The sequence below is a fragment of the Sphingopyxis sp. BE259 genome (assembly GCF_031457495.1).
Lineage (GTDB): Bacteria > Pseudomonadota > Alphaproteobacteria > Sphingomonadales > Sphingomonadaceae > Sphingopyxis.
Genome location: NZ_JAVDWM010000001.1, coordinates 3,622,891 through 3,673,724 on the forward strand (window position 1 = coordinate 3,622,891; position 50,834 = coordinate 3,673,724).

The window sequence follows — 50,834 nt, forward strand, 5'->3', positions numbered from 1 at the left end:
TGATTTCCAAACTCGAAATTCCCGCACATCGCCACAGCCTGCTCCAGAATCTGACCGAGGAATCGGGCATTTACGACGATGAGGAATATGCCGAACTGGCGGCGGTCGGGGTCGAGCGCGAATGGATCGAGGGCATCCCGCATCCGCAATTGTTCCGCCGCTTTCGCGAAGCGACCGGCATCACCGCCCCCTATGTCGCAGAGGATGACGCGATCGAGCTGGTGTGCTGGCGCGAATCCTTTCTGACCACGTTGACCCATGGCTCGGCCGCCGAGGCCTTGGGCGCGCTCGGCCTTGGTACTGAAAATATCGTCAGCACCATCTACATCCCGTTCGTCAACGCGCTCGCCCGCACCGATCTGCACCCGCGCGACACGGTGTTCTTTCCGCTGCATACGGCGGTCGACGACCATCACCAGGAAGCGCTGGAGGAGATCTCGCTGGCCTTTGCCGCCACCCCGGCGGGCAAGGGCGACCTGCGCCGCGGGATGATCAAGGCGCTGTCGCTGCGCTCGTCCTTTTGGGATTGGCTCTACGAACGCGCGCTGGCCCGCGCCGAGCGTCCCGCCATGGCGATGGCTTAGGGGAGCCGGGGGATGAACGCCGACCTGCTGGCCCTCATCGACAATATCGAAGCGCGCCAACCGCTCGCCGCCGACGCCCCGGTCGGCGCGTTTCATGCCGACCCTGGGACCAGCCACCGTCAGATTTATCGCAACCGCAACGCCAAGCTCGGCATCGATTTCGCCGTCGATGTCCTCGACTTTCCGGGGACTCAGGCGTTCGATGCGCGGGTGGTGCGGATCGCGGCGGGGTGCAACAACGAACTCCACAAGCATGCGCATGAATCGTTGTTCTACGTGATCAGCGGCAGCGCCGAGGTGCGGATCGGCGACGCGGCGTTGACGCTGAACTCCGGCGGCCTCGCCTTTGTCCCGCGCTGGGTGTTCCACCAGTCGAAAAACCTGTCGCAAACCGACGAACTGGTGATCCTGGCGATCACCGATTTCGGGCTGACCCGGGCGGTGCTGGGCGATTATGACAAGCGCACCCGGCTCGCGGTGGGCGGCGTCGATGCGCTGGATCATCGATGACCGCGATCTGATCGGCGGCGCGCGCGCCGATGGACAGCGCGCGCGCCGCCGCCTATAGTCCGCCCATCCCCGGGGAGCCGCGCGCGTGATCGCCGGTTGAGAGCGGAATACACCGCGACCCGTTGAACCTGATCCGGATAATACCGGCGGAGGGAGGGTTGGCGTTCCTAAGCCGGAATCCCATTCTCGCTCCGACATAATGGAGCGACTGCACATGGCCGACATCGATTCCCGCCTCGACAAAGCGCAAGCCCAGCCCATCGGCGTCACCACCGGGCCGATTCGGGGCAGCCGCAAGATCCATGTCGCGACGCAGACCGGCAGCGGCATCCGCGTCGCAATGCGCGAGATCGACCTCGACCCGCATTCGGGCGAGCCCCCCGTCCGCGTCTATGATACCAGCGGTCCTTATACGGACGCCAATGCCACCATCGACATCAACGCCGGCCTCGCCGAACTCCGCCGCGACTGGATCGTCGGCCGCGGCGACGTGCAGGAAGTCGCCCAGCGCGAGGTCCGCCCCGAGGATAACGGCCAGCTCGGCCCCGACCGCAGCGGCGGAGTCCCCGCCTTCCCCAACGTCAAGAAGCAGGTCCTGCGCGCCAAGCCGGGCCAGAACGTCAGCCAGATGCACTATGCCCGCCGCGGCATCATCACCCCCGAGATGGAATATGTCGCCGAGCGCGAAAACCTCGGCCGCGCCCGCCTGTCCGAATATAAGCGCGACGGCGAAAGCTTCGGCGCCAGCATCCCCGATTATGTCACCCCCGAATTCGTCCGCGACGAGGTCGCGCGCGGCCGCGCGATCATCCCCAGCAACATCAACCACCCCGAATCCGAGCCGATGGCGATCGGCCGCAACTTCCTCGTCAAGATCAACGCCAATATCGGCAACAGCGCGGTCGCCAGCGACGTCGCGGCCGAGGTCGACAAGATGGTCTGGTCGATCCGCTGGGGCGCCGACACCGTCATGGACCTGTCGACCGGGCGTAACATCCACGACACCCGCGAATGGATCATCCGCAACTCGCCGGTCCCGATCGGCACCGTCCCCATCTATCAGGCGCTGGAGAAAGTCGGCGGCGTCGCCGAGGATCTGACCTGGGAAATCTTTGCCGACACGCTGATCGAACAGGCCGAACAGGGCGTCGATTATTTCACCATCCACGCGGGCGTCCGCCTGCCCTACGTCCCCCTCGCGGCGAAGCGCATGACCGGCATCGTTTCGCGCGGCGGCAGCATCATGGCGAAATGGTGCCTCGCGCATCACAAGGAAAGCTTCCTCTACGAACGCTTCGACGAGATTACCGAGATCATGAAGGCCTATGACGTCGCCTACAGCCTTGGCGACGGCCTCCGCCCCGGCAGCATCTATGACGCGAACGACGAGGCGCAGTTCGCCGAGCTCTACACGCTTGGCGAGCTCACCAAGCGCGCCTGGGCACAGGACGTCCAGGTGATGATCGAGGGGCCGGGCCACGTCCCGATGCACAAGATCAAGGAGAATATGGAAAAGCAGCTGGAGGCCTGCGGCGAGGCGCCCTTCTACACATTGGGGCCGCTCACCACCGACATCGCGCCGGGCTACGACCATATCACCAGCGGCATCGGCGCCGCGCAGATCGGCTGGTACGGCACCGCGATGCTTTGCTACGTCACGCCCAAGGAACATCTGGGCCTGCCCGACCGCGACGATGTGAAGGTCGGCGTCGTCACCTACAAGCTCGCCGCCCACGCCGCCGACCTTGCCAAGGGCCACCCCGCCGCACAGGTCCGCGACGACGCGCTATCGAAAGCCCGCTTCGAATTCCGCTGGCGCGACCAGTTCAACCTGTCGCTCGACCCCGACACCGCAGAACAGTACCACGACCAGACGCTCCCCGCGGAAGGCGCCAAGACCGCGCATTTCTGCAGCATGTGCGGCCCGAAATTCTGCTCGATGAAGATCAGCCAGGAAGTGCGCGAGTTTGCCCGCTTGCAAAATCAGGACGCCGAAGGCTTCATCGCCGTCGAGGAGGCGGAGAAGGGCATGGCGGAAATGAGCCAAGTCTATGAGGACACCGGGCGCGAGTTGTATATGGGAGCTGGTGGAAGGGAGCATGACTAACGCGCATTCCTCCCTAATTTGAGTGGGAGCTTAGTCACCATCAGAGGATATTAAGCGATGCAGGCCTGCGAGCGCCTGCATCGTCCTCATTAGCATTTGTAGGCCTTGCTCAATCGGTTCTAGCGTCCTGTCTATACCGGCCAACTTGAAAGCCTCCTCCAATTCCGACGAGGGCAGGTGAGCGTCGGCGCCTCGTAGCTCATATATTCCAACCAGTCTGGTTAGAGATCTACGGGCGAGGTCATCAGAAACTAATGTGGACAACACGCGCTCTAAAGATTTGATTGAACCGGTCCCCCCACCGCCTTTCGGCGGAGGGGCAATTTTTTGTAGTTCGGAGCTATCAATCGCTTCGACGATAAGGCGGGAAATATCCTTTGCGAGGGCGAAAACGCCATGCTGATCCAGCGCCCTAAATCGATGGATGGACGCCAAAATACTGGCGCGAGACTCATGCTTGCGAAACAAATGAACGCCAAAGCGAGCGGCGAATTTTTCGTCTATGTCCTGCAATGCTTCGGCCAGATGCGCTTCAGGCGCCATAGTCCCGGCGGGGCGCGACTTCATTTGCGCGTCAAGCAACTCTTTGGAAACGCCTCCTTCAGGCGAGACATTGAATCCTTGCCAGATGCGCCGCTGCCATTCCGGCAACCGCGCGATGTCGTATGCATAAACGGTTACCAAGCCGATCCGGTTTATACCGAAATGCACTCGATAGCCTGACGAAAGCTCCAAACCAGCGGTATCTAACGTGTACCAAGCCAGTTTCACTCCTCGACGCGAAACCATATCCGGGATCACGTCCGGCCTGAACCAAAGGTATTTCCCGATATCTTCATTGTTCAAATCATCTGCGGCTTGTGTCTCGCCGGAAGCAGAGACGATGAACGCTACGCTAGACGCGACCTTATCACGTCGGATGCGCGGACTTTTCTCGGCAGGTTCGATCCATTCTTCCGCCCAGATTTCGCCTTCCACCCGATATACAGTCGCTCCTCCCCGTGAAAATGTATGAGACGAATAGTCAGTATTGTCTTCTGCCTCATCGCCGAAGACAGGCACGTCTGCATCCGGGTCAACGTCGGTACGCCAAACATGAAACACCGCAGTTTGGGAACCGATCCTATCTCCCGAACCTTCATGAATAGGGAAATTTCGCCCCACCCATCGGAAGTTTGGGCGTTCTTCGGTCACCTCTTCAGACGTGATATCAAACCGGCGGGTGTCCTCAACGATCGCATCTCGATCGCGATACCACACTAGCCGCAAAGCCATTTTTCGTGCTGCCAAGTAGTCCCGAAGATGGTCCGCTCTTGCTTCAAGGCGCCGGGGAGAACCCTCTTCGTCTCTTATAAGACGAACTACTTCGACGTATCCTTCTTCCGGTCGAACCCAAATATCACCCTCTCGTAACAGTCCCAATGCGATGACAAAATCTTGATGTAAATGCCATTCAGCCAGATGATCCAAACCAAAGCTTTGAGGTAATACCAATTCTATGCCGGTGGTATAATCGGAAGGCCAATCATCCCAATACTCATCCGCCGCCTTATACGCCTTCTCATCAGCACAGCTGTTAATCACGTGTATTAGCCCAATGTCCATCCAGCCGAGCTTCTCTCCTTCCTCGCGGTGAGCCAGATGGACGGCCAAACTTGCACAGCAAAATGACTCGCGCAGGTATCCAAGATCGCCATACTTGCCGACCGAGAGAATATCCTCGGACGCACGGAGTGGTATCCAAACGGAGTCAGCAACTTTTCGGCCTTTTAGATCGGGATATCGAAACCAATTATCGGGAATTGCCATAGTGTTTTCCAAGTTTTTCGGGAATTACGGTACAGTTTCGTTAACGCCCAAACCCACACCTACTCCACCACCATCAGCTGCGACGGAAACGGCACCGCCAGCGCCGCCGCCGCCTCGGCATCGCCGTCCAGCCATGTCGCATAATCATCCTCGGCCAGGATCACCGGCATCGCCTTGGGGTGCAGCAGCGCGACCAGCGGGTTGGGGGCGCAGGTCAGAAACGCATAGGCGTCGCCGACCGCGGTCGGGCGCCACAGCCCCGCGAACGCCGCGACCTCGCGGTCGGCGACGCGGAACCAATGCTCGTCCTTCGTCCCCTTGCCGTCCGGCCCCAATTTCGGTTCGGCAAAGCGGCTGAATGGCACCAGGCACCGCTGCGCCGGGCGTTTCAGCATATTGGCCCAGAACGGGCTGGCCAGGTTGCGGACGTTGGTGACATATTTGGTCACCGTCGTCCCCGGCCGCTTGCCGGGCAGGGTCAGCGGCACCCCCCACACCATCTCGCCCGCGACGCGCGTGCCGTCGACCGTCCGCACCACCTCGCCCATCCGCCGCGGCCACACGTCGATCCGCGTCTCCGAAAAGGGCGGGTCATAAACATGCGGGTCGATCCCGATATATTGCCGCCACGTCGGGATCGCTTCGGGGTGATTCTGATAATGGTTGCACATGACGCGCGGCATCATGCCCGAAACCCAAGCATTGCCAATCCCCCAACGCCCGGCATATCCGCCGCACAAAGCATGATGGCCGTTTTCCACCAAATCGCCATTTCGTTGAAAACGACGGCCCGGTTTTCAACGAACAGTGAAAACGGCAAGTCGCGCACCGCTGGCCGAGGCACGGGCGTTCCAGAGGGCGCTGGTCAATCATCTGCTGCACGAAAAGGCGCCGATCATGGACGGCACCACCCCGAACCGCACATCACGATCAACTATCGCGGCGACCGGCTGGGTTCGCAGACCTTCGGCGCGCTGAAATTGCCGCCGATCGGCTGGACGGTCGACGAGATCATCCTGACTGAAAGCATCGTCGGCAAGACCACCCATGTCGAACATGGCCGCTGGCTGCTTGGCGGAACATAACAGCCCGGTCCTATTTCGCACATCGGGGGCCCAAAACCCCTTTCCTACAACCTACCCATATGCTTCACTCTTTCTGACGCTGCGGCAGCGACCTTGCCCACTTCCGCTCCGTCTCGTCGCCGTCCCTGTCCCCCCGTCTGCCCCCCCACCCGATGCCACCGCCACCGTATCGCCAATGGGCTGAACTTTCCTGAACTTTGGCCCAGACCCATCCCCAAAGGCACGCCATGTCGCACCCCTCGAACATCGTCCATTGCACCGGCCCCGCCGATCCGCATGCGCTCGACGGCATTTCGCCGCGCCACCGGACCGGTGATCTTGACCAGCGGTGCCCGGTGTGCAGCGGCCACGGCCAGTGGAACAGCCAGATCGACCTGATCAGTCACCGGTCGATCCGCGTCCCCTGTCCCAAATGCGACGGGCGCGGGTGGATCGAGACCGGGGCCGACATGGTGCCCAGCCACGACATCACGTTGTCGCCCACCGGCCAGCCGATGTGGACGGTGCGGCTCGACCCATCCGACGATATCGAATAATCGCCGCGCCGCGCCGCGGCGGAACTCCTCGCTCTCTCAGGACTTTACCTCATGTGTGGGGCAACAACAAAGCATGCCCACGCCCGCTTGGCCCGGCACGCGACCTGAATGGAGTGATGTCGATGAACAAGCTGATGATCCTGCCGCTTGCCGCGGCGACCGCGTTGGCCGGCTGCGCCGGTACTTATGGCGGTATCGGTGGCGGCGCCAGCGCCTATGACGACGGCGGCTACGGCTATTATGACCCGGGCTATTACAGCCAATATGGCAATTATGATTATGACCGTCCCGATCCGCGCTACGGCGGCTATTATGCCGATCAATATTATCGCTCCGACCGCCGTTATCGCGAACGCCGCCTGTCGTCGAACGACCGGGTGTATCGCGGCCGCGACAATAAATATTATTGCCGCCGCAACGACGGATCGACCGGGCTGATCGTCGGCGGCATCGCGGGCGGCATCGCCGGCAACGTCATCGCTCCCGGTGGATCGGAAACGCTGGGCACGATTCTGGGCGCAGTCGGCGGCGCGGTCGCCGGGCGCGCTATCGAACGCAGCGGCAATAACGACGTGCGTTGCCGCTGAGGCCGCTGGGCTAGCCGCCGATCTCCACTGTCGCGGCGCGCTCGATCGCGGCGCGCCAGTGGGGCCGCACCAGCAGCCCGAACAGCTCCGGCAGCGTCCGTTCGATTTCGTCCGCGGTCAGGTAGCGCCGGTCGGACCGCCCGTCGGCCAGCCGCACCGTCAACCGGTTGTCTCGCAGCGCATAGCGCGCTTGCGGAGTCGTGCGCGCCGTGATCAACTCGTGGCGGAAATGCGAATCGGGATGCGCCGACGTGTACCAATTGCCGACAACGCAATCGATCGGCAGCGCCGGACCATCGTCGAGCCGGTACAGCGGCTGCCAGGTTTCGCCGACCTCGGCCGCCACTTCCCAGCCAAAACCGTTGCGCAGCACGCGATAGCGTTCGTGGACCGTCGGCTGCGGCGCTTCGCTGTCCATGGCCAGCGGCTGCGGCGGCACCGCGGCACCGAACCCGACGTCGGCCAGCCACGGCCGCCCGTCCAGCGTGACCAGCACCACCATATGGGTGCGCGGCGTCGCGGCGGCGTCGGCGGGCAGCATCCAGCGCACCCGGCCCAACATCGCCTCGGCCTCGAACCCGATGGCCTGCAATATGCGCAGGAACAGGCCATTCTGTTCGAAACAATAACCGCCGCGCCGCTGGCCGATCAGCTTGGCCTCGACGGCGTCGGCGCCAATGTCGATCCCGGCGCCGGTCAACACGTCGATCGCTTCGAACGGGATCGCCGCTATATGCGCCGCCTGCAACGCGGTGAGCACGTCCAGCGTCGGCGTCAACGGACCGCGATAGCCAATCCGGGCCAGATAGCGTGTCAACAACGGCGGCGCCCCGGACAGCGCGGCCTCGCCATCAACGGCGTTCGAAATTGGGGCAGCAGGGTAGTGCAACATCGGCAAAGACTCCGTTCGCGAATCATCTGCCGATGCTTATGAAAGCTCCACCACGGTTGAGGTCAAGCGACGAAAGACGCGGCGCGTTCCGCTTGGCGACCCCGCCTTGTCGAAACGACTGATCGCCTTTAGGGCCGGTGCAGGCGAGCACGGCGGCGTGGGCCGCCGCGGTTGGTGACAGGAATTAACACATGACGGCGATCGCCCGGACCACCTTTTCCCGCCGATGACGCCCGCGTTCGCCATGATCGATGATTTCGCCGCCGACCCCCTGGAACTGCGGCGGCAGGCGCTGGCGCTCGGTTATGATGCCCGCGACCAGAACGCCAATTATCCCGGTATCGTGTCGGCGCGGACACTGCCGATCAAGGGGCTCGACGACTATGTCTCGCGTATCGTCGGTACCCCCGTCGTCGGCGCCCCGGGCACCCTGCATGGCCATTGCCGCCTGACTCTGAAGGGCGATCGCGGGCGCAGCGGAGTCCATATCGACCCCGCCTTCTACTCGGGCATCCTCTATCTCAGCCTGCCCGAACATTGCCGCGGCGGCACCGATTTCTATCGCCACCGCCGCACCGGGCTCGACCGCGTTCCGACGACGCGCGACGGTATCGTCGCTGCCGGATATGACGACATCAACCAGCTGGTCGACGACGTCGTCAACCGCGACACCGCCCGCCCCGCGCGCTGGGAAAAGAGCTTTACCGCGCCGATGCGTTGCAACCGGCTGATCCTGTTCAGCCCGTGGATGTTTCACAACAGCGCGGCGGGTTTCGGCACCACCCCCGCCGACGGGCGGCTCGTCTATCTGATGTTCTTCGCTGCGGCAGCTTAATTTTCCAGGCTGTGCTCAAGCGTGATTTCGCAATCGAGCAGCTTTGACACCGGGCAGTTCATTTCGGCTTCCTTGGCGATCCGGGCAAACTCGTCGGCGTCGATCCCCGGCACCTTGGCGACCAACGTCAGCGCCGACTTGCTGATCTCGAAGCCGCCCTCGACGACATCGAGCGTCACCGCGGCGGTCGTCTCCAGCGTATCGCCGGCATATCCGGCGCGTGCGAGGCCGAACGACAGCGCCATCGTGAAACACGCCGCGTGCGCCGCCGCGATCAGTTCTTCTGGGTTGGTCCCCGGCACCCCCTCGAACCGGGTCCCGAACCCATAGGGCTGCTGGTCGAGAACCCCCGACTTGGTCGTGATCGACCCCTTGCCCTCCTTGCCGAAGCCTTCGTAACGGGCGGACGCGCGATTGATGGTCATGGGAATGTCTCCTTGGCAGAATGGACGGGGCCACCGATCGGGCGGGACTCGGACCCGCACGTCGGGTGCCCGGCAATCTACCGCGCGCGGCCGCGCGCTGTCACACCCTTTCATCGACGAAACGGCGGCGACGTTGCCGCCCCCTACGGCGCGATCTTCTTGACCAGCCCCGCCGCGACATCCTTTGCCGTTGCATCGGGGGCGCTGCCGACGGTCAGGATAACGAACCGGCTATCGTCGAGAAAGACATTCATCTGGTTGATCCCCGGGACGAAGAACGCTGCCTTGCCCAGCCCCGCGACATCTTCGATCTTCTTGTCCGAAAAGGCCGCCATCGTTTTCTCGGTCGTCTCGCGCGTCTGCTTGATCGCCGCGTCATTGTTGTCGGCAATCGGCGATCGGCGCGCCATCAGCGTCGCGCGACTGCCGCCCGCGAGCATATAAGTGCATTCGGACGTCGCGGCATTACTGCCCTCGGCCTTGGTGACAAAGGCCAGGCTGGTTTCGGTGACCGTGTCGCCCAGCGCCGCACCGACCGCCGCCTTGTCGAGCAACGCGCAGGCATCGCTGGCATCCCAGTCGCTGACCGCCGCCACGTTGCTTTCGCCATCGTCGGCCGCGCCATCGACCGCCCCGCCGCCGCACGCGCCCAGCAACAAAGCGCCCATTCCGACCACGATCGCACCGCTTACATTCCGTCGCATAAGATTCTCCCCGCCATCGGCATTGATCCGGTGCGACCCGCGATCACGATGGGCGCAAAGCGCCGTGATCGCAAGATAAGGCCTGCTTCAAAGGGACATAAGCAGCGACACGCGGCGACAAGCGGTCAGCGCCGCCGCGGCACCCCAGCGCGATCGAGCTCGGCGCCCAGTCGACCGGTCAGCCACAGCCCCCACATCTTGAAATCGGCGGCCAGGCTCCACAACGGATAGGTAAAGGTCGCCGGGCGGTTCTTCTCGACCCCGAAATGCGCCGCCCACGCAAAGGCATAGCCCGCAAGCGGCAAAGCAATCAGCCACGCCCACCGCCCGCTCAGCACCGCGACGACTGCGATCAGTACGACCAGGCTGGTCCCGACATAATGCAGCGCCCGCGTCGACGCCTTGCTATGCTCGCGCAGGTAAAAGGGCCAGAATTCGGCGAATGTCGTGTATTGGCGCGGCATGATGATCGGCTTTCGCTGGATTGATGGCGGCGCGCGCGGCGCTTATTCGCTACGGTGGACGATCACGTCCCAATGTTCCTCGACCAGCGCGCATCGTTTCGCTTCTTCCGCCTTGAACTTCGCCAGATCGGGGAACAGCCGCGCGCCCACCGCCTCGGCTGCGGCATCATAGCCGGTGCCATTACCCACCCCGTCCTCAGCGCCGCGATAGGTGATGGCCACCGGCGCAGCATCCGGTGCGGCAGCGACCAAAAACCAGGGCAACAGGACCAGCATGGCGCGTCCTTTCATTCCGGCCAAACTCTAAGCGCGACCCATGGGAAGCACAAGCGCCCTAGCCCCGCTTCAACCGCACCAACGCACTGTCGAGCGCCTGCAGGAATTGCGACCGGTCGGCTTTTGAAAAGGGCCGCGGACCGCCGATCTGATCGCCCCCGGCGCGCAGATCGGCCATGATCGCGCGCGTCGCGATCGCCGGGCCGATCGACGCCATGGTGAACGGCTTGCCGTTCGGGCCCAGCACCGTCGCCCCCGCCTTCAGCGCCCGGTCGGCGAGCAAGATATCGGCGGTGATTACGATGCTCTGCACATTCGCCGCTTCGGCGATCCAGTCGTCGGCGGCATCAAAGCCGTCGGAAACGACAATGCGCTCGATCAGCGGGTGATCGGGGACGCGCAACCGGCTGTTGCTCACCACCTTCACCGCGGCCTCGTGCCGCCACGCAACGCGGTAAATCTCGTCCTTCACCGGGCAGGCGTCGGCATCGACCAATATCGTCGGGGCAGGCATGGCGGCGGCGCAGTTACTTCTTCATATTGTCGAGGCCGGCAACCACCCCGACCTTGGTCGACGGATTGCTGGCGTTCGTCTTTTTGGGCTTTTCAGCCTTGGGCTTGCGGACTTCGCGGTTCGTCTTCTTCTGGCCTTTGGCCATGGTCAATACCTTGAAAGGGAGCGGACGCCTTTGCCCGTCGCCGCGCAGCCTACGCGCTTTGCCGCCGCAAGTCGCCCTTTAACCCACCAGTCCGTCCCACATCAGCTTGGCGCCGAGCAGGATCATCAGCGCATAGATGATGACATAGAAACGCGCGCCATCGATCCGTCTCAGCCAGCGCACCGTGAGCAGCGTCGAACCGATCGCGAGCGGCATCAGCAGCGCCGCGGCGACCAGCACCTCGTGCGGAAAGGCGCCGAGCGCAACATAGGCGGGCACCTTGATCCAGTTGATCGCCGCAAACAGCACCGAACTGGTGCCGACGAACACCAGATGCGGCAGGCGGCGGGGTGTCACCCACATCTGGAACGGCGGGCCGCCCGCGTGTGCAATCTGGCTGGTGAAACCGGTGGCGACCCCGAACAGGCTGCCGACCCAGCCGGGCGATGTCGATGCCGCGACCGCTCGCCCGCCGCGTTCGACCCACAGCCGGTACACCCCGAACGCCAGCGTGATCGCGCCCAGCGCCGCCATCAGCTTCGCCTCGTCGACCTGATCGGCTAAAAAATAGCCCGCCACGATGCCCAGCGCGGCGCCCGGCAGCATCCAGCCGATGATCCACCCATCCCAGGTCTTGCGAAACGACCACACGCTGACGACGTCCTGCACGATCAGGATCGGCAGCAGCAGCGCGGCAGCCAGCGTCGGCGGCAACACCAGCGCGACGATTGGCGTCGCCAGCGCGCCGACCCCCGACAATCCGCCCTTAGCCAGCCCGAGCAAGATCACCGCCAGCGCCAGCACGGCGAGCGTCAGCGGGTCGCTCAGCAGGCTCATCCGGCCGCGACGTCGGGGTGTTCGGGCAGGCGCCAATCAATCGCCCCGCGGCCGTGGGTTTCGAGGAAGGCATTGGCTTGGCTGAACGGCCGCGATCCGAAAAAGCCGTTGTGCGCCGACAGCGGCGAGGGATGCGGCGCGCGCAGGATCAGGTGCGGGCTGGCCGCGCTCAGCCCCGCGACATGCGCCGCCTTCTTTTGCGCGTGACTGCCCCACAGGATGAACACCTTGGGCGCCGGATCGGCAGCAACCGCGGCGACCACCGCATCGGTAAACTGCTCCCACCCGCGCTTCTGATGTGACGCCGCCTGTCCCGCCTCGACCGTCAGGCAATTGTTGAGCAGCAGCACGCCTTGGTCCGCCCAATGTTTGAGGTACCCGTGCGACGCCCGCGCAATGCCCAAATCGCTCTGCATTTCCTTGTAGATATTGACCAGGCTCGGCGGCACCCGCACCCCCGGCTGGACCGAAAAACACAGCCCATGCGCCTGCCCCGGCCCATGGTACGGATCCTGCCCCAAGATGACGACACGCACATCCTGCGGCGGGGTCGCATCAAGCGCCGCAAACCAGTCGCGCGGCCGCGGATAGATGGTCTTGCCCTGGTCGCGCTCGGCGCCCAGAAACGCCTTCAACGCCGCCATATAGGGCTGCTGGAATTCGCCGCCGATCGCCGCGAACCAATCGGGATGCAGTTTGACGTCAGCCATGGCTGGCGCTTCACCAGAGCGGCGCGGGCTTGTCCAGAGGCTTACAGGCTGCCGCGCACGCTCAGAAAAAACCGCCGCCCCAGATAATCATATTGCGTCCCGAACGCGGGTGCCTGCCCGATCACCGGCGGGGTCGCGGTGACGACGGTCGAGACGCGCGGCGGGGGCGTATCGAACAGGTTCGCGACACCCAGCGTGATACGGAAGCGATCCGCCACGTCGCGGCTGACCGACAAGCTATGATAGAAGGTCGCCGGAACACTGACATCGGGACAAAAGCGCCCGCCGGGACGGAATCCGGAGGTGCGGCACGGATCGCCGCCTTGCGCCGTCAGCAGGTCCGCCTGGTTCGATGCGGCGCCGGTAACGTCGAGCCCGTAAAACAGCGTCCAGCCATCCTTCATCCAGCCCAGATTGAAGTCACCGACCCATTTCGGGTTGCCGATCTTGCCATTGTCATCGACCGTGGTGCCGGGAAACAGCGCCACCTTGTCTTCGACTTGCCAGGTCATCTGCGCCCGAAACGCCAGCGCGCCGAGGGTGCCGAGATCCTGATCGAGCGCCAGCGACAGGTCGACACCGCGGTTCCGCTGGCGGCTGATATTGACATAGCGATCGGTGACCGCCGCGACGCTCTGGGCATCGGGTCCGGCCGCCGTGCGTGTGAAAAGACCGCAAAGCGGTTCATCCGTGACGTCCGATGCGTAACAGCCGCGCAAGATATTGCCCGCCCCGAGCAGGGTGATCGCGTCCTTCACCTCGATATCGAAATAATCGACCGCGAGCCGGGCCTTGAGCCCGCCCCACAGCATCCCCGAGAAGTCAGGGGTCAGGATCACCGACACTGTTTTCGCGGTCGAGGTTTCGGGCTTGAGCTGGCCGATGCCGCCCCCCGACGCGATTATCGCCGGGCCGACGCCGCCCGCAAAGGTTGGACCGATGCCGTCGGCGGCGCAATTGTCGAATGTCCGCTGGCTGATCGCGCCTGCCGCTAGCCGTGCCGCCGTCTGGATGCAGGGATCGATATCCTGCTGCCCCAGAAAGCCCGTTTGGTTTTCGAGGAACAGTTCGAACAGCGCCGGGGCGCGGAACGACGTGCCCCAGGTTCCGCGGAAGCGCAGCCAGTCGGTGACCGCCCAGTCGGCGCCGACCTTCCATGTCGTGTCGCTGAAACTGTCCTGCACCCCGTCGCGGCGCGTCGCCTCGACATGGGTATAGCGCGCCGCGCCCGACAAGGTCAGCCGCTCGATCAGCGGCATGTCCGCAAGCAGCGGCACTTCGACCTCACCAAAAACTTCCTTAGACACGGTGCGCCCCGCGGTGATGCCCGATGTGGTGAAATTGGCGACATTGCCCGCCAGCGTCGCTTCGCCCGGTGTGTCCTTGATCTCGTCGCGCCGGATATTGGCGCCGAACGCCGCGCCGAACGGACCGGCTGGCAGAGTGAACAACTTGCCGGTCAACAGCGCCTCGGCCGACGTCTGCTTGAACAGCGTGCGGCCGGTTTCGCGTCCGGTCAGGAAGGCACGCTCGGCCGGCGTAAAGTCGCCGCGCAGCACGCGCGGGTCGGTAAAATCGATGTCGATGCATGGCACGCCGCGCACCGCCGTCTCCGTCCCGGCGCACGAGCGGGTGCGCAAGGCCTGCGACGCGAGTGCGTCCTGATAGGTCACATCCTGCGTGTAACTGGCGTCCGAGCGGCTGTGCTGGCCATGGACATCCCATTTCCAACCGCCGCCCATTTCGCCGCGCAACCCCAGCACGCCACGATAATAGTCGACGTCAGCACGGCTTTCGGACTTCACCAGCACCCGCGGGCGCAGGATGAGGTTGCCGCCGAATTCGCCGTTGAACGGATCGCCGATGTCGAATGGATCGCAATTGTTCGCCGCCGGATTGCACAGGAAAAAGGGCAGCATCGATGCGCCGGTAAACTGCTCCAGCGTCAGCACCTGAAAGCTGTTGTTCCGCGATTGGCGGTTGCTAAACAATGCCTCGCCATAAAGCGTCAGGCCGTCGGTCAGGTCATATGCGCCCTCGGCAAAGGCGCTGATCCGGCTCACTCCCGAAAACACGTCCATATCCTGCTCGACCGGCTCGAACTGATTGAGCGCGCCGGCCGATGGGCCGTCAAAATTGACCCCCAAGAAATCATCGGGGCCGAACACGCCGATCGGGTTATAGGCATTGATCGGGATACCGACCCCCGCAAATTCGGGGCCATATTGCCCGGCAAAGACCGCCTGCCCGTTCGGCGCGATCAGCCCGGGGCCAAAGGTTGGAAAGCCGTCCGGATCGACCCCCGAAAAATCGCCGAAGACGATCGCATTGCCCACAGTGCTGCTGCACGCCGGTCGCCCGGTGCGGAAATCGACGATGTCGGCGCGGCTGCCATCGGCTTCGCGCTTCAGATATTCCTCGGGGCAGAACAGGAAACCGCGATCGCGGCGGGTCAGGCTTTGTTGGCGAAAGGCATCGACGGTCGCAAAGATATGCCCGCGGTCGAACGTCTTGCCGAAACTCGCGTCGGCGCCATAGCTTTCGCCGCCACCATGCTGCGTGATCGACGAAAAGCCGCCGACCTCAAACCCGTTCAGATCGTTGCGGGTTAGGATGTTGATGACCCCGGCGACCGCGTCCGACCCGTAGATCGACGACGCGCCGGTCTTGAGCACTTGGGCCTCTCCCGCCACCGACAGCGGCAGGACATTGAGGTCGAAGGGCGCAACCGACCCGCGGATTCCCGCCGGACCCGCACGCCGACCATTGATCAGCACAAGGGTGCGCTCGGCGCCAAGGCCGCGCAGCGACACCGTCTGCACGTCATTGCCGCCATTGGCGACGATCCGGTTCGACAGCGCCGAGGTGATCTGGATCGAGCCCTGCGCCGCGGGCGCCGATTGCAGGATGTCGGCCAATTGGACCTGCCCCTGCAATTTCGCCGCCGCGACGTCGATGATCTGGATCGGGTCGGCGCTGGTAAATTCGCTTTTCGCGATCCGCGATCCGGTAACGACGATGTCGTCCTCGCCGGTTTGCGCCGCGGCGGGCGCCGCGATCAAGGTGATGACCGAGGCCGTGGCGGCCAGAAACACCTGAGGGCGGGTGCCTGATTTCATGATATTTTTTCCGAACATGACAGTTGATCTCGCCCCCCCGGCGGGGAAAAAATACCGTAATCCGCGTTTCGATATGGTTACCGACCGCTAAAATTTTGCGGCTGCGTCCTTCGCGCCACACCCCGTCCCGGCTTGTCGCCGCGCCGCCGCGCCGCTAGTCACGCTCGCAAAGGGAGCGCGCGGATGAGCAAGGCAATGGGTGAAGCGCTGGGGCGGCTCGAGGCGGTGATCCACGACCGGCTCGCCGCGGGCGAAGCCGAAGCCTCCTACGTCGCCAGCCTCGCCGCCAGGGGCCGCGGCAAGATCGCGCAGAAACTGGGCGAGGAAGCGGTCGAAGCGGTGATCGCCGCGGTCAGCGAGGATGACCCCGCGCTGATCGGCGAAGCAAGCGACCTCGTCTTCCACCTTTCGATCCTGCTCGCCGAGCGCGGTATCGCGTGGGACGCCATCGCCGCCGAACTCGCTCGCCGCCACGGCACCTCGGGCCACACCGAAAAAGCCAGCCGCCAGTCCTAGGAGCCCCCATGCCGATCGACGCCACCCAGCCCTATGACGACAGCAATATCTTCGCGCGCATCCTGCGCGGCGAGCTGCCGTCGAAGACCGTCTATGACGACGACTACGCGCTCGCCTTCCACGACATCAACCCGCAGGCGCCGCTGCATATCCTTGTGATCCCCAAGGGCGCCTATGTGAGCTGGGACGATTTTTCAGCGCGTGCCAGCGACGCCGAAATCGCCGGTTTCGTTCGCGCCGTCGGGCAGGTCGCGCGCGATCAAGGGCTCGTCGCCCCCGGCTATCGCCTGCTGGCCAACACCGGGCTCGACAGCCATCAGGAAGTCCCGCACCTCCACGTCCATATCTTTGCGGGGCAAAAGCTGGGGCCGATGCTCGCGCGATAAACATCCTTCGCGGGGGCGACGAATAACGCTGTCTATGACCGCCGTCACAGCCGTTTCCCGAAACGCGGCTAAGCGTTCCCGGTGCGCGGCGACGGGTGGACAGCAGCCCCTGTTTCCAGCAGGATAGAGGCGCGGGTCAAGGCGGGGAGACGGTGCGATGAAAACGGGATGGCGCGGGATGGCGGCACGCTTTGCGGGCAAGGCAAAACTCGCACTGATCCTGCCGCTCAGCCTCGCGATGGCGGCCACCGCCGCCGACACCGTCCCGCAGGTCACGCTCGCCACCCCGGGCAGTTCGGGCACCGGCGACGGCACGATCACCCGCTTCACCCTGCGCTTTTCCGAAGACATGGTGCCGCTCGGCGATCCGCGCGCCGCCGCCCCCGCGACCAACGACTGCAAATTGCCCGCGACCGGTCGCTGGGTCGATACCCGCACCTGGGTGCTCGAATTCGACAAGCCGCTGCCCGGCGGGCTGCGCTGCCATGTCGAGCTGAAGAATGGCCTCAAGACCGCGCGCGGCATCACCGTCGCCGGCAACGAACGCTTCGCGCTCGACACCGGCGGTCCGTCGGCGCGCGCGATCCTCGCGGGCGGGATTTACGACGGGATCGAGGAGGAGCAGATCTTCCTCGTCGCCACCAACGTCGCCGCCGACCGCTCCTCGGTCGGGCGCTTCGGCTATTGCGCGGTCGATGGCATCGGCGAAAAGATCCCGCTCGACGTCCTGCCGCGCACCACCGCGACCGAGATATTGACCGGGCTCGGTGACGCCAACTGGTCGCGCCAGTCGTTCACCTATGACGCCGGGCTGCCGCTGCGCCTGCCCGCGGCGGGCGCCGACCGCGAGGCAGCGCTCGACCGCGTCGTGCCAGTCAAATGCCGCCGCCCGCTACCCCCCGGCCGCGAGATGGCGGTGGTGTGGGACGCGCGCATTTCGCAAGCAGGCGTCCCCGGCCGCACCGCCGGGCGCGATCAGCGCTTCGATTTCGACGTCCGCCCCGCCTTCACCGCCAAAATGTCGTGCCGCCGCGTCAATCCGCAAGCGGGCTGCAACCCGGTTCAGGACGTCACGCTCAGCTTCGCCTCGCCGGTCGCGCGCGACACCGCGCTCGCCGCGACGCTGACCACCGCCGACGGCAAGCGCCTCACCCCCAAAGTCGACGATGATGACAAGAATGATGCGTATCTCACCAGCGTCCGCTTCACCGGCCCGCTGCCGCAGAATGTCGACGCGACGCTGACCTTGCCCGCCGATGTCACCGACCAGAGCGGTCGCAAGCTGCAGAACCAGTCGAACTTCCCGCTGAAATTCCACATCGACCGCGCCCCGCCGCTGGTCAAATTCGCCGCCGAATTCGGCATCCTCGAAGCGAACGAGGGCGGTGTCCTGCCCGTCAACGTGCGCGGCGTCGAAGGAACGATGGTCAGCAAGAACCTCAAGATGCCCGCCACCGCGCTCAAGGTCGGCGACGATGATGCCGCGATCGCGCGCTGGCTGAAACGCGTCGATGACGCCGACGATACCGATTATCGCGACGAAAAGGACCGCACCGGCAAAGACATCCGGGTCAACTACACCGGCAGCAAATCGGTGTTCGCCGATGCCCCCGCGGGCGGCGAGCGCCGCGACCTGCAACTGACCCCGCCCGGCGGCGGTAAGGAATTCGAAGTCGTCGGCATACCCCTGTCGGAAAAGGGCTTCCACGTCGTCGAAATCGCCAGCCCCGAACTCGGCGCCGCGCTGCTCGGGCGCAAGGCGACGCGCTATGTCGCGACCGCGGCGCTCGTCACCAATATGGCGGTGCATTTCAAATGGGGCCGTGAGGGCTCGCTCGCCTGGGTCACCGCGCTCGACACGGGTCTCCCCGTCGGCGGCGCCGAAATCCGCGTCACCGACAGCTGCACCGGCCGCCTCCTCGCGCGCGGCACCGCGGACAAGGCCGGGCGCCTTGCCTTTGCGGGCGGGCTGCCCCAGCCCGAAACCTATTCGAGCTGCGAAGATACGCCCGACCCGACCAAGAGCGAGGGCCATGCGCTGATGGTCAGCGCCCGGTCAGGCGATGATTTCAGCTTCACGCTGACCGATTGGGGCAGCGGCATCCGCCCCTATGATTTCGACCTCCCCTATGGCTGGTCGGAGCGCGAGGATATTCTCCACACCGTCTTCGACCGTTCGCTCGTCAAGGCGGGCGAGACCGTCCACATGAAGCATATCCTGCGCCGCCCGGTCGGCACCGGCTTCATGACGCCGCAGCCGCTCGCGGGCAAACTCCGCCTCGTCCACCGCGGCTCCGACACCGAATTCGAGATGCCCTTCGCCATCGCCGCCACCGGCAGCGGCGACAGCGTGTGGAACGTCCCCGCCTCGGCCCCGATGGGCGATTATGAACTCGTCTTCGTGACGAAGGACAAGGATGGCGAGGACAAGACGATCTGGTCGAACCAGTCGGTCAAGGTCGACGAATATCGCCTGCCGACGATGAAGGCCGCGGTCACCGGGCCGAAAACGGCGCTCGTCCGCCCCGCCGCGGTGCCGCTGTCGCTGTTCGTCGGCTATCTGTCGGGCGGCCCCGCCCCCAACATTCCCGTCGAGCTGCGCACCAATTTCCGTTCGAGCTGGTCGCCGCCCGAAGATTACCGCGACTGGGATTTCGACGGCCAGCCGGTCAAGGAAGGGGTGATCCAGCTCGACGACAGCGGCGACGAACCCGCCGCCGAGTTGCCGCTGGCGCGCTCGGTACCGCTCAAACTCGACGCCAACGGCGCCGCGACCGCCAGTGTGACGGTAGACCAGCCGATCACCGAACCGACGGTGATGGCGGCCGAAATGGATTATGAGGACGCCAATGGCGAAACTTTGACCTCCAGCCGCCGCATCACGCTGTACCCGTCCGCCGTCCGCCTCGGGCTCAAGACCGACGGCTGGCTGATGCGCGACAATGACCTCAAGCTCAATTTCATCGCGCTCGACCTCGACGGCAAGCCGATCGCGGGCCAGCGCGTCCAAGTCGCGCTCTATAACCGCGAGATCATCACCGCGCGGCGCCGCTTGATCGGCGGCTTCTATGCCTATGACAACCAGATGCGGACGACGAAGCTCGCCGCCAGCTGCTCCGCGACCACCGACCGGCTCGGCCGCGCGCGCTGCGCGATGGCGCCGGGCATTTCGGGCGAGGTGACCGTGGTCGCGACGACGCTCGACGCCGACGGCAACGAAGCCCGCGCCGTCCGCTCGGTCTGGCTCGCGGGCGACAATGAATGGTGGTTCGGCGGCGACAATGGCGACCGTATGGACGTAATCGCCGAAAAGCCGCGCTACGCCGCAGGCGACACCGCCAGCTTCCAGGTCCGTATGCCGTTCCGCGAAGCGACCGCGCTCGTCACCGTCGAACGCGAGGGCGTGCTCTCCAGCTTCGTCGTCCCGCTCAAGGGCACCAACCCCGTCGTCAAGGTCAAGCTGCCCGCGACCTATGCCCCCGACGTCTATGTCTCGGTGATGGCGGTGCGTGGGCGCGTGACCGGCGATGAAAGCTGGTTCCGCAAGATGAAGCGCGCGGTCGGCTTCAAGATCGAGAATAGCGAAGGTGCCCCGCCGACCGCCTTGGTTGATCTGGCCAAGCCCGCCTACCGCATGGGTATCGCGCGGATCAAGGTCGGCTGGGAAGGCCACCAGCTCGGCGTCAAGGTGAAGGCCGACAAGGAAAAATATGCGGTCCGCGAAACCGCGAAGGTCAGCATCGAGGTCAAGACCCCGGGCGGCAAGGCGCCCAAAAACGCCGACGTCGCCTTCGCCGCCGTCGACGAAGCCTTGCTCCAGCTCGCCCCCAACCAAAGCTGGGAAGTGATCGAGGCGATGATGGGCGAACGCACCCTCGACGTCCTAACCTCGACCGCGCAGATGCAGGTCGTCGGCAAGCGGCACTATGGCCGCAAGGCGCTCGAACCCGGCGGCGGTGGCGGCGGTGACCTGTCGGGGCTGACCCGCGAGGATTTCCGCCCCGTCCTGCTGTGGAAGGGCAATGTCCCGCTCGATAGCAAGGGCCGCGCCACGGTCGATGTGCCGCTCAGCGACAATCTCTCGGGCTTCCGCCTCGTCGCGATCGCCACCGACGGATCGCAATATTTCGGCACCGGCGAAACCACCGTCCGCACCGTCCAGGATCTCGGCATCTTTGCCGGAATGCCCGAACTCGTCCGCACCGGCGACACCTATGATGCGCGCTTCACGCTGCGCAACGGCACCGATCAGGCGATGGAGGTCACCGCGACCCCGACGCTGTCGCCCGCCGTCGCGAACGCGCCGCCACTCACCGTCACCATTCCCGCGGGCGGCGCGGTGCCGATCAGCTGGTCGATGACGGCGCCCGAACAGACCGGCCCGATCGAATGGACGGTCGAGGCGGTCGCCAAGGGCGGCAAGCAGCGCGACCGGCTGGTGTTCCAGCAGATGGTCGATCCCGCGGTGCCGGTCGAAACCTGGGCCGCCAGCCTGTTCCGCGTCGGCCCCGCCACGACGCTGCCGATCGCGATCCCGGCAGGCGCGTTGCCCGGCGGTTATGTCGACGTCGCGCTCGCCGGGACGCTCGCGCCGCCCTTGTCGGGGGTGCGCGACTATATGGCTGCCTATCCCTACACCTGCTTCGAACAATCGACCTCGCGCGCCATCGCGCTTGGTGATCTCGGCCGCTGGCAGGCGCTGGCCGAAGCCATGCCGACCTACCTCGATAGCGACGGGTTGCTGCGCTACTGGCCGAACGAGCGGATGGAAGGCTCGATCGAGCTCACCGCCTATGTGCTGAGCATCACCGCGGCGAACGGTCACGCGATTCCCGAGGCGTCGAAGGCGAAAATGGTGGGGGCGTTGCAGGCGGTGGTCGAGGGACGGCTGACCCGAAAAGGTTACGGCCCCTGGGACATCCGCCCCGTCCGCATCGCGGCCTTGGCTGCGCTCGCCCGCAACAATGCTGCCAGCCCGCAACTGGTCGCCGCGATCGACGTCGCGCCGATTGATATGGCGACCGGCACCCTCGCCGACTGGCTGGTAGCGATCGAAAAGACGCCGGGGGTCCGCAATGCTCCTTCGCTGCGCACCGCAGCCGAAGCCGAGCTGCGCAAGCGCCTTGTTTACGAAGGCACCCGCCTCGATCTTGTCGACGATGCCAAGGCGCCGTGGTGGATGATGACCAGCGGCGACGAAATGGCAATCAAGGCGCTTGAAGCCGTGCTTGGCCGCAAAGGCTGGGAGGATGACTCGGGCAAGCTGATGGTCGGCGTCGCGCAGCGCCAGCGCAAGGGTCATTGGGACACCACCCCTGCCAACGCGTGGGGCGCGGTCACCGTCCGCCGCTTCGCCGCCCTCTACCCAGCGAGTGCGATCACCGGGGTCACCAACATTAGCCTCGCGAGCGCCACCGCTTCGCAAAACTGGCCGCTGCCCGCCGAAGCGCCCTCGGCGCTGCGCGTCGCGCTGAACGCGGCAACGATGGGCCTGAAGCATGACGGCAACGGCGCGCCTTGGGCGACGGTCAGCGTCAAGGCGGCGGTGCCGCTCAAGGAGCCGCTCAACGCTGGCTACCGGATCAAGCGCTCGGTCAGCATCGTCAAGGCCGCGAACAAGGACCGCTTGACCCGCGGCGACGTGATCAAGGTGCGGATCGAGGTCGTCGCGGCCGCGGGCCGGACGTGGGTTGTGATCAACGATCCGATCGCTCCCGGCGCGACGATCGTCGGCAACCTCGGCGGCCAGTCCGAAATGCTCGCCGATCAGGCCAGCGGATCGGGCGCGCAGCCAAGCTACGTCGAACGCGGCCGCGACAGCTGGCGCGGCTATTTCGGCTGGATGCCCGCGGGCACCCACGCGGTCGAATATGTCGTGCGCCTCAACGGCTCGGGCCGCTTCAACCTGCCGCAGACGCGGGTCGAGGCGATGTATTCGCCCGCGATCCGCGGCCAGTGGCCGAATGCGCCGATGACGGTGGCGAGTGTGGGGTCGTGATGGAACACTCGCCTTCCCTCTCTCCGTTCGTGTCGAGCGAAGTCGAGACACCCCGAAGGCGCGCGCCATCCCCATGGGCATCTCGACTTCGCTCGATGCGAACGGGGAACGAAAAGGGGAACATCCAAGACCTCGTCACCCTGAACTTGTTTCAGGGTTCATGGCCTGCCCTGTCTTTCGGCGCTGCGCCGAACGAGAACACAGGCCATGGATGCTGAAACAAGTTCAGCATGACGGAAGAAAGAAAAGCAGGGGCTAGAGCGCCCCGTAAAAGCCGCTGGCCCCACATCCTCGCCTGGCTCGCGCTCACCGCGCTCATCCTCGCCACCATCGCCCACCTCGCCACCCGCCCACCCCCCATGCCGACCTACGCCGCCGTCCGCGCCGACTGGCAGCCCAGCGAAGCCTGGCTCTACGACCGCGACGGACAGCTGCTGGACAGCGAGCGCGTCAATTTCGAACGCCGCCGCCTCGCCTGGGTACCGCTGAACGCCATCAGCCCCGCCGTCCGCAAGGCCGTCGTGCAAAGCGAAGACCGCCGCTTCTGGTCGCACGGCGGGGTCGACTGGCTCGCGGTCGCCAGCGCGATTCGGTCGCGCTGGACGGGAGACCGCTCACGCGGCGCCTCGACACTGCCGATGCAGCTCGCGGCCTTCCTCGACCCGAGCCTCGCCCAGCCGGGCAAGCGCGACTGGCGCACCAAACTCCGCCAGATGCGCGCCGCGCAAGCACTCGCCGCAACCTGGTCGCATGCGCAAATGCTCGAAGCCTATTTCAACCTCGTCCCGCTGCGCGGCGAAGCGCAGGGCATCGGCGCCGGGTCGCGCGCCTTGTTCGGCAAGCGCCCCGCCGACATGACCCGCACCGACGCCGCGCTCTTCGCGGGCCTGCTCCCCAATCCGACCGCAGGCGCCGAAGCCCTCGGCCGCCGCGCCTGCCGTGTCGCCCAAACCAAAGATTGCACCGCGATCCGCGCCGCCGCCGCGACCCTCGTCTCGGGCGAACATGCCGCGCGCTTCGACCCCGCGCTCGCCCCCCACCTCGCCGTCCGCCTGCTCGACAAGCCCGGCAAGCGCGTCACCACCACGATCGACCGCCGGATCCAGACCGCCGCGATCGTCGCGCTTCGTCGTCAGCTTGCCGGGCTTGGTTCGGACCGTGTCCGCGACGGCGCGGTCGTCGTGCTTGACAATGCGACTGGCGAAGTGCTCGCCTATGTCGGCGGGGTCGGTTTGCAATCGACCGCCGCCTCGGTCGACGGCGCCAATGCGCGGCGGCAGGCGGGATCGACGCTCAAGCCGCATCTCTATGCGCAGGTGATCGAACATGGCTGGCTCACCGCCGCCTCGATCCTCGACGACAGCCCAGTCCAGCTCGACACCGCCTCGGGCCTCTATGTCCCGAAAAACTACGACCACAGCTTCAAGGGGCCGGTCAGCGTCCGCCACGCGCTCGCCTCGTCGCTCAATGTCCCCGCCGTCCGCGCTCTCGTCATCGACGACGTTCAGCAGTTCCGCGACCGCCTGTGGGCGCTCGGCTATCACGGCCTGGTCGAGGACGGCGAATATTACGGCTTTTCCCTCGCGCTCGGTTCAGCCGAAGTGTCGTTAGTCGAACAGGCCAACGCCTTTCGCACCTTTGCGAATCTCGGGCGCTGGTCGCCGGTCCATTTCACGCCGGGAGACCGGGCCGGCGAGCCGCAGCAGATCGTCAATCCCGCCGCCGCCTTCATCGTCGGCGACATCCTCGCCGACGCCTCGGCCCGCGCCGACGCCTTCGGCGCCGACAGCGCACTCCGCCTCCCGTTCTGGGCCGCCGCCAAGACCGGCACCTCGAAAGGGATGCGCGACAATTGGTGTATCGGCTGGTCCGACCGCTTCACCGTCGCGGTCTGGGTCGGCAATCTCGAGGGCGATTCGATGCGCGCCGTGTCGGGCACCTCGGGCGCCGCGCCGATCTGGCGCGACGTCATGCTTGCGCTCCACGCCGGAAATCCGGGCAAGCCGCCGAAAATGCCCTCGGGCGTCGAGGCGCGCCAGATCACCCTGTCCGGCACCCGCGAACCGCCGCGCCGCGAATATTTCCTGACCGGCACCGCGCAAACCGAAATGGCCGCAGCGCCGCAAGCCGCCCGCCGCCCGCGCATCACCAGCCCGGTCAGCGGAAGCGTCTATGCGCTCGACCCCGACATCCCGATCGATCGCCAGCGCCTCGCGGTCACCGTCAGCGGTGCGGTGACTGGCTACCGCCTGATCCTCGACAAGAAACCGCTCGGCGATGCCGATGCAGGCCAGCAGATCCTGCCGCGCCCGGGAAGCCATATACTCGCCCTCGTCGATCCCGGGGGGCGGATGATCGACCGGGTGCGCTTCACAGTGCGATAAAGCGCCTGTCATGGTCCTGAAATTATGTTGCGCTGGCGCGCGGAGCGGTTAGTCTGCGGCGCCAGGAGACGGACGGCAGTTCAGCCGCCACAAGGGGATCATTCATGCTACTTGACCGGGTAAAACCGTTAGCCGCCATTCTGGCGACAGCCGAGAAGAAGTCGCTTCACCGCACCTTGGGTGCCTTTCAGCTGACGCTGTTCGGCATCGGCTGCGTCATCGGCACCGGCATTTTCGTGCTGACCGCCGCGGGCGCGCAGAAGGCCGGTCCGGGCCTGATGCTGGCCTTTGCGATCGCCGGCCTGATCTGCATCCTCGCCGCGCTCTGCTATGCCGAAATCGCCGCGATGATCCCCGTCGCTGGTTCCGCCTATACCTACACCTATGCGACGATGGGCGAGGTGCTCGCCTGGACCGTCGGATGGGCGCTCGTTCTCGAATATGCCGTCGCCGCGTCGGCGGTGTCGGTCGGGTGGTCCGGCTATCTCAACGGCTTGTTACTCGAATTTTTCGGCTTTCAGTTCCCCGCCGCCCTCGCGGGTGCGCCGTTGGCACTGGGCGGTATCGAGGGTGGTATCATCAACTTGCCCGCCGTGATCATCGCGCTGCTCGTCACTTGGCTGCTGATGATCGGCACCACCGAAAGCGCGCGCGTCAACGCCATTCTGGTGGCGATCAAGGTGACCGCGCTCACCGCCTTCATCGTGCTGACCCTGCCCAGCGAGGCGTTTTCGACCGATAAATTCAATCCCTTCCTGCCCGCCGGCATCTTCGGCGGTTTCGGTTCGGGCCTCGGCGCAGTGGGCGCAGCAGCGACCATTTTCTTCGCCTATGTCGGCTTTGACGCGGTTTCGACTGCGGCAGAGGAAACCAAAAATCCGCAGCGCAACGTGCCGATCGGCCTGATCGGGTCGCTGCTGTTCTGTACCGTCTTTTACATCCTCGTCGCTGCTGGCGCCGTCGGCACGATCGGCGGCCAGCCCATCATGGGCCCGAATGGCGTGCCCTTCCCGGCCGGTTCGGAAGAACTGGCGCGGCAGTGCGCGACCTTTGCCGCCAACGAACTGCCGCTGGTCTGCTCGAATGAGGCGCTGGCGCATGTGCTGCGCCAGATCGGCTGGTCGGGGGTCGGCAACATGCTCGGCATCGCCGCCTTTGTCGCGCTGCCTTCGGTCATCCTGATCCTGCTGTTCGGCCAGACCCGCGTCGCTTTCGTGATGAGCCGCGACGGCCTGCTCCCCGAATCGTGGAGCAAGGTGCATCCCAAGTGGAAAACCCCGCATGTCATCACGGCGATCACCGGCGTTGTCGTGGCGTTCGCCGCTGCGTTTCTGCCGGTAGGCAAGCTCGCCGACATCGCCAATGCGGGGACGCTCTATGCGTTCATGATGGTCGCCATCGCGGTGATGATCCTGCGCAAGACCGCCGCGGACACACCGCGCGCGTTCCGGACGCCGGCGCTGTGGCTGATCGGCCCGCTGACGGTCGCAGGCACGGTGTTCCTGTTCCTCAACCTGCCCTATGAAGCGATGATCGTGCTGCCGGTCTGGGCCCTGATCGGCCTGGTCTTCTACTTCCTCTACAGCCGGAGCCGCAGCCATCTTGGCCGCGGGATCGTCGAGGTGCATGAGGATGATCTGGAGCCGCACACGCCGATCAACTGACGAAAAAAAGCCGCAACCGAAAAGGGGCCGTCGCAGCAACCAGCTGCGGCGGCCCTTTCTTGTTTGGCTCAATAGGGGGTTTTGGGGGCGGTGCCCGGCCGGGTGAACAGCTTGCCGCGCTCGGCCCAGAACACCAGCGCCAACCCGATGGCCGCACTGATCAGAAACGCATAAGCGAGCGGCAGCGTCGTGCCGTCATATTGCTGGCCGATCAGCGCGCCGACGACCGCCGCCAGCAACGTCTTGGCAAAGCTCTGATACGACGAGGCGACCCCGGCCATATGGCCGAAATCTTCCATCGCGATCGATCCGAAATTGCTGCCGATAAAACCGATCAGGCCGATATTGACCATCATCAACGCGGTGAACATCCACAGCGTCTCGGCGCCGCTCAGCGCTGCGACGATCTGAGCGATCGAGCTTGCCATGAACGCGAACACCGCGGTCTGCGACACCCGCCGCGCCCCGAACCGCTCGACGATCGCCGCGTTCGAGAAATTGGCGATCGCGATCCCCACCGCGACGCAGGCAAAGATCAGCGGAAACAGCGCCTGCGCGCCGAACACTTCGGCGATGATCTGCTCGCTGCTGTTCAAATAGCCATAAAGCGCGCCCTGCATCATCCCCGACGCGATCATATAGCCCGCGGCGCGGCGATGCCGCGTCACCGTTGCCCAGCCGCTGACCATCGTCCGCCAGTCGAGCGGGCGGACATCGGCGGGGTCGAGCGTTTCGGGCAGGCGGCGGAGCCACGCGATCATCACCAACCCCATCACCGCCAGGACGATGAAGATCGCGCGCCAGCCGGCCAGCGCGGCAACCCCGGCCCCGATCGTCGGCGCGATGATCGGCACGATCATGAACACCAGAAAAATCAGCGACAGCCGCTTTGCCATCGCATCGCCCGCGAACAGGTCGCGGATCACCGCCACGACAATCACCCCCAGCGCCGCGCTGACCAGCCCATGGCCAAAGCGCAGCGCCAGCAGCATCGGGAAGCTCGTCGCCAGCCCGCAGCCAATCGCAAACACGACATAGGCGAACAGCGCCGGAACCAGCACGCCCTTGCGCCCGAAGCGGTCGGCCAGCGGGCCATAGAGCAACGAGCCAAAGCCGATGCCGAGCAGGTAGATCGAAATGACATATTGGCGGTCGTTGGCGACCAGCACGCCCAGTCCTTTGCCGATCGCGGGCAGCGCCGGCAGCATCGCGTCGATGGCCAGCGCGTTGAGCGCCATCGCCATCGCCATCATGACCACCATTTCGCGATCGCCGGGCATGCTCCGCTGCGGGGTTTGGGCCGGTTTGTGCATTGCAGCAGCCTATGCGCCCATGACAGAGCTTTGGATACCCCTTGGACACCGAAAAGCTATGCAAGAGCAAGCTGTGCGGTTCAGCAGGCAGGTCGATTGGCGGGAGCCGACAAACCGCGGACATCAAATGATCGTCATCCTGAACTCGTTTCAGGATTCTTGGCCCGCTGTTTCCTTCGGCGCAGCGCCGGCTTCGGGGTCGGGCCATGGATGCTGAAACAAGTTCAGCATGACAAGATTAGAGGGCCGCTTCCCATCCCAAAACCAACCCACCGCACAACAAAAAAGGGCCGCCCCATCAGGAGCAGCCCCTTCTGTCACGGTGGCGCAAAAATCAGCCCTGGCGGGTACCGGTCATCGCCATCGAACCGAACGCACCGGCCTTGATCGTCCCGGTCAGTGCGTCGCCGTCGATCACCGCTTCGCATTCCAGCGTCATCGGCATCGGCACCTTCATGTTCATCGTCCAGCTCAGCTTGTTGCCGTCGACCTTGCCGTTTTCGACATCGAGCGAACCCATCGCACCGGCATTCTGGCCGCTAAAGCTGGCGCCGTCGCTGGTCACGGTGAACACCGATTTCTGGTCGCCCATCGGCGATTTGGTAATGCAATCATAGCTGCCATCTACAGACATCGAAGCTCTCCTTACTGAAATCAATGTTAGTTAATCGGTTTCGCTATTTCGACCGGCAAACCCAATCCGTCAAGCTGCGGTTTCACGACCGCCGCGTCGCCGACAATCACATAGACGAGATCGTCGGTGCTCAGCGCGCTCCGCGCCGCCGCGTCGATTTCGGCCGCGGTCATCGCTTCATAGGTGGCAGGCAATGTCTCGTAATAATTGTCGGGACGACCGAATTTGGCAATTGTCCGCAGCCCGCCCAGCACGTCGGCCGACGTTTCGAAACTGCCCGGCAATTCGCGGACGCTGCCGTTGACCGTGCGCTCCAGTTCGTCCTTGGTTACGCCTTTGTCGGCCAAGAAGCTCTTGAGGTCATTCTGTAGCTCCTTGATCGAATCGCCGGTGCGGTCGGCCTGCACCGGTGCCACCGCGATCCAGCTGAGCCGATCGGTTTCGCCCGATATCCGGCTACGCACGCCATAGGACCAGCCCTTGGTCTCGCGCAGATTGGTGTTGAAGCGCGAGAGGAAATTGCCGCCAAAGATGTCGTTGGCCGAGCGCAGCACCTCCAGCTTGTCGCCGCCCTTGGCATCGAGCACCTTGCCCGCCAGAATCACCGACTGCGGCGATTTGGGGCGATCAAACAACAGGATGTGCGGTTTCGGGGTCGGAATCGCGACGTTGAAATTCTTGACCGGCTTGGCGGTTTTCGGCGCCTTCCACTGCCCCAGGGTCGCATCCAGCTGCTTCTTTACCTCGGCCAGCGTAGTGTCGCCGACCACAAACACCCGCGCATTGTCTGGGCGGATCCAGTCGCTGTGGAACGCCGCGAGCTGGTCGCGCGTCGCCGCGGTCACCGCCTTGGCATCGCCCAGCCCCGACGGCGGAATGCCGTAAGGATGGTCGGCGCCATAGAGCATCGGCGCGATCAGGCGCGACGCAATGGCGTTCGGGTTGTTCAGCTCGGCCTTGAGCCGGTTGAGCTGTTGCGCGCGAACCCGCTCGAGTTCCTTTGCATCGAACGCCGGATTGCGGATGTAGTCCGCGAGGAGCGACAGCGACGCACCCAGATTGGGCTTCAGCGCGAACAGGCTGAACACCGTTTCGTCGGCGTTGGCGGTCGCGTCAATCTGTGCGCCCAACCGCTCTTTCGCTTCGGCAAAGGCGATCGAGTTCAGGTTGGTCGTGCCTTCGTCCATCAGGCTGAGCATCAGCGACTGGGTGCCCAGCGCGCTGTGCGGATCGGCGGCGTAACCCGCATCGAAACTGACCGCGACATTGACCGTCGGCACCGTCGTGCGGCGCGCGAAGATGACTTCAACGCCATTCTTCAGCTTGGTGCGTTCGACCGCCGGGAAATCGAGCGCCGTCAGGTCGGCAACCGCGGGCAATTGCGAACGGTCGGCGATCGAAGCCGCCGCCCCGATGCCGGTGTCGGGACCGATGTCGCCGAGCGCCGGATTCCAGAAGCGATCGGGCGCCACCGCCTCGGTCAGCTTGCCGGCCGTCACCGCGCCGCCGCGATTTTCGCCGCCTTCGGTGCGTTCGCCGGGGGTGTAGGTCAGCGAAAAGGCCGGGCGCGACATCCATTTGCGCGCCACTGCCGCGACCTGTTCGGGGGTCGATTTGGCCATCCGGTCCAGCTCGACCTTGTAATAGCCCGGATCGTTCGAATAGAGCGCCCCTTCGGCCAGCGTCACCGCCTTGCCGCCAAAGCCGCCGACTGATTCCAGTCCGGCAATGGTGCCGCCCAGATAGCTTGCCGCGGCACGCTGCAACTCGTCGGCGGTCGGCCCGTTCGCTAGGAATTTGGCGATTTCATCGTCCAGCTTCTTGCCGACCGTGGCCACATCGGTTCCCGGCTTCACATCGGCCTGGACGATCAGGATACCGGCATCTTCAAATGGCTGGGCAAAGGCGGCAACGCTGACCGCGACCGGATCCGTGCGGACCATCGCATTGTCGAGCCGCGATGACGACAGCCCGCCAAGCACTGCGGTTGCCATCTGCAATGGCACGGCATCGGCATCGTTCAGGCCGGGGATCGCCCACATGCGATAGATGCGCGGGGTCGGGATCAGGTCCTTGACCTCCTTCGCCAGCGGCGCGGGCAGCGTCGGGACCGTCACCTTCGGCATCGCCACGGCGGGGCCACGCGCGATGTCGCCGAACCATTCCTGCACCTTGACCTTGGCGGTCGCGACATCGACGTCGCCCGCCAGCACCAGCACCGCATTGTTCGGGCCGTAATTGTCGGTGAACCACTTCTTCACATCGGCCAGGCTGGCCGAATTGAGGTCGGCCATCGAACCGATGGTGCTGTGGTGATAGGGGTGGCCGGTCGGGAACAGATTCTCGAAAATCTCGTACCGCAGCAGGCCATAGGGATTGTTGTCGCCCTGGCGCTTTTCATTCTGGACGACGCCGCGCTGGTTATCGAGCTTTTCCTGCGTCACCGCGCCGAGCAGATGCCCCATGCGGTCGCTTTCGAGGAACAGCGCGCGGTCGAGCGCGCCGGTCGGCACGGTCTCGAAATAATTGGTCCGGTCGACGTTGGTCGTCCCGTTGCTGTCGGTAGCGCCGACCTGTTGCAGCGGTTCAAAGAAATCGCCGGGCGAATTTTCCGACCCGTTGAACATCAGATGTTCGAACAGATGGGCAAAGCCGGTCTTGCCCTTGGGCTCGTGCTTCGACCCGACGCGATACCACACCGACACCGCGACGACCGGCGCCTTGCGATCCTCATGGACGATGACGCGCAAGCCATTGTCGAGCGTGAAGGCTTCGTAGGGAATGTCGACCGCCTTCACCAGATCGGCGATCGGCGCCGGATCGGCGGCCTTGGCCTTGGCAAACGCGGGACCGGCGGCGACCAGCGAGGTGGTCACCGCGAGAGCAAGGGCGAAACGATGGAAACGGGGCATGGGCATCCTCTTGGATTACGGGCGAAGGCATGAAACGCCTGCGCGCGACCGGGTGCCGGACGGCACTGTATCAACGGTTTAGGACAGCCATTCGCCGCTTTCAAGGGCGATAGAAGCGCGCTCCGCTGGCTTTCAGCACCGCCGGATCGAACAGCACCGGTTTCAACTGATGGCGCACGAACAGCGGCGCTTGATCGTTGTAATGCGGGCTGTCCGGCCGCGTCGTCGCCGAGCCGAAGGGCTGGATCGATTCCGACCGCACCCGGCCGTCCTTGCCCCAAGTCATGAACATGATGAAGCTGTCACCGTGGCGCACCTTCAGCCGCCCGTCGGGTTCGGCGTCCCACAGGGTCGATGCGCGCACCGTATCATTGCCGCCATCGAGCGGCAGGTCGATCCGCGACGCGCCTTCGCCGTGGCGCAACCGCAGCACCGTACCCAGCTTGGGATCGAGCCCGCCGAAATGAGTCTGCAAATGCGCGACCGTTTCGGTCAGCACCTGGAGCGGATCAGGTTCGGCGCGGCGCTGGTAATGGCTGCCGTTCGCGGGGCGCAGTAGCATCAGCGCCAATGCATCGCCCTTCCCTTTGCCGTCGAGGTTCCAGTCCCAGCGGCGCAGCAAATTCTGCGCGTTGACCAGCGCCGGATCATGGTTGACGTTCAGCGCCAGCAAGCGATCCATCCACGCCTTGGCGTAACCGGTCTTAGCATAAGCGGTGTCATATTTGATCGCCTTCAACCGCGCCTCGTCGATCTGCCCCGATGCCTCGAACAGATCGATCAGCCGGGTGGCGCGATTGGTCATATCGTCCTCGACCCCAAGCAGCGGCGAGAAGGCGGCGGCATCAAGCTCGTCGCCCGGACCCGCGGCGACCCACGGCGTGTTGTTGGCGTTCATCACATAGCCCGAGCGCGGGTTGACCAGCGCCGGGGCGCGATCGAACGGCAGCGTCTTGGTCCATAGTGCCGCCGACTTGTCGCCCGGCAGCAACCCGCGCCAGTTGAACCCATCGGGCCGGTCGGGGAACATCGCGTTGTAGAACAGCCCGATATTGCCCTTGGCATCGGCGTAGATGAAATTGGTTGCGGGCACGCCCTGCCCTGCCATCGCGGCGCGCCATTCGGCGAAATCCTTCGCCTTGTTCAGCCGGTAATATTGGGTGACCATCGCCGACTGGTCGATCCCGGCATAGCGGATCGCAAAGGCGCCCTTGTCATTCTTGACCACCGGTCCATGGACCGATCGATAGACGGTGCGCGGCACCGGCAGCACGAACGGACCGAATTTCACCTTCAGCCAGATGCGCTTTTCCTCAAGCGGGCGCCACGCGCCGTCGTAGCGATATTGATCGCCGCTCTCGTTCAGCACCAGCTTATACACGTCGATCAGGTCGGGGCGGTTGACCGTGTTGGTCCAGCCAAGAAATTTGTTATGCCCCAGAAACGGATAGGGCGAGCCGGGGAAATTGGCGCCCGCAAAATCCCACCCTTCTTCGCTATGCACGACCAGTTCGTACCACGCGACGCCGCCGGTCCACGGCTGGTGCGAGTTCGACACCAGCCGCGTCGCGCCGTCGGTCGCGCGCGACGGCGCCACCGCCATCGCGTTCGACCCGTTCGAGGCCGGATCGCTGCCCACCGGGGTGTCGGCGCGCGGGACGATCTTGCCGGTCGCATCGAGCGCCGGGCCGCCCTCGCGGTGCATATCCTTGCCCTCGACCAGCTGCCCGAGCACCGAATCGAGCCCGAAGAAAAAAGGCGAGCGCAGCACGAAGCCCGCAACGACATCCTCGCCGGTCACCGGGAACAGACCCGACAATCGCACCTCGCCGGGATGCTTGTCGGCATAATGGTTCAGCCCCGCGGCATAAGCGGTGAACAGCGCCCGCACATCCTTGGGCAGCCGCGGCCAGTCGCGCGCCGTCGTCGCGCGCACGTCGAGCAACGCCGCCGCAAAGTCGATCTTGGCGCCGTCCTGCCCGAGCATCGCCCCGGCGCGGCCGCGCGTCATCGCCAGCACTTCCTGCAGCGTCGCGAAATCATCTTCGGCATGGGCATAGGCGACGCCGTAAGCGACATCGGCATCGGTCTTGCCAAAGATATGCGGCACCCCGAACTTGTCGCGAGCGATGCGGACATCCTGCGGCTTGAACTCCGGCGCCTCGGGCGCTTCGGCGGTCAGCGGCTCCCATAGCGCCAGCGATGCGGCGGTGACGACGACCAGCAATAGAAATCCCAGCAAAATCCGTCGCAGCATCTCTGGTCCTCTTCACGCGCCTGATCCGCGCCTGTGTGACCATCATGTCGTTAGATGGCAAGCGACTGTCGTTGGTCGAGCCGAATTTGCGATCGGCCGCAGCGCCGCTATGCAGGACGGCATCGCTTCAACCGGGGAATTATCCATGCATCGCAAAAGCCTGCTGCTCGCCGCCTGCCTCTCTTTCACGCTCGTCCCGCCCGCATTCGCGCAGACGGTGACCGGATCGGGGGTCGTCCCCTCGACCGCAGCGAACAGCGCCGAGCGCTCGATCGGTTTTGCCGCCAGCGCCCCCGCGAGCGGCGCGCTGGTTATCGTGACGACCGACGCGACGTTGCCGCCGCTCGACGGGGTAGCACTCGGCGCCGCCGAACGGCAGGCGGTGACCGCGGCAATCGGCGCCGCGACGTTCGACGGGAAGGCCGGATCGACGCTGTCGCTGCGCGGGATCGGGGCGCATTCGCGTATCCTGCTCGTTGGCGCTGGCGCGACGCCGACCTCGCTCGCGCTCGCAGAAGCGGGCGGCAAGGCGGCACAGGAATTGAAAAGCGAGGCACAGCCGGTGACGATTGCGGGCGCCTTTGGCGATACCAGCGCCGCCGACGTCGCTTATGGCTTCGCGCTCGGCCAATATCGCTTCGACCGCTACAAAACCGCCGACAAAAAGGCGCCGCCGACCGGCGCCGTCACCGTCGTCGGCGCCAACCCGGCCGCGGCCGAAGCGGCGTTTTCGGGCCGCTGGGCGCCGCTTGTCGATGGCGTCCGCCTGTCGCGCGACCTCGCCAACGAGCCCGCCAACGTCATTTATCCCGAAAGTTTCGTCACCCGGGTGCGCGAGGCGTTCGCTGGCGCCGCCGGGGTCAGCATCGAAGTGCTCGACGAAGCCGCGATGCGGAAACTCGGCATGGGCACTATCGTCGGGGTCGGCCAGGGCAGCCCGCGCGGGTCGCGGCTGATGCTGGTGCGCTATCGCGGCGCAAACGCCCCCGCCGCGCCGATGGCGTTCGTGGGCAAGGGGATCACCTTTGATTCGGGCGGCATCTCGCTGAAGCCCGGCGCCGGCATGTGGGACATGAAGGGCGATATGTCGGGCGCCGCGTCGGTGATGGGCGCCGTCCTCTCGCTCGCCAAATCGCGCGCGTCGGCGCATGTCGTCGGTGTCGCGGCGCTCGCCGAAAACATGCCCGACGGCAATGCCCAGCGTCCGGGCGACGTCACCCGCACCATGTCGGGCAAGACGATCGAGATGCTGAACAGCGATGCCGAAGGCCGCCTCGTGCTCGCCGACGCCAATGAATATGTCGCGCAGGCTTACAAGCCGCGCGCCATCGTCAACATCGCGACGTTGACCGGCGCGATCGTCGGCGCGCTCGACGATCAATATGCCGGGCTGTTCGCGCGCAACGAAAAACTCGCCGCCGCGCTGCTGACCGCCGGGTCGGTGAGCGGCGAAGAATTGTGGCGGATGCCGCTCCACAAGAATTTCGCCGAAAAGATCAAATCGGACATCGCCGACGTCCGCAACATCACCCCCAACCAGGGGCCGGGCGCCAGCATCGGCGCGCACGTCATCGGCTATTTCGTCGACGAAGCGACGCCCTGGGCACATCTCGACATCGCCGGGGTCAACCAAGCCGACAAGGCGTCATCGCTGGTCCCCAAGGGGATGAGCGGCTTTGGCGTGCGGCTGCTCGACCAGCTAGCGCGGTCGGGCGAATAGCCGTTTGCCGCTCCCACATTCGTCAGCCCGATGAAGGCCGGGATCTCGCCGGTGCGCGTTGACGCGACGATGAGACCCTGGCCTTCGCCGGGGTGACGAAATGAGGGTTTGCTAAAGCAAGCACCCCCTTGTGTTGCCAAATGGCAACACTATCTTGGTCGGCGAGAAAGGGGCTTTCTAGATGAACCTCGAAAAATTCACCGACCGCGCCAAGGGCTTTCTGCAGGCCGCGCAGACGATTGCGATCCGCATGAATCATCAGCGGATTTCGCCCGAACATATCGCCAAGGCGTTGCTCGAAGACAGCGAAGGCATGGCCGCCGGGCTGATCGCCAAAAGCGGCGGCGATGCCGCGCGCGCGGCGCAGGGCATCGACGCGCTGCTCGCCAAAGTGCCCGCGGTGTCCGGGTCGGGCGCGCAGCAAACACCGGGACTCGACAACGACGCGGTGCGCCTGCTCGATCAGGCCGAGCGAGTGGCAAGCAAGGCAGGCGACGGTTATGTCACCGTCGAGCGGCTGCTGGTCGCGATGGCACTCGCGCCGACCACCCCGGTCGGCAAAGCCTTTGCCGACGCGGGACTCAAGCCCGACGCGCTGAACGCCGCGATCAACGACCTGCGCGGCGGCCGCGCCGCCGACACCGCGAGCAGCGAAGACCGTTACGACGCGCTCAAGAAATTCGCCCGCGACCTCACCGAAGTCGCGCGCGAAGGTAAGCTAGATCCGGTGATCGGTCGCGATGAGGAAATCCGCCGCACCATCCAGATCCTCGCGCGCCGGACCAAGAATAATCCGGTGCTGATCGGCGAACCGGGGGTCGGCAAGACCGCAATCGCCGAAGGACTCGCGCTGCGTATCGTCAATGGCGACGTTCCCGACAGTCTGAAGGACCGCCGCCTGTTGTCGCTCGACATGGGATCGCTGATCGCGGGCGCCAAATATCGCGGCGAATTCGAAGAACGGCTCAAAGGCGTACTCGACGATGTGAAGGCCGCCGCGGGCGAGATCATCCTGTTCATCGACGAAATGCACACGCTGGTCGGCGCGGGCAAGGGCGAGGGCGCGATGGACGCCTCGAACCTGCTCAAGCCCGCACTGGCGCGCGGCGAGTTGCACTGCATCGGCGCAACGACGCTCGACGAATATCGCAAGCATGTCGAAAAAGACCCCGCGCTCCAGCGGCGCTTCCAGCCGGTGTTCGTCGGCGAACCGACGGTCGAGGATTCGATCTCGATCTTGCGCGGGCTCAAGGAAAAATACGAGCTGCACCATGGCGTCCGCATCACCGACGGCGCGATCGTCGCCGCGGCAACGCTTTCGAACCGCTATATCTCCGACCGCTTTCTGCCCGACAAGGCGATCGACCTGATGGACGAGGCCGCGAGCCGCATCCGCATGGAAGTGGAGTCAAAGCCCGAAGAGATCGAGACGCTCGACCGCCGCATCATCCAGATGAAGATCGAGGAATCGGCGCTGTCGAAGGAAAGCGACGCCGCGTCAAAGGACCGGCTGGCGACCTTGCGCGCGGACCTCGCCAATCTTGAACAGCAATCGGCCGAAGTCACCCAGAAATGGCAGGCCGAGAAGGACAAGATTCACGCCGAGGCGAAGATCAAGGAAGAGCTGGATGCGGCGCGTTCGGCGCTCGATCAGGCGCAGCGCGCCGGCGACCTCGCGAAGGCGGGTGAGCTATCATATGGCACGATACCCGGCCTCGAAAAGCAGCTCGCCGATGCCGAAGCCGCCGCGGGCAACGCGATGCTGCGCGAGGAAGTCACCGCCGACGATATCGCCGCGGTGGTCAGCAAATGGACCGGCATCCCCATCGATCGGATGATGGAGGGCGAGCGTGAGAAGCTGCTGGGCATGGAAGCGACGCTGGCCAGCCGCGTCATCGGCCAGGACGAAGCGGTGCGCGCCGTCTCGACCGCCGTCCGCCGCGCCCGCGCCGGGCTGCAAGACCCGAACCGCCCGCTCGGTTCGTTCCTGTTCCTCGGCCCGACGGGCGTCGGCAAGACCGAACTGACCAAGGCGCTCGCCCGCTTCCTGTTCGACGACGACAATGCGATGGTCCGCATCGACATGTCCGAATTCATGGAAAAGCACAGCGTCGCACGGCTCGTCGGTGCCCCCCCGGGCTATGTCGGTTATGAAGAAGGCGGCACGCTCACCGAAGCGGTGCGCCGCCGCCCCTATCAGGTCGTGCTGTTCGACGAGGTCGAGAAAGCCCATCCCGACGTGTTCAACATCCTGCTCCAGGTGCTCGACGACGGGCGCCTGACCGACGGGCAGGGGCGCACGGTCGATTTCACCAACACGCTGATCATCCTGACCTCGAACCTCGGCAGCCAGGCGATCGCGGCGCTGCCCGACGATGCCCCGGTCGAACAGGCCGAACCCGCGGTGATGGAGGTCGTGCGCGGCCATTTCCGCCCCGAATTTCTCAACCGGCTCGATGAGATCGTCCTCTTCAACCGCCTCGCGCAGCAGCATATGGGCGGCATCGTCGATATTCAGGTGGCCCGGGTGCAGAAGCTGCTCGCCGACCGCAAGGTCACCCTCGACCTCACCGACGCCGCGCGCGCGTGGCTCGGCCGGGTCGGTTATGATCCAGTCTATGGCGCCCGCCCGCTCAAGCGCGCGGTGCAGAAATATCTGCAGGATCCGCTTGCCGATCTGATCCTGAAAGGCGAGGTCCGCGATGGCTCGACGATCCGGGTCGACGAAGGCGACGGCGCCCTGATACTGACACCCGGCTGACGTCAGCCGCGAGATCGGCCTAGTTGCTGTGGTTCACCGGCGCCCGCGTCATCGCCTCCAGCGTATCGCGCGAATCCTGGTTGCCCTGCGCCCACAGCTTTTTCCACTGTTCGTTGGTGTGGCAAACGCGCGCCTTCTTCACCAAAGACCCGAGTTCCTCGATCTTGCGGCATCTGACATAATAGGGATGCGCCGTCGCCAGCCCCTCGTTGTGAGCCTTGATTTCGGTACTGGTCATCGTCGACGGCGGGCGATCGGGCGGCGTGCGATCGGCGGCAGGGTCCGTTGCTGCAGCGGCAACGACGAACAGGACAATATCCAGCACCGGGCTAGCTCCTTCTATTGCGGGCGGATTTCCGGGCCGAGATCATCCTGTATCTCGCGCGAGTTGGTCCAGCCGCGGGCCAGCAATTCCATCGAGTCGCGCGCCTCCTGATTGCCCTTGTCGCCAATCCGTTTCCAATTGGCGTTGGTGTTGCAAACGCGCAGTTTCTTGACCAGCGAGCCCGAAACCTCGATGCGGCGGCATCGGATATAATTGGCGTCGGTCGCGGCGAGATCCTGGTTATGGACGTCGATTTCCGCCCCGGTCATCTCCGACGCTGACCGCGCCGCCGGACCGGCTTCGCTGCCCGCCGCAGTCGGCACGCCCGACAGGGCGAGCAGGGTTATGAGGACAATAGCACTCGACATCGCGATTCCTCTTTGCAGTTTCAGTTCGAATTACCCGCCTTGCTGGTCATGGCCTCTGCCGTGTCGCGGGCGTTCTGGCTGCCCTTGGCGCTCACTTCTTTCCACTTTTCATTGGTGTAGCAGACGCGATTTTTCTTCACGAGCGACCCGATTTCCAGCGTCTTGCGGCATTTGATGTAATTGGGATCGGTCTGCGCCAGCCCCTTATTATAGGCGCTGATCTCGGTCGGCGTCATCGCCGACGGCGCCTTTGGCGGCGGCGCCCGCTCGCCAGTGCCTTCGGCCGCGAGCACGGCGGGCATGGCCATCAGCGTCGCGGCGGCAAACAGGGACATGATCTCGCGCATTGCATCCTCCTCGCGGCCGAAAAAACCGGCGCTATATCCGCCGATTATAAGATCGACCGGGGGTGTTCGCCAAGCGGAATTTCGAACCGGGACAGCGGCCGCCAGCAACGCTCCGTGTCAGCGCGGGATGGCATATCCCGATGCATCGGCAGACGCAAAATAGCGCAGCAACAGGTCGCGTTCGCGTTCGCTGAGATGCGGATTCCACACGTCGAAGATCAGCACCGCGCGCAGGTCGTTGCTGTCGTTCCACGCTTCGTGCTCGATGGTGTCGTCGAAAGCAAAGGCGCGGCCCGCTTGCCACGCCCGCGTTTCGCCGCCGACCCGAAAGCCGCACCCCGGCGGCACGATCAGCGGCAGGTGGACGATCGCTCGGGTGTTGGTGACGCCGGTATGCGGCGGGATCCGCGTATGCGGTTTCAGCATCGAGAAAAAAGCACTCGGTGCGCGGCCGGGGATGCGCGCGCCCGGGATCGCGGCGAGCGCCGCGGCGGTGGCCGGGCAGCGGTCGAGCACGGCCTGGTTAGCCGTGCCATATTCCCACAGGAAACAGGCCCCCCAGTCGAGCCGGTTGTCGAGCGGCGACCAGATCGATGTGGGGGTTCCTGCCTCCATCCGCACATAGGGCCGCAACGCATCGCCCGGATCGTCGAGCAGCGCTTGCAACTCGGCGCGAATGGCGTCGGTTTGCGCCTCGATGTCGGCGAACCACGGGAAATGCGCCCGATCGAAAAACTCGTCGGCCGGCAAAAAGGGATAGTGGATGCCCGCACATTCGTTGCGATAAATCCGGCGGCGACCCAGCGCACTGGCGATAAACGCCGCGCCGCGCCGCGCCTCGGTTTCGGACAAGCTGTCGCCAAGGTCGGCAAAAGCGTCCGACGCCGCCAAAAACATCGTGTCGGTCGCGGTGGTGACAAAGGCCTGGCCATGCGCCAGCAACGGAGCCAGCGGCGGGGGCAGCGGGTCGAGCTGCGCCCCCAGCGCGATCGCCGCGCTCCACGCGGCCAGCGCCGCCCCCTTGTCATCCCGCGCCTCATAACGTTCCGCCTTGCGGATCCACGCGATCAGGTCGCGGCGATCGATCGCGAGCGCGGCATCAAGGGCGGCCAATTCGCGATCGTCGTCGCCCAGCGCGCGCCACGCCGATGCCAGATTGCGGTGCAACGCGCCCGATTGCGGATCGGCCGTTATGGCGACGGCAAAATGGGCGGTCGCGGCGGCCGGATCGCCCGCCTGCAAAGCCGCGATGCCAAGCCGATTGGCCTCGACGGCCGACGGGGGCGGAGGGGTGCTGGTCATGGCCATGCTTGCCATTGGCAGGCGCGATCGGCAAGGTCGATTGATGACCTCCGCCGCTTCCGTGCCTGCCATCATCCGCGATGCCGAATGGCTGGCGCACCGCTATGATCCCGGCCATGATGCCTTTCATTTTCGGCGGGTGCCCCGCGATGTGCGCCGGGCGGTGCCGTTCCTGACCGATCAGCATTTGGGCGAAGAGGCGGCGCCGGCGGTGCTGCGCCGGAGCGATTGCCGTAATGCGGCGGGCGACGCTGCGGCGCCGGTCCATTTTCTGTTTCATTCGGCCTATTGCGCCTCGACGATGCTGGCGAAGATGCTGGACATGCCGGGGAGTGCGAGCGGTCTGTCGGAGCCGGTGCTGCTGAACGACATGGTCGGCTGGCGGCGCCGCGGCGCCGCGCCGCGCGATCATGCCGCCGGTTTGGACGATGCGCTGCACCTGCTTGGCCGCAGCTTTGCGGCGGGCGAGGCGGTGGTGATCAAGCCGTCGAACATTTTCAATCCGTTGGCCCGCGGCGCACTGATGCTGCGACCGCAGGCGCGGGCGATCCTGCTCTACGCGCCGCTGCGGGCGTTCCTGCTCTCGGTCGCGCGCAAGGGACTATGGTGTCGGCTGTGGTGCCGCGAATTGCTCGAAGGCTATCTCGCCGATGGCTTTGTCGATCTGGGGTTCGACGCACGCGACTATTTCCGCCAATCCGACCTTCAGGTGGCGGCGATCGGCTGGCTGGCGCAGCACCAGGCGTTCGCGGCCCTGCTGGACTGGGCTCCCGACCGCGTCGTCTCGCTCGACAGCGAAGTGCTGACCGGCGATCCGGTGGCTGCGGTTGGCGCGGCGATGGCCCATCTGGGGTTGACCGAAAGCCGCGAAGCGGTTGCGGCGCACCCGGCCTTGGGGCGGAACAGCAAGTCGGGAACAGCCTTTGCGGTCGGCGAACGCCAGCGCGATCTCGATGCCGCCGCAGCCGCGTATGGCGCGGAAATCGACCAAGTCATCGGCTGGGCGGAGGCCATTGCCGAACAGGCCGCCATCCCGCTCGCCCTGCCGCGACCGCTTTCGATCGGCTGAACGCCCAAGACCGCCGCGATTTTATCGTCGTCACCAAGGCTTTCGGCTGGTGATGGTCGATCGCGGACCTTTAATTTCGTCATCCCGGACTTGATCCGGGATCCATCTACCCTCTCAAGATTACGGCGGCGCAAGGGGTCATGGATCCCCGATCAAGTCCGGGGTGACGATGGTGGGCTATGTCCGTTCCCCACCCAAAACCAGCAATTAGCTGCGGGCTCGGCGCCATAGAAAAAGGGGCGGGCATTGCTGCCCGCCCCCCATTTCTGTCGAAGCGTGAAGGACTAGAACTTCAGCTTCGCCGACACCGCATAACGGCGGCCCAACGCGTCGTAGGTCGACGGGAAGGTGTTGCCGCTGTTGTAGGTGGTCGAACCAATCGTGTTGCCAACAACCGGCGGCTGGTTGTCGAGCAGATTCTGCACGGTCGCGGTGAACACGAAATTCTCGGTCACGTTGAAGCGCGCGGTCAGGTCGAAGTAATGCGACCCCTTGATCTTGCGGAACTGCGGATCGACGACGCAACCGTTCGGATCGGTGCCCGTCGGATCGGGGCAACCGGTGATCGGATCGGTACCGGCACCGACAGCCGCATCGATGTCAGCCTGCAACTGAGCAGGCTCGAACTCGACACCGTCAATCCAGCGCCACAGCAGCGACACGTCAACGGCGTCAAAGCCGAGCGTGAAGCGGTTGGAGAACTGGAACTCGGGCTGGATCGAGCCCGTGAACGAGCAGTTCACGCTGTAGAAGCCGACGCATTCGCGGTTCAGGCCATCGGGGTCGGCCGCATTTGCCTTGAACTTCGAGCTGCGCGTCCAGTTACCGACGAACGCCCAGTCGAGGCTCGCGAAGCCGACATCCATGTTGTAGTTCATCAACAGATCGACACCATCGGTGAACAGGCGGCCCTGGTTGTTCGTGGTACCGAACAGACCCGAGGTGATCGCCGGATCGCCGTCGAGGCCGCCGGTGATCGGGTTACGACGGATCGACGTACACGCCGGGTTCGTCGCGCTGGTGGCATCCAGACCGTCGAAACAGGCCGAGATGATGTCGCCGGGCAGCGGGGTGCCCAGAACGTCGTCGATCTTGATGTTGTAATAGTCGACCGACATGTTGAAGCGCGGCAGGAAGTCCGGCTGGAACACGACACCAAGCGTCCACGTATCGGCCTTTTCGGGCTTCAGGTTCAGGTTACCACCGGTGGTGATATTGGCCTGCGCCGCGGTCGGGTTGGTGATCGAACCGATCGTGCCGACCGGTGCGCCCTGTGCAAGACAGACAGCGCGCAGGTTGGCGTTGCCCGTCGGCGCAGCGCCGGCGCAGGGATCGATACCCAGGTTGGTCAGGCCAACCGACTGCGGCGTGAACAGCTCGCCGATGTTCGGCGCGCGCACGGCGCGGCTGTAGTTGCCGCGAACCTTCAGACCTGCACCCGGTTCCCAGCTACCGCCGGCTTTCCAGGTAGTGGTGTTGTAACCACCGGCGCCCTTGATGCTGTAATCCGAATAACGGATGCCGGCTTCCAGGGTCAGGCTTTCGAAGAACGGCTTGTCTTCGATCAGCGGCGCGACGATTTCCGCATAGGCTTCGTAAACGTCATACTGACCGTCGATCGGCGGAGCCGCACCACCCGCGCCGCCGAGCTCGCCCGGGGTCTGGGCAAGCAAGTCAGACGACTGCTGCGCCTTGTATTTGCGATATTCGCCGCCGAGGGCGAAGCCGATCGGCTGCACTGCGCCCGGCGAGGCAAAGCCCAGGTCACCCGAAATGATCGCGCGCGCCTGCGACAGCGAGGTGCGGTTGGTCGTCGAGCTGTTGGCCGACAGATACTGCGCGGCGGCCGGGGTGATCGAACCTTCGGGGCCGAACAGATTGACCGGAACGCACGATGCGTTGCCGCTGATGCAGTTGACGCCGTCGTTGGTCAGCGACGCTTCACGGAAGCGCGACTGCAACGTGTAGCCCTTGATCGTCTGGATATTTTCCGATTCGCCGTAAGCACCCTCGATGTTCCAGTCGATCGTGTCGGTGATGCCGCCACGGGCGCCGACGCGATAGTCGAAGAAGGTCGTCTGATAGTCACTCACACGCGGACCGACTTCCGGGGTACGACGCGACAGGGCGGTCGTGACCGTGCGATAGTTCGGATCGCTCGGGCCGGTTGCGGTTGCGGCTGCGTCGCAAATCGCCTGGCTGTACAGCGGCGTGTAGGCGGTCTGGCCCGACGTCGCGACGCCAGCAGCGTTGACGCCGTTGACGACCGGTGCGGTGTTGAGCGCGCAGAACTGGTTACGCAGTGCGGCGGGCAGGAACGGGTTGTTCAGGTTGATCGTGACGGTGCCGCCGAACGAACCCGACGGTGCGATGATCGTCGAAACGGTCTGCTTCGAGAACATGCCGCGGGCATAGACCTCGATCGCATCCGACACTTCATAATTGGCCTGGCCATAGATGTTGAAGCGTTCGAACGGCGTCTGGAAGATGTTGAACGGGTTGAAGTTGTACGTCTGGAACGTGCCAACGGCCTGGCCGGCAGCGTTGACCTGACGCACGCCGCCGTTGGCAGCGCCGCCCGGCGTAGTTGCCAGAACCGGCAACGTGGCGGGATTGGTCGCGCTGACCGGCTGGGTCGGATCGAAGTTGGGGTTCGGAACGGTCGCACCGGTGTCGGTGAACTGCGCCAGAATGTTCGGCGCACCGCCGGTCAGACCGCGGGTGCCCGAGAAGCGCGACGGAACCGACGTGCCCGAACCGATGAAGGTGTTCGAATAGCTGTCGAGGGTGTTGTCCGAGAACGGACGCGCGCCCTGATAGACGGGGTCAGCCTGCTGATAACCGATGCTCAGCACGGCGTTGCCGCGGCCGTCGTCGAAGTTTGCACCGATGGTGGCATCGACGCGGAAGACGTTGCCGTCGCCCTGTTCGGTCAGCTGCTGCGAAGCGGTGACTTCCAGGCCGGCGAAATCGCGCTTGGTGACGAAGTTGACCACACCGGTGATGGCGTCGGCGCCATAGGTGGTCACAGCGGCACCGGTCAGCGCGTCGACGCGCTCGATCAGCGCGAGCGGAATGTTGTTAAGGTCGACGCGGCCGTTGACGTCCGACGGCGCGACGCGGTTGCCGTTCAGCAGGACGATGTTGCGGATCGAGCCGAGGCCACGAAGATCGACGTACGAAGCGCCGCCGTTGCCGTTGTTCACGGCCGAACCGATGTTGGCGACGACGCCCGGCAGTTCGCGCAGCACTTCTTCAGCGGTGTTCGACTGCTTCAGTTCGATCGTGTCCGACGTGGTCACGTTCACCGGCGTCGACTGTTCGAGATTGGGGTTGCGGATCAGCGTGCCGGTGACAACGATTTCGCTGCCGGTCGCGGCGCCCTCTTCGGCGGCATCCTGCGCAAAGGCAGGCGCCGAAACCAGGGCGACGCTCATTACGAGCGGCGCAGCGCCTAGCTTCAGCTTGGAATATTGGGTTTTCTTCACAGTGCAGTCCCTTGCTACTGGTGGATTGAACTACCCGAGCCCCTGGCACGACGGCATGCAGCCGACGCACAAAACACCCCGATAGCGTGCGGGATGATCCTTCCGCCCGGTCGAGTAAAGGAAATTTCCCGCCTAATCCGCCGTTTCAGAGGGCATTGTGACGTATTTGCAACAACCGTGACATTTGGCGAAATACAATATGCCGCAACGCAGCATATGCGACATATTGTTTCATTGGATACGAATTCGGCCCCGCGTCACTTAGGGTCAGCGGGCGATCGGCCCGGCGAGGGTGCCGGGATTGAGCCGCGCATCGCGCCATTTCAGCCCCCAATGCAGATGCGGCCCCGTGGCGCGGCCGGTGCGTCCGACCGTCCCCAGCACCTGTCCCTGCACGACCCGGTCGCCGACCCGGACGGCGAGCCGCTGGCAGTGGAGAAACGCGCTGCTCAGCCCCATGCCGTGATCGACGATCAACAAATTGCCCTCGAGCGTGAAAGGCGTCGCCGCCGCCAGCACGACGACGCCGTCGGCGGGCGCCGCGAACGGCGTTCCGGCGGGCACCGCGATGTCGGTGCCGCTGTGATAGCTGCCCGGCTTGCCCTGATAGACGCGCTGCGATCCGAACCATCCCGACAATCGTCCGGTCACCGGCCAGCGGAACTGTTGTCGCCAGCCATCCGATTCGACCTGCCTGTTTCGCGCCGCCGCGATCTGCGCCAGTTCGGCGGGACGGCGGCGGGCGAAATCGGCGTCGCTTGCCGCGCTGCCGCGGTAAGGCGCGTTGATCTGTTCGATCCGCCACGTCCCCGGCGCAACGATAATCTCTTCGGCAACCTGCCGCCCGTCACGAACCGTTGCGACAAGCCGCGCGCGGGGTCCGGCGTCGCGATCGAACGCGATCAGGAAGCCGCCGTCGGCGGCCACCGGCACCGGTTGGCCGTCGAGGGTCAGGGCGCGGGTATGGCTGGGCGCCACGCCAAGCAGCACGCCGCCCTGCTGCGCACTGGCGCGCGAACCGCGAAAGACGAAGGGTTCGAGCACCGCGGTGGGTGGCGGCACCATCGACGGCGCGGGCCTTGGCGCAGGGGCGACAGCAGGCGGCCGGGCCGCGACGTCGCGCGAGGTGGCGGGCGGCACACAGGCTGCGGCGACAAGCAGCAACGGCAGCGCGGCGCCCGAGTGCCGCAAATACCCCGTCAGATTCATGCCCCGCGCGCGGCGTCCAGTGCAGCCTGCACCGAAATCGCGGCGGTGGCATAGGGCTCCTGCCGCGCCACCGACCAGTAACGCAGCTCGTCGAGCCCGATCGGGGCGCCGGTCACCGCGCACAGCACATGGTCGCCGGGCGCCAGGACGCGAAAGCCATTCGGTCCATAGTGCAGGCGGGCAAGGCGGTTGCGGCTGGCGATCAGCATGATTCGGGGTCCATATGAGGATCGATGATGGCCGCCACTATAACAGCGGCGCGCGGCGGGGCCACCCCCGGCGTGTCAGAACAGCTCGCCCTGCCCTCTCTTCGGCGGCGGGGCCGCGGGTTTGCGCGCCGGGCGGGGCGTGGGCGGCGGCGGTGGCGCGCTCGCCAGCGGTTCGTCGCCGCCGGCAATCACCACTGGAACCTCGCCGTCGGCAAAGTGCAGCCGCAGATACCCGGCCGCCTGCGCCCGCACGGCGGTGGTGACAATCGACCCGCCCGCGTCGCGCACCATCGCATAGCCGCGCGACAGCAAGGCGCGCGGATCGAGACTATCGAGCAACCGCCCCAAACCCTCCAGCCGCGCCCGATCGCGGTCCCAGCGGCGCGCCAGCAACGCCGTGCGCAGCGCGCTGCCGCGCGTCGCCAGCCGCTCGGCGACCACCGCCAGCCGCTGGCGTTGACTCCGATCAAGCCGTTCGCCGCCGTGGTCGAGCCGCTGGCGCTGCGGCGCGTAGAGCGCCTCGCGCCGCGGCAGATGGCGTGCCAGCGCGGTCAGCCGTTCGCTCCACAATCCCTGCTGCCGGTTCGCGGCGCCGATCATCCGGCCGTTCCACGTCGCCAGCAGTTCCTGCAACTCGGCGCGCACCGGCACCGCCATTTCGGCTGCCGCGGTCGGGGTCGGGGCGCGGCGGTCGGCGGCATAGTCGGCCAGCGTCGTGTCGGTTTCGTGGCCGACTGCGCTGATCGTCGGGATGCGGCAATCGGCGAGCGCGCGCACGACGATTTCTTCGTTGAATGCCCACAGATCCTCGATCGACCCGCCGCCGCGCGCGACGATCACCAGGTCAGGACGCGGCACCGGCCCGCCCGGCTCCAGCGCATCGAAGCCGCGAATAGCATTGGCTACCTGCGCCGCGGCGCCGTCGCCCTGGACCAGCACCGGCCACACGATGACATGCATCGGAAAGCGGTCGGCGAGCCGATGCAAGATGTCGCGGATCACCGCCCCGGTCGGCGAGGTCACGACCCCGATGACGCGCGGCAGCCGCGGAATATCCTGTTTGCGCGCCGCATCGAACAGCCCCTCGGCGCCCAATCGCGCCTTCAGCTTTTCGAACAGGAGCATCAGCGCGCCCTCGCCCGCGACCTCAAGCGTATCGACGACGAGCTGATATTTGGAGCGCCCCGGATAGGTGGTGAGCTTGCCGGTCGCGATCACCTCGATCCCGTCCTCGGGCCGGAAAGCGAGCCGTGCCGCCTGCCCCTTCCACATCACCATGTCGATCAGCGCGTTATCGTCTTTCAGCGCCGCATAAAAATGCCCCGACGCGGCGCGCTTGGTCCCCGACAATTCGCCGCGCACGCGGACGCGGGCAAAGCCATCCTCGACCGTCCGCTTGATCGCCGCCGACAATTGGCTGACCGACAGCGGCGGAACATTGTCGCCGGGCGCCGCCTCGGCTAACAGCCGCGCCGCGGGGTCGGTTTCGGACGCCGGATCGGGAAAAGGGACTGCCATGAATATCCTGCTGGTCGGCTCGGGGGGCCGCGAACATGCGCTGAGCTGGCAGTTGGCGCAATCGCCGTCTTGCCGCAAGCTCTATGCCGCGCCCGGCAATCCGGGGATCGAGGCCCACGCCGAATGTCTGGCGATCGCTGCCGATGATCTCGATGGCCTGATCGCCGCCTGCACCGCCCATGCAATCGATTTCGTCGTTGTCGGCCCCGAAGCGCCGCTGGTCGCGGGGCTCGCCGACCGCCTCCGCGCACAGGGCATCGCGGCCTTTGGTCCCGGCGCCGCGGCGGCGCAGCTCGAAGGATCAAAGGGCTTTACCAAGGATCTCTGCGCGCGCGCGAGCATCCCGACCGCGGCCTATGTTCGCGCGACCTCCGCCGCCACCGCGCTGGCGGCGCTCGACGATTTCACCGTCCCCGTCGTCATCAAGGCCGACGGCCTCGCCGCGGGAAAGGGCGTGGTCATCGCCGAAACGCGCGAGGAAGCCCAAGCCGCGGTAGCCGATATGTTCGACGGCGCGTTCGGCAGTGCGGGCGCCGCGGTGGTGATCGAGGAGTATATGGCCGGCGAGGAAGCGAGCTTTTTCGCACTGTCCGACGGCACCGACGTGATGGCATTCGGCAGCGCGCAAGATCATAAGCGCGTCGGCGATGGCGATGTCGGCCCCAACACTGGCGGCATGGGCGCCTACAGCCCCGCCCCCGTCCTCACCCCCGCGCTCGAAGCCGCGGTGATGGACCGGATCATCCGTCCGACCGTCGCCGCGCTCGCCGCCGAAGGCACCCCCTATGTCGGGGTGTTGTTCGCCGGGCTGATGCTCACCGACGCGGGGCCAAAGCTGATCGAATATAATGCGCGCTTCGGCGACCCCGAATGCCAGGTGCTGATGATGCGCTACGCCGGCGATCTCGCGGCGCTACTTTACGCCGCCTCGACCGGGGCGCTGGCGACGGCAACTCCGCCCGCCTTTGCCGGCGATTATGCGCTGACGGTGGTGATGGCGGCGAACGGCTATCCCGCCACGCCCGAAAAAGGCGGCGCGATCCACGGTATCGCTGCTGCCGAAAGCGGCGGGGTGCGCGTCTTTCATGCCGGGACCGCGCGCGACGGCGACCAGATCGTCGCGGCGGGTGGTCGGGTGCTCAACGTCACCGCGACCGGCCGCACCGTCACCGAGGCGCAGGGGCGCGCCTATGCCGCGATCGACAAGCTCGATTTCGCCACCGGCTTCTGCCGCCGCGATATTGGTTGGCGCGAAGTCGCGCGCGAAGCGCGCTAAGGGGGCCGGCGAGAAGTCGCGCGCGAGTCCGAATAACACACACTTCGTTATTCCCGCGCAAGCGGGAACCCAGCGAGCTGACGTAGCAGCTGGGTTCCCGCTTTCGCGGGAATGACGAATAAATATAGATCGACCAAGTCCGTACCGCCGAATAGGCTATCCGCAACATTGGGAGAAGATCATGATTTGGCTTCAGGAAAATTGGATCATCGCGGTCGTCGGCCTGGTCGTTGCCGTGGTGCTGCTGTGGTGGCTGTTCGGGCGATCAAAACCCGACGACGTGGCCCCGCCCGCGGTCGAACCCGCCAAGCCCGCCAAGCCGCTCGAACCGGTTAAGCCCGAAATCATTGCCGCCGAACCGGCGCGTTTCAAGCCGATCGAACCCAAGCCGCAGCCGATAGCCCCTCCGGCGCCGACCCCGGTGGCCACACCGATCGTCGAAACGCCGTCGCCGCCCGAACCCGCGCCCATCCCCCCACCCGTAGCCGCGCCGCCAAAACCAGCCGCACCGCCCGAACCGACAGCAAAGCCCGCGCCGAAAAAGGTCGCGGACAAGCCCCCGGTCGCGAAACCGGCGAAAAAGGCAGCTGCCAAATCGCTCCCCGCCGAGCCAGCAGCCGCGCCCATGGCAGAGCCGACTCCCGTCCCAGCGCCTGCGCCTGCCGCAGCGTCCAAGACCGACAATTTGCAACTGCTCAAGGGCGTCGGACCAAAGATGGTCGCGCTGCTGGGCGGCCTCGGCGTCAACAGCTTCCAGCAGATCGCCGCCTGGACCGACGCCGACATCGCCGCCATCGACCCGCAACTCGGCGCGTTCCAGGGCCGCATCGCGCGCGACAATATCGTCGACCAGGCAGGCTATCTCGCGCGCGGCGACAAAGCCGGTTTCGAGGCGAAATATGGCGCCCTCGGCGGCGAGCTGTAACGGCGGCTGGCGACCGGTTGCGGACATAAACTTTCGTCATCCCGGACTTGATCCGGGATCCATGCGCCCTCTCAGCAGCGGGCGGCGCATGGCCTCATGGACCCCGGATCAAGT

General features: G+C 65.2%; 41 protein-coding genes and 1 riboswitch (1 of these 42 running past the window's edge). Of the genes, 17 read left to right on the plus strand and 24 right to left on the minus strand.

Going from position 1 to position 50,834, the window contains the following annotated elements; translation table 11 throughout:
- From J2X44_RS17385 to thiC, 3 genes are all read left to right on the plus strand, one after another.
- Positions 1-584: the 3' portion of an iron-containing redox enzyme family protein gene (locus J2X44_RS17385; protein ID WP_310086941.1), read on the plus strand. 175 nt of this gene lie to the left of the window's left edge; only the last 584 of its 759 coding nucleotides appear in the window; its start codon lies beyond the left edge, outside the window; the stop codon is at positions 582-584.
- A gap of 12 nt (positions 585-596) precedes the next feature.
- Positions 597-1,094, plus strand: coding sequence for a cupin domain-containing protein (locus J2X44_RS17390; RefSeq protein ID WP_310086943.1), 498 nt, complete (start codon positions 597-599; stop codon positions 1,092-1,094).
- A gap of 60 nt (positions 1,095-1,154) precedes the next feature.
- Positions 1,155-1,266, plus strand: a riboswitch (TPP riboswitch).
- Between the two features lie 42 nt (positions 1,267-1,308).
- The gene (gene thiC / locus J2X44_RS17395; protein WP_310086945.1) at positions 1,309-3,201 is read left to right on the plus strand and encodes a phosphomethylpyrimidine synthase ThiC; all 1,893 of its coding nucleotides are present in this window, start codon (positions 1,309-1,311) and stop codon (positions 3,199-3,201) included.
- Between the two features lie 30 nt (positions 3,202-3,231).
- Here the strand turns inward: thiC and J2X44_RS17400 are convergent, their stop codons facing one another.
- On the minus strand, positions 3,232-5,010 hold the full coding sequence (locus J2X44_RS17400; RefSeq protein WP_310086947.1) for a hypothetical protein: 1,779 nt from the start codon (positions 5,008-5,010) through the stop codon (positions 3,232-3,234).
- 59 nt (positions 5,011-5,069) lie between these two features.
- Positions 5,070-5,696: an SOS response-associated peptidase family protein gene (locus J2X44_RS17405; RefSeq protein ID WP_310086949.1), complete on the minus strand. Its 627-nt coding sequence runs from the start codon at positions 5,694-5,696 to the stop codon at positions 5,070-5,072.
- A gap of 90 nt (positions 5,697-5,786) precedes the next feature.
- Here J2X44_RS17405 and J2X44_RS17410 point away from each other — a divergent pair, with 90 nt between their 5' ends.
- The 3 genes from J2X44_RS17410 to J2X44_RS17420 all read left to right on the plus strand — a co-directional run bounded on the left by J2X44_RS17410 (position 5,787) and on the right by J2X44_RS17420 (position 7,218).
- A complete protein-coding gene (locus J2X44_RS17410) occupies positions 5,787-6,095 on the plus strand; it encodes a hypothetical protein (RefSeq protein WP_310086952.1) in 309 nt (102 codons plus the stop codon).
- 227 nt (positions 6,096-6,322) lie between these two features.
- Entirely contained in the window at positions 6,323-6,631 is a 309-nt protein-coding gene (locus tag J2X44_RS17415) for a hypothetical protein (RefSeq protein WP_310086955.1), read from the plus strand.
- A gap of 122 nt (positions 6,632-6,753) precedes the next feature.
- Entirely contained in the window at positions 6,754-7,218 is a 465-nt protein-coding gene (locus J2X44_RS17420; RefSeq protein WP_310086957.1) for a glycine zipper 2TM domain-containing protein, read from the plus strand.
- Between the two features lie 10 nt (positions 7,219-7,228).
- Here J2X44_RS17420 and J2X44_RS17425 read toward each other — a convergent pair whose 3' ends face one another.
- A complete protein-coding gene (locus J2X44_RS17425; RefSeq protein ID WP_310086959.1) occupies positions 7,229-8,110 on the minus strand; it encodes an arylamine N-acetyltransferase in 882 nt (293 codons plus the stop codon).
- A gap of 226 nt (positions 8,111-8,336) precedes the next feature.
- On the opposite strand from J2X44_RS17425, the gene J2X44_RS17430 reads away from it, so the two are divergent.
- A complete protein-coding gene (locus tag J2X44_RS17430; RefSeq protein WP_310086961.1) occupies positions 8,337-8,945 on the plus strand; it encodes a DUF6445 family protein in 609 nt (202 codons plus the stop codon).
- Here J2X44_RS17430 and J2X44_RS17435 read toward each other — a convergent pair.
- The 9 genes from J2X44_RS17435 to J2X44_RS17475 all read right to left on the minus strand — a co-directional run bounded on the left by J2X44_RS17435 (position 8,942) and on the right by J2X44_RS17475 (position 16,139).
- Complete coding sequence (locus tag J2X44_RS17435) at positions 8,942-9,370, minus strand: OsmC family protein (protein WP_310086962.1); 429 nt, start codon at positions 9,368-9,370, stop codon at positions 8,942-8,944. The genes J2X44_RS17430 and J2X44_RS17435 overlap by 4 nt on opposite strands.
- Before the next feature lie 143 nt (positions 9,371-9,513).
- Positions 9,514-10,074, minus strand: coding sequence for a hypothetical protein (locus tag J2X44_RS17440; RefSeq protein ID WP_310086964.1), 561 nt, complete (start codon positions 10,072-10,074; stop codon positions 9,514-9,516).
- Between the two features lie 125 nt (positions 10,075-10,199).
- Positions 10,200-10,538, minus strand: coding sequence for a DUF962 domain-containing protein (locus J2X44_RS17445; RefSeq protein ID WP_310086966.1), 339 nt, complete (start codon positions 10,536-10,538; stop codon positions 10,200-10,202).
- Between the two features lie 42 nt (positions 10,539-10,580).
- Positions 10,581-10,814, minus strand: a complete 234-nt coding sequence (locus J2X44_RS17450; RefSeq protein ID WP_310086967.1) for a hypothetical protein — start codon at positions 10,812-10,814, stop codon at positions 10,581-10,583.
- A gap of 58 nt (positions 10,815-10,872) precedes the next feature.
- Entirely contained in the window at positions 10,873-11,328 is a 456-nt protein-coding gene (locus J2X44_RS17455; RefSeq protein WP_310086968.1) for a YaiI/YqxD family protein, read from the minus strand.
- A 13-nt stretch (positions 11,329-11,341) separates the two neighbouring features.
- Positions 11,342-11,473 (minus strand): hypothetical protein, encoded by a 132-nt coding sequence (locus tag J2X44_RS17460; RefSeq protein WP_310086969.1) that lies wholly within the window; start codon positions 11,471-11,473, stop codon positions 11,342-11,344.
- A 78-nt stretch (positions 11,474-11,551) separates the two neighbouring features.
- On the minus strand, positions 11,552-12,310 hold the full coding sequence (locus J2X44_RS17465) for a sulfite exporter TauE/SafE family protein (RefSeq protein ID WP_310086971.1): 759 nt from the start codon (positions 12,308-12,310) through the stop codon (positions 11,552-11,554).
- A complete protein-coding gene (gene ung / locus J2X44_RS17470) occupies positions 12,307-13,020 on the minus strand; it encodes a uracil-DNA glycosylase (RefSeq protein ID WP_310086972.1) in 714 nt (237 codons plus the stop codon). The genes J2X44_RS17465 and ung overlap by 4 nt, the downstream gene beginning before the upstream one ends.
- A 41-nt stretch (positions 13,021-13,061) precedes the next feature.
- A complete protein-coding gene (locus tag J2X44_RS17475) occupies positions 13,062-16,139 on the minus strand; it encodes a TonB-dependent receptor domain-containing protein (RefSeq protein WP_310086973.1) in 3,078 nt (1,025 codons plus the stop codon).
- 183 nt (positions 16,140-16,322) lie between these two features.
- On the opposite strand from J2X44_RS17475, the gene J2X44_RS17480 reads away from it, so the two are divergent.
- The 5 genes from J2X44_RS17480 to J2X44_RS17500 all read left to right on the plus strand — a co-directional run bounded on the left by J2X44_RS17480 (position 16,323) and on the right by J2X44_RS17500 (position 27,087).
- A complete protein-coding gene (locus tag J2X44_RS17480) occupies positions 16,323-16,655 on the plus strand; it encodes a phosphoribosyl-ATP diphosphatase (protein WP_310086975.1) in 333 nt (110 codons plus the stop codon).
- Between the two features lie 8 nt (positions 16,656-16,663).
- Complete coding sequence (locus tag J2X44_RS17485; RefSeq protein WP_310086976.1) at positions 16,664-17,041, plus strand: histidine triad nucleotide-binding protein; 378 nt, start codon at positions 16,664-16,666, stop codon at positions 17,039-17,041.
- A gap of 157 nt (positions 17,042-17,198) precedes the next feature.
- Positions 17,199-23,039 carry an MG2 domain-containing protein gene (locus J2X44_RS17490; protein ID WP_310086978.1) on the plus strand — a complete coding sequence of 1,947 codons (5,841 nt, stop codon included), beginning with the start codon at positions 17,199-17,201 and terminating at the stop codon, positions 23,037-23,039.
- 359 nt (positions 23,040-23,398) lie between these two features.
- Positions 23,399-25,423, plus strand: a complete 2,025-nt coding sequence (pbpC, locus tag J2X44_RS17495; RefSeq protein WP_310086979.1) for a penicillin-binding protein 1C — start codon at positions 23,399-23,401, stop codon at positions 25,421-25,423.
- A 104-nt stretch (positions 25,424-25,527) separates the two neighbouring features.
- Complete coding sequence (locus J2X44_RS17500) at positions 25,528-27,087, plus strand: amino acid permease (RefSeq protein ID WP_310086981.1); 1,560 nt, start codon at positions 25,528-25,530, stop codon at positions 27,085-27,087.
- 68 nt (positions 27,088-27,155) lie between these two features.
- Here J2X44_RS17500 and J2X44_RS17505 read toward each other — a convergent pair whose 3' ends face one another.
- The 4 genes from J2X44_RS17505 to J2X44_RS17520 all read right to left on the minus strand — a co-directional run bounded on the left by J2X44_RS17505 (position 27,156) and on the right by J2X44_RS17520 (position 34,203).
- Positions 27,156-28,400, minus strand: coding sequence for a multidrug effflux MFS transporter (locus J2X44_RS17505; protein ID WP_310086983.1), 1,245 nt, complete (start codon positions 28,398-28,400; stop codon positions 27,156-27,158).
- A gap of 334 nt (positions 28,401-28,734) precedes the next feature.
- Complete coding sequence (locus J2X44_RS17510) at positions 28,735-29,034, minus strand: hypothetical protein (RefSeq protein ID WP_310086984.1); 300 nt, start codon at positions 29,032-29,034, stop codon at positions 28,735-28,737.
- A gap of 26 nt (positions 29,035-29,060) precedes the next feature.
- Complete coding sequence (locus J2X44_RS17515) at positions 29,061-31,946, minus strand: pitrilysin family protein (RefSeq protein ID WP_310086985.1); 2,886 nt, start codon at positions 31,944-31,946, stop codon at positions 29,061-29,063.
- Positions 31,947-32,046: 100 nt separating this feature from the next.
- Positions 32,047-34,203: an acylase gene (locus tag J2X44_RS17520; protein ID WP_310086986.1), complete on the minus strand. Its 2,157-nt coding sequence runs from the start codon at positions 34,201-34,203 to the stop codon at positions 32,047-32,049.
- Between the two features lie 145 nt (positions 34,204-34,348).
- On the opposite strand from J2X44_RS17520, the gene J2X44_RS17525 reads away from it, so the two are divergent.
- Together J2X44_RS17525 and clpB are read left to right on the plus strand one after the other, a co-directional pair.
- A complete protein-coding gene (locus J2X44_RS17525) occupies positions 34,349-35,923 on the plus strand; it encodes a leucyl aminopeptidase (protein WP_310086987.1) in 1,575 nt (524 codons plus the stop codon).
- Positions 35,924-36,104: 181 nt separating this feature from the next.
- Entirely contained in the window at positions 36,105-38,684 is a 2,580-nt protein-coding gene (gene clpB / locus J2X44_RS17530; protein WP_310086989.1) for an ATP-dependent chaperone ClpB, read from the plus strand.
- 19 nt (positions 38,685-38,703) lie between these two features.
- Here the strand turns inward: clpB and J2X44_RS17535 are convergent, their stop codons facing one another.
- The 4 genes from J2X44_RS17535 to J2X44_RS17550 form a co-directional block, all read right to left on the minus strand.
- A complete protein-coding gene (locus J2X44_RS17535; RefSeq protein ID WP_310086991.1) occupies positions 38,704-39,009 on the minus strand; it encodes a hypothetical protein in 306 nt (101 codons plus the stop codon).
- A 14-nt stretch (positions 39,010-39,023) separates the two neighbouring features.
- Positions 39,024-39,377, minus strand: coding sequence for a hypothetical protein (locus J2X44_RS17540; protein ID WP_310086992.1), 354 nt, complete (start codon positions 39,375-39,377; stop codon positions 39,024-39,026).
- Positions 39,378-39,397: 20 nt separating this feature from the next.
- Positions 39,398-39,724: a hypothetical protein gene (locus J2X44_RS17545; RefSeq protein WP_310086994.1), complete on the minus strand. Its 327-nt coding sequence runs from the start codon at positions 39,722-39,724 to the stop codon at positions 39,398-39,400.
- A gap of 117 nt (positions 39,725-39,841) precedes the next feature.
- Positions 39,842-41,026, minus strand: a complete 1,185-nt coding sequence (locus tag J2X44_RS17550) for an aspartyl/asparaginyl beta-hydroxylase domain-containing protein (protein WP_310086996.1) — start codon at positions 41,024-41,026, stop codon at positions 39,842-39,844.
- A gap of 43 nt (positions 41,027-41,069) precedes the next feature.
- On the opposite strand from J2X44_RS17550, the gene J2X44_RS17555 reads away from it, so the two are divergent.
- The gene (locus tag J2X44_RS17555) at positions 41,070-42,095 is read left to right on the plus strand and encodes a hypothetical protein (RefSeq protein WP_310086998.1); all 1,026 of its coding nucleotides are present in this window, start codon (positions 41,070-41,072) and stop codon (positions 42,093-42,095) included.
- A 284-nt stretch (positions 42,096-42,379) separates the two neighbouring features.
- Here J2X44_RS17555 and J2X44_RS17560 read toward each other — a convergent pair whose 3' ends face one another.
- The 4 genes from J2X44_RS17560 to xseA all read right to left on the minus strand — a co-directional run bounded on the left by J2X44_RS17560 (position 42,380) and on the right by xseA (position 48,519).
- Entirely contained in the window at positions 42,380-45,532 is a 3,153-nt protein-coding gene (locus J2X44_RS17560) for a TonB-dependent receptor domain-containing protein (protein WP_310249361.1), read from the minus strand.
- Between the two features lie 318 nt (positions 45,533-45,850).
- Positions 45,851-46,792 (minus strand): M23 family metallopeptidase, encoded by a 942-nt coding sequence (locus J2X44_RS17565; protein ID WP_310087120.1) that lies wholly within the window; start codon positions 46,790-46,792, stop codon positions 45,851-45,853.
- Positions 46,789-47,001 carry a DUF2093 domain-containing protein gene (locus J2X44_RS17570; protein ID WP_310087122.1) on the minus strand — a complete coding sequence of 71 codons (213 nt, stop codon included), beginning with the start codon at positions 46,999-47,001 and terminating at the stop codon, positions 46,789-46,791. The genes J2X44_RS17565 and J2X44_RS17570 overlap by 4 nt, the downstream gene beginning before the upstream one ends.
- Positions 47,002-47,076: 75 nt before the next feature.
- On the minus strand, positions 47,077-48,519 hold the full coding sequence (xseA, locus tag J2X44_RS17575; RefSeq protein ID WP_310087124.1) for an exodeoxyribonuclease VII large subunit: 1,443 nt from the start codon (positions 48,517-48,519) through the stop codon (positions 47,077-47,079).
- Here xseA and purD point away from each other — a divergent pair.
- Both purD and J2X44_RS17585 read left to right on the plus strand, forming a co-directional pair.
- A complete protein-coding gene (gene purD / locus J2X44_RS17580; protein WP_310087126.1) occupies positions 48,518-49,795 on the plus strand; it encodes a phosphoribosylamine--glycine ligase in 1,278 nt (425 codons plus the stop codon). The two genes, xseA and purD, sit on opposite strands and share 2 nt — an antisense overlap.
- Before the next feature lie 181 nt (positions 49,796-49,976).
- Positions 49,977-50,720 (plus strand): hypothetical protein, encoded by a 744-nt coding sequence (locus J2X44_RS17585; protein WP_310087128.1) that lies wholly within the window; start codon positions 49,977-49,979, stop codon positions 50,718-50,720.
- The last annotated feature ends 114 nt before the right edge of the window (positions 50,721-50,834 follow it).

Bases quoted from the DNA above. Each gene is read 5' to 3' on its own strand.
- J2X44_RS17390 (WP_310086943.1), top strand. From the start codon at position 597: ATGAACGCCGACCTGCTGGCCCTCATCGACAATATCGAAGCGCGCCAA.
- thiC (WP_310086945.1), top strand. From the start codon at position 1,309: ATGGCCGACATCGATTCCCGCCTCGACAAAGCGCAAGCCCAGCCCATC.
- J2X44_RS17400 (WP_310086947.1), bottom strand. From the start codon at position 5,010: ATGGCAATTCCCGATAATTGGTTTCGATATCCCGATCTAAAAGGCCGA.
- J2X44_RS17405 (WP_310086949.1), bottom strand. From the start codon at position 5,696: ATGATGCCGCGCGTCATGTGCAACCATTATCAGAATCACCCCGAAGCG.
- J2X44_RS17415 (WP_310086955.1), top strand. From the start codon at position 6,323: ATGTCGCACCCCTCGAACATCGTCCATTGCACCGGCCCCGCCGATCCG.
- J2X44_RS17420 (WP_310086957.1), top strand. From the start codon at position 6,754: ATGAACAAGCTGATGATCCTGCCGCTTGCCGCGGCGACCGCGTTGGCC.
- J2X44_RS17425 (WP_310086959.1), bottom strand. From the start codon at position 8,110: ATGTTGCACTACCCTGCTGCCCCAATTTCGAACGCCGTTGATGGCGAG.
- J2X44_RS17430 (WP_310086961.1), top strand. From the start codon at position 8,337: ATGACGCCCGCGTTCGCCATGATCGATGATTTCGCCGCCGACCCCCTG.
- J2X44_RS17435 (WP_310086962.1), bottom strand. From the start codon at position 9,370: ATGACCATCAATCGCGCGTCCGCCCGTTACGAAGGCTTCGGCAAGGAG.
- J2X44_RS17440 (WP_310086964.1), bottom strand. From the start codon at position 10,074: ATGCGACGGAATGTAAGCGGTGCGATCGTGGTCGGAATGGGCGCTTTG.
- J2X44_RS17445 (WP_310086966.1), bottom strand. From the start codon at position 10,538: ATGCCGCGCCAATACACGACATTCGCCGAATTCTGGCCCTTTTACCTG.
- J2X44_RS17450 (WP_310086967.1), bottom strand. From the start codon at position 10,814: ATGCTGGTCCTGTTGCCCTGGTTTTTGGTCGCTGCCGCACCGGATGCT.
- J2X44_RS17455 (WP_310086968.1), bottom strand. From the start codon at position 11,328: ATGCCTGCCCCGACGATATTGGTCGATGCCGACGCCTGCCCGGTGAAG.
- J2X44_RS17460 (WP_310086969.1), bottom strand. From the start codon at position 11,473: ATGGCCAAAGGCCAGAAGAAGACGAACCGCGAAGTCCGCAAGCCCAAG.
- J2X44_RS17465 (WP_310086971.1), bottom strand. From the start codon at position 12,310: ATGAGCCTGCTGAGCGACCCGCTGACGCTCGCCGTGCTGGCGCTGGCG.
- ung (WP_310086972.1), bottom strand. From the start codon at position 13,020: ATGGCTGACGTCAAACTGCATCCCGATTGGTTCGCGGCGATCGGCGGC.
- J2X44_RS17475 (WP_310086973.1), bottom strand. From the start codon at position 16,139: ATGAAATCAGGCACCCGCCCTCAGGTGTTTCTGGCCGCCACGGCCTCG.
- J2X44_RS17480 (WP_310086975.1), top strand. From the start codon at position 16,323: ATGAGCAAGGCAATGGGTGAAGCGCTGGGGCGGCTCGAGGCGGTGATC.
- J2X44_RS17485 (WP_310086976.1), top strand. From the start codon at position 16,664: ATGCCGATCGACGCCACCCAGCCCTATGACGACAGCAATATCTTCGCG.
- J2X44_RS17490 (WP_310086978.1), top strand. From the start codon at position 17,199: ATGAAAACGGGATGGCGCGGGATGGCGGCACGCTTTGCGGGCAAGGCA.
- pbpC (WP_310086979.1), top strand. From the start codon at position 23,399: ATGCCGACCTACGCCGCCGTCCGCGCCGACTGGCAGCCCAGCGAAGCC.
- J2X44_RS17500 (WP_310086981.1), top strand. From the start codon at position 25,528: ATGCTACTTGACCGGGTAAAACCGTTAGCCGCCATTCTGGCGACAGCC.
- J2X44_RS17505 (WP_310086983.1), bottom strand. From the start codon at position 28,400: ATGCACAAACCGGCCCAAACCCCGCAGCGGAGCATGCCCGGCGATCGC.
- J2X44_RS17510 (WP_310086984.1), bottom strand. From the start codon at position 29,034: ATGTCTGTAGATGGCAGCTATGATTGCATTACCAAATCGCCGATGGGC.
- J2X44_RS17515 (WP_310086985.1), bottom strand. From the start codon at position 31,946: ATGCCCCGTTTCCATCGTTTCGCCCTTGCTCTCGCGGTGACCACCTCG.
- J2X44_RS17520 (WP_310086986.1), bottom strand. From the start codon at position 34,203: ATGCTGCGACGGATTTTGCTGGGATTTCTATTGCTGGTCGTCGTCACC.
- J2X44_RS17525 (WP_310086987.1), top strand. From the start codon at position 34,349: ATGCATCGCAAAAGCCTGCTGCTCGCCGCCTGCCTCTCTTTCACGCTC.
- clpB (WP_310086989.1), top strand. From the start codon at position 36,105: ATGAACCTCGAAAAATTCACCGACCGCGCCAAGGGCTTTCTGCAGGCC.
- J2X44_RS17540 (WP_310086992.1), bottom strand. From the start codon at position 39,377: ATGTCGAGTGCTATTGTCCTCATAACCCTGCTCGCCCTGTCGGGCGTG.
- J2X44_RS17545 (WP_310086994.1), bottom strand. From the start codon at position 39,724: ATGCGCGAGATCATGTCCCTGTTTGCCGCCGCGACGCTGATGGCCATG.
- J2X44_RS17550 (WP_310086996.1), bottom strand. From the start codon at position 41,026: ATGACCAGCACCCCTCCGCCCCCGTCGGCCGTCGAGGCCAATCGGCTT.
- J2X44_RS17555 (WP_310086998.1), top strand. From the start codon at position 41,070: ATGACCTCCGCCGCTTCCGTGCCTGCCATCATCCGCGATGCCGAATGG.
- J2X44_RS17560 (WP_310249361.1), bottom strand. From the start codon at position 45,532: ATGAGCGTCGCCCTGGTTTCGGCGCCTGCCTTTGCGCAGGATGCCGCC.
- J2X44_RS17565 (WP_310087120.1), bottom strand. From the start codon at position 46,792: ATGAATCTGACGGGGTATTTGCGGCACTCGGGCGCCGCGCTGCCGTTG.
- J2X44_RS17570 (WP_310087122.1), bottom strand. From the start codon at position 47,001: ATGCTGATCGCCAGCCGCAACCGCCTTGCCCGCCTGCACTATGGACCG.
- purD (WP_310087126.1), top strand. From the start codon at position 48,518: ATGAATATCCTGCTGGTCGGCTCGGGGGGCCGCGAACATGCGCTGAGC.
- xseA (WP_310087124.1), bottom strand. From the start codon at position 48,519: ATGGCAGTCCCTTTTCCCGATCCGGCGTCCGAAACCGACCCCGCGGCG.
- J2X44_RS17585 (WP_310087128.1), top strand. From the start codon at position 49,977: ATGATTTGGCTTCAGGAAAATTGGATCATCGCGGTCGTCGGCCTGGTC.